The 56,570-nt window shown below is 62.1% G+C and carries 56 protein-coding genes and 2 pseudogenes (1 of these 58 running past the window's edge); 43 read left to right on the top strand and 15 right to left on the bottom strand.

Going from position 1 to position 56,570, the window contains the following annotated elements:
- The 6 genes from addB to hslU all read left to right on the top strand — a co-directional run.
- Positions 1-970, top strand: the final stretch of a protein-coding gene (gene addB / locus C8N32_RS08780) for a double-strand break repair protein AddB (RefSeq protein WP_107892581.1). The gene continues 1,937 nt to the left of window position 1, outside the view; the window shows 970 of its 2,907 coding nt (coding positions 1,938-2,907); its start codon lies off the left edge, out of view; its stop codon occupies positions 968-970.
- Positions 967-4,386: a double-strand break repair helicase AddA gene (addA, locus tag C8N32_RS08775; RefSeq protein WP_107892579.1), complete on the top strand. Its 3,420-nt coding sequence runs from the start codon at positions 967-969 to the stop codon at positions 4,384-4,386. The genes addB and addA overlap by 4 nt, the downstream gene beginning before the upstream one ends.
- Positions 4,361-4,681, top strand: coding sequence for a thioredoxin (gene trxA / locus C8N32_RS08770; RefSeq protein WP_107892577.1), 321 nt, complete (start codon positions 4,361-4,363; stop codon positions 4,679-4,681). Before addA ends, trxA begins: the two co-directional genes overlap by 26 nt.
- Positions 4,682-4,792: 111 nt before the next feature.
- Positions 4,793-5,353 (top strand): ATP-dependent protease subunit HslV, encoded by a 561-nt coding sequence (gene hslV / locus C8N32_RS08765; protein WP_107892575.1) that lies wholly within the window; start codon positions 4,793-4,795, stop codon positions 5,351-5,353.
- A 1-nt stretch (position 5,354) separates the two neighbouring features.
- Positions 5,355-5,675: a DMT family transporter gene (locus tag C8N32_RS08760; RefSeq protein WP_107892573.1), complete on the top strand. Its 321-nt coding sequence runs from the start codon at positions 5,355-5,357 to the stop codon at positions 5,673-5,675.
- An 8-nt stretch (positions 5,676-5,683) separates the two neighbouring features.
- The gene (gene hslU, locus C8N32_RS08755; protein WP_107892571.1) at positions 5,684-6,991 is read left to right on the top strand and encodes an ATP-dependent protease ATPase subunit HslU; all 1,308 of its coding nucleotides are present in this window, start codon (positions 5,684-5,686) and stop codon (positions 6,989-6,991) included.
- A gap of 34 nt (positions 6,992-7,025) precedes the next feature.
- Here the strand turns inward: hslU and C8N32_RS08750 are convergent, their stop codons facing one another.
- From C8N32_RS08750 to C8N32_RS08740, 3 genes are read right to left on the bottom strand one after another with little or no spacing between them, the layout of a single operon-like run.
- Entirely contained in the window at positions 7,026-7,604 is a 579-nt protein-coding gene (locus C8N32_RS08750; RefSeq protein ID WP_107892569.1) for a Smr/MutS family protein, read from the bottom strand.
- Positions 7,601-8,620 carry a murein transglycosylase A gene (gene mltA / locus C8N32_RS08745; protein WP_107892567.1) on the bottom strand — a complete coding sequence of 340 codons (1,020 nt, stop codon included), beginning with the start codon at positions 8,618-8,620 and terminating at the stop codon, positions 7,601-7,603. Before mltA ends, C8N32_RS08750 begins: the two co-directional genes overlap by 4 nt.
- 3 nt (positions 8,621-8,623) lie before the next feature.
- On the bottom strand, positions 8,624-9,283 hold the full coding sequence (locus C8N32_RS08740; protein ID WP_107892565.1) for a Tim44/TimA family putative adaptor protein: 660 nt from the start codon (positions 9,281-9,283) through the stop codon (positions 8,624-8,626).
- A 111-nt stretch (positions 9,284-9,394) separates the two neighbouring features.
- On the opposite strand from C8N32_RS08740, the gene C8N32_RS08735 reads away from it, so the two are divergent.
- Positions 9,395-9,874, top strand: a complete 480-nt coding sequence (locus tag C8N32_RS08735; RefSeq protein WP_107892563.1) for an FxsA family protein — start codon at positions 9,395-9,397, stop codon at positions 9,872-9,874.
- A 55-nt stretch (positions 9,875-9,929) separates the two neighbouring features.
- Positions 9,930-10,430: a protein-export chaperone SecB gene (gene secB, locus C8N32_RS08730; RefSeq protein ID WP_107892561.1), complete on the top strand. Its 501-nt coding sequence runs from the start codon at positions 9,930-9,932 to the stop codon at positions 10,428-10,430.
- Here secB and dnaQ read toward each other — a convergent pair.
- Genes dnaQ through C8N32_RS08710 form a run of 4 tightly spaced genes read right to left on the bottom strand, consistent with a single transcriptional unit; the run spans position 10,427 to position 13,146 of the window.
- Positions 10,427-11,125 carry a DNA polymerase III subunit epsilon gene (dnaQ, locus tag C8N32_RS08725; protein WP_107892558.1) on the bottom strand — a complete coding sequence of 233 codons (699 nt, stop codon included), beginning with the start codon at positions 11,123-11,125 and terminating at the stop codon, positions 10,427-10,429. The genes secB and dnaQ overlap by 4 nt on opposite strands.
- Complete coding sequence (coaE, locus tag C8N32_RS08720; RefSeq protein WP_107892556.1) at positions 11,085-11,720, bottom strand: dephospho-CoA kinase; 636 nt, start codon at positions 11,718-11,720, stop codon at positions 11,085-11,087. Before coaE ends, dnaQ begins: the two co-directional genes overlap by 41 nt.
- On the bottom strand, positions 11,717-12,550 hold the full coding sequence (locus C8N32_RS08715) for a shikimate dehydrogenase (protein ID WP_107892554.1): 834 nt from the start codon (positions 12,548-12,550) through the stop codon (positions 11,717-11,719). Before C8N32_RS08715 ends, coaE begins: the two co-directional genes overlap by 4 nt.
- Positions 12,547-13,146, bottom strand: a complete 600-nt coding sequence (locus C8N32_RS08710) for a Maf family protein (RefSeq protein WP_107892691.1) — start codon at positions 13,144-13,146, stop codon at positions 12,547-12,549. Before C8N32_RS08710 ends, C8N32_RS08715 begins: the two co-directional genes overlap by 4 nt.
- A 421-nt stretch (positions 13,147-13,567) precedes the next feature.
- Here C8N32_RS08710 and C8N32_RS08705 point away from each other — a divergent pair, with 421 nt between their 5' ends.
- The 7 genes from C8N32_RS08705 to C8N32_RS08675 all read left to right on the top strand — a co-directional run bounded on the left by C8N32_RS08705 (position 13,568) and on the right by C8N32_RS08675 (position 20,941).
- On the top strand, positions 13,568-14,017 hold the full coding sequence (locus tag C8N32_RS08705; protein ID WP_107892552.1) for a CopD family protein: 450 nt from the start codon (positions 13,568-13,570) through the stop codon (positions 14,015-14,017).
- A gap of 111 nt (positions 14,018-14,128) precedes the next feature.
- Positions 14,129-15,400 (top strand): transcription termination factor Rho, encoded by a 1,272-nt coding sequence (gene rho, locus C8N32_RS08700; protein ID WP_107892549.1) that lies wholly within the window; start codon positions 14,129-14,131, stop codon positions 15,398-15,400.
- A 21-nt stretch (positions 15,401-15,421) separates the two neighbouring features.
- Positions 15,422-16,711: a tRNA uridine-5-carboxymethylaminomethyl(34) synthesis GTPase MnmE gene (mnmE, locus tag C8N32_RS08695; protein WP_107892547.1), complete on the top strand. Its 1,290-nt coding sequence runs from the start codon at positions 15,422-15,424 to the stop codon at positions 16,709-16,711.
- A gap of 12 nt (positions 16,712-16,723) precedes the next feature.
- Positions 16,724-18,589, top strand: a complete 1,866-nt coding sequence (mnmG, locus tag C8N32_RS08690; RefSeq protein ID WP_107892690.1) for a tRNA uridine-5-carboxymethylaminomethyl(34) synthesis enzyme MnmG — start codon at positions 16,724-16,726, stop codon at positions 18,587-18,589.
- Positions 18,589-19,203 (top strand): 16S rRNA (guanine(527)-N(7))-methyltransferase RsmG, encoded by a 615-nt coding sequence (rsmG, locus tag C8N32_RS08685; RefSeq protein WP_107892689.1) that lies wholly within the window; start codon positions 18,589-18,591, stop codon positions 19,201-19,203. Before mnmG ends, rsmG begins: the two co-directional genes overlap by 1 nt.
- Positions 19,196-20,002 (top strand): ParA family protein, encoded by an 807-nt coding sequence (locus tag C8N32_RS08680; RefSeq protein ID WP_107892544.1) that lies wholly within the window; start codon positions 19,196-19,198, stop codon positions 20,000-20,002. Before rsmG ends, C8N32_RS08680 begins: the two co-directional genes overlap by 8 nt.
- Before the next feature lie 18 nt (positions 20,003-20,020).
- Positions 20,021-20,941: a ParB/RepB/Spo0J family partition protein gene (locus C8N32_RS08675; protein WP_107892542.1), complete on the top strand. Its 921-nt coding sequence runs from the start codon at positions 20,021-20,023 to the stop codon at positions 20,939-20,941.
- Here C8N32_RS08675 and hemW read toward each other — a convergent pair.
- Genes hemW through rph form a run of 3 tightly spaced genes read right to left on the bottom strand, consistent with a single transcriptional unit; the run spans position 20,938 to position 23,425 of the window.
- Positions 20,938-22,134, bottom strand: a complete 1,197-nt coding sequence (gene hemW, locus C8N32_RS08670) for a radical SAM family heme chaperone HemW (protein ID WP_244905909.1) — start codon at positions 22,132-22,134, stop codon at positions 20,938-20,940. The two genes, C8N32_RS08675 and hemW, sit on opposite strands and share 4 nt — an antisense overlap.
- A complete protein-coding gene (gene rdgB / locus C8N32_RS08665) occupies positions 22,097-22,705 on the bottom strand; it encodes an RdgB/HAM1 family non-canonical purine NTP pyrophosphatase (RefSeq protein ID WP_107892538.1) in 609 nt (202 codons plus the stop codon). The genes hemW and rdgB overlap by 38 nt, the downstream gene beginning before the upstream one ends.
- A gap of 3 nt (positions 22,706-22,708) precedes the next feature.
- Positions 22,709-23,425 carry a ribonuclease PH gene (gene rph, locus C8N32_RS08660; RefSeq protein WP_107892536.1) on the bottom strand — a complete coding sequence of 239 codons (717 nt, stop codon included), beginning with the start codon at positions 23,423-23,425 and terminating at the stop codon, positions 22,709-22,711.
- A 118-nt stretch (positions 23,426-23,543) separates the two neighbouring features.
- Between rph and hrcA the strand changes: the two genes are divergently transcribed.
- Positions 23,544-24,608 carry a heat-inducible transcriptional repressor HrcA gene (gene hrcA / locus C8N32_RS08655; protein ID WP_107892533.1) on the top strand — a complete coding sequence of 355 codons (1,065 nt, stop codon included), beginning with the start codon at positions 23,544-23,546 and terminating at the stop codon, positions 24,606-24,608.
- A 10-nt stretch (positions 24,609-24,618) separates the two neighbouring features.
- A complete protein-coding gene (locus C8N32_RS08650; protein ID WP_107892531.1) occupies positions 24,619-25,191 on the top strand; it encodes a nucleotide exchange factor GrpE in 573 nt (190 codons plus the stop codon).
- On the opposite strand, the gene mutS is transcribed toward C8N32_RS08650, so the two are convergent.
- Positions 25,188-27,809 carry a DNA mismatch repair protein MutS gene (gene mutS, locus C8N32_RS08645; protein ID WP_107892529.1) on the bottom strand — a complete coding sequence of 874 codons (2,622 nt, stop codon included), beginning with the start codon at positions 27,807-27,809 and terminating at the stop codon, positions 25,188-25,190. The genes C8N32_RS08650 and mutS overlap by 4 nt on opposite strands.
- Positions 27,810-27,967: 158 nt before the next feature.
- On the opposite strand from mutS, the gene C8N32_RS08640 reads away from it, so the two are divergent.
- Both C8N32_RS08640 and C8N32_RS08635 read left to right on the top strand, forming a co-directional pair.
- Complete coding sequence (locus tag C8N32_RS08640; RefSeq protein WP_107892527.1) at positions 27,968-30,226, top strand: NADP-dependent malic enzyme; 2,259 nt, start codon at positions 27,968-27,970, stop codon at positions 30,224-30,226.
- Positions 30,223-31,080 (top strand): ribokinase, encoded by an 858-nt coding sequence (locus tag C8N32_RS08635; protein WP_107892525.1) that lies wholly within the window; start codon positions 30,223-30,225, stop codon positions 31,078-31,080. Before C8N32_RS08640 ends, C8N32_RS08635 begins: the two co-directional genes overlap by 4 nt.
- A 16-nt stretch (positions 31,081-31,096) precedes the next feature.
- On the opposite strand, the gene C8N32_RS08630 is transcribed toward C8N32_RS08635, so the two are convergent.
- Complete coding sequence (locus C8N32_RS08630; protein ID WP_107892523.1) at positions 31,097-32,314, bottom strand: argininosuccinate synthase; 1,218 nt, start codon at positions 32,312-32,314, stop codon at positions 31,097-31,099.
- 116 nt (positions 32,315-32,430) lie between these two features.
- Between C8N32_RS08630 and ilvA the strand changes: the two genes are divergently transcribed.
- Positions 32,431-33,675, top strand: a complete 1,245-nt coding sequence (ilvA, locus tag C8N32_RS08625; protein ID WP_107892521.1) for a threonine ammonia-lyase IlvA — start codon at positions 32,431-32,433, stop codon at positions 33,673-33,675.
- Here the strand turns inward: ilvA and C8N32_RS08620 are convergent.
- The gene (locus tag C8N32_RS08620; protein WP_107892519.1) at positions 33,668-33,994 is read right to left on the bottom strand and encodes a hypothetical protein; all 327 of its coding nucleotides are present in this window, start codon (positions 33,992-33,994) and stop codon (positions 33,668-33,670) included. The two genes, ilvA and C8N32_RS08620, sit on opposite strands and share 8 nt — an antisense overlap.
- A gap of 170 nt (positions 33,995-34,164) precedes the next feature.
- Here C8N32_RS08620 and C8N32_RS08615 point away from each other — a divergent pair, with 170 nt between their 5' ends.
- Complete coding sequence (locus tag C8N32_RS08615) at positions 34,165-35,412, top strand: PP2C family protein-serine/threonine phosphatase (RefSeq protein ID WP_280523235.1); 1,248 nt, start codon at positions 34,165-34,167, stop codon at positions 35,410-35,412.
- On the opposite strand, the gene C8N32_RS08610 is transcribed toward C8N32_RS08615, so the two are convergent.
- Positions 35,409-35,846 (bottom strand): NUDIX domain-containing protein, encoded by a 438-nt coding sequence (locus C8N32_RS08610; protein ID WP_107892515.1) that lies wholly within the window; start codon positions 35,844-35,846, stop codon positions 35,409-35,411. The genes C8N32_RS08615 and C8N32_RS08610 overlap by 4 nt on opposite strands.
- Before the next feature lie 77 nt (positions 35,847-35,923).
- On the opposite strand from C8N32_RS08610, the gene hslO reads away from it, so the two are divergent.
- From hslO to C8N32_RS08570, 8 genes are all read left to right on the top strand, one after another.
- Positions 35,924-36,916 carry an Hsp33 family molecular chaperone HslO gene (gene hslO / locus C8N32_RS08605; RefSeq protein WP_107892513.1) on the top strand — a complete coding sequence of 331 codons (993 nt, stop codon included), beginning with the start codon at positions 35,924-35,926 and terminating at the stop codon, positions 36,914-36,916.
- Positions 36,903-37,505 carry a CoA pyrophosphatase gene (locus C8N32_RS08600; protein WP_107892511.1) on the top strand — a complete coding sequence of 201 codons (603 nt, stop codon included), beginning with the start codon at positions 36,903-36,905 and terminating at the stop codon, positions 37,503-37,505. Before hslO ends, C8N32_RS08600 begins: the two co-directional genes overlap by 14 nt.
- On the top strand, positions 37,502-38,647 hold the full coding sequence (locus C8N32_RS08595) for a CCA tRNA nucleotidyltransferase (protein ID WP_107892509.1): 1,146 nt from the start codon (positions 37,502-37,504) through the stop codon (positions 38,645-38,647). Before C8N32_RS08600 ends, C8N32_RS08595 begins: the two co-directional genes overlap by 4 nt.
- 80 nt (positions 38,648-38,727) lie before the next feature.
- Positions 38,728-40,569 carry an ABC transporter ATP-binding protein gene (locus C8N32_RS08590; RefSeq protein ID WP_107892507.1) on the top strand — a complete coding sequence of 614 codons (1,842 nt, stop codon included), beginning with the start codon at positions 38,728-38,730 and terminating at the stop codon, positions 40,567-40,569.
- On the top strand, positions 40,566-42,398 hold the full coding sequence (locus C8N32_RS08585; RefSeq protein ID WP_170106761.1) for an ABC transporter ATP-binding protein: 1,833 nt from the start codon (positions 40,566-40,568) through the stop codon (positions 42,396-42,398). The genes C8N32_RS08590 and C8N32_RS08585 overlap by 4 nt, the downstream gene beginning before the upstream one ends.
- On the top strand, positions 42,395-43,609 hold the full coding sequence (locus C8N32_RS08580; RefSeq protein ID WP_107892505.1) for a class I SAM-dependent RNA methyltransferase: 1,215 nt from the start codon (positions 42,395-42,397) through the stop codon (positions 43,607-43,609). The genes C8N32_RS08585 and C8N32_RS08580 overlap by 4 nt, the downstream gene beginning before the upstream one ends.
- Before the next feature lie 28 nt (positions 43,610-43,637).
- Positions 43,638-44,405 carry an ion transporter gene (locus tag C8N32_RS08575; RefSeq protein WP_107892503.1) on the top strand — a complete coding sequence of 256 codons (768 nt, stop codon included), beginning with the start codon at positions 43,638-43,640 and terminating at the stop codon, positions 44,403-44,405.
- Between the two features lie 78 nt (positions 44,406-44,483).
- Positions 44,484-44,978 (top strand): L,D-transpeptidase family protein, encoded by a 495-nt coding sequence (locus C8N32_RS08570; protein ID WP_107892501.1) that lies wholly within the window; start codon positions 44,484-44,486, stop codon positions 44,976-44,978.
- On the opposite strand, the gene dalA is transcribed toward C8N32_RS08570, so the two are convergent.
- Positions 44,963-45,508: a divisome-associated lipoprotein DalA gene (gene dalA / locus C8N32_RS08565; RefSeq protein ID WP_107892499.1), complete on the bottom strand. Its 546-nt coding sequence runs from the start codon at positions 45,506-45,508 to the stop codon at positions 44,963-44,965. The genes C8N32_RS08570 and dalA overlap by 16 nt on opposite strands.
- A gap of 147 nt (positions 45,509-45,655) precedes the next feature.
- On the opposite strand from dalA, the gene C8N32_RS08560 reads away from it, so the two are divergent.
- The 14 genes and pseudogenes from C8N32_RS08560 to C8N32_RS08495 form a co-directional block, all read left to right on the top strand.
- Positions 45,656-46,258, top strand: coding sequence for a L,D-transpeptidase (locus C8N32_RS08560; protein WP_107892497.1), 603 nt, complete (start codon positions 45,656-45,658; stop codon positions 46,256-46,258).
- 129 nt (positions 46,259-46,387) lie between these two features.
- Entirely contained in the window at positions 46,388-46,579 is a 192-nt protein-coding gene (locus C8N32_RS08555; protein WP_107892495.1) for a hypothetical protein, read from the top strand.
- A gap of 269 nt (positions 46,580-46,848) precedes the next feature.
- Positions 46,849-47,136, top strand: coding sequence for an STAS domain-containing protein (locus C8N32_RS08550; RefSeq protein WP_107892493.1), 288 nt, complete (start codon positions 46,849-46,851; stop codon positions 47,134-47,136).
- The gene (locus C8N32_RS08545; protein ID WP_107892491.1) at positions 47,133-47,507 is read left to right on the top strand and encodes a response regulator; all 375 of its coding nucleotides are present in this window, start codon (positions 47,133-47,135) and stop codon (positions 47,505-47,507) included. Before C8N32_RS08550 ends, C8N32_RS08545 begins: the two co-directional genes overlap by 4 nt.
- 1 nt (position 47,508) lies before the next feature.
- The gene (locus C8N32_RS08540) at positions 47,509-49,548 is read left to right on the top strand and encodes a chemotaxis protein CheA (RefSeq protein WP_107892489.1); all 2,040 of its coding nucleotides are present in this window, start codon (positions 47,509-47,511) and stop codon (positions 49,546-49,548) included.
- Positions 49,549-50,019: a chemotaxis protein CheW gene (locus C8N32_RS08535; protein WP_107892486.1), complete on the top strand. Its 471-nt coding sequence runs from the start codon at positions 49,549-49,551 to the stop codon at positions 50,017-50,019.
- Positions 50,019-50,885, top strand: a complete 867-nt coding sequence (locus C8N32_RS08530) for a CheR family methyltransferase (RefSeq protein ID WP_242509531.1) — start codon at positions 50,019-50,021, stop codon at positions 50,883-50,885. Before C8N32_RS08535 ends, C8N32_RS08530 begins: the two co-directional genes overlap by 1 nt.
- Positions 50,886-50,895: 10 nt before the next feature.
- A complete protein-coding gene (locus C8N32_RS08525) occupies positions 50,896-51,282 on the top strand; it encodes a response regulator (protein WP_107892482.1) in 387 nt (128 codons plus the stop codon).
- Positions 51,279-51,620 (top strand): hypothetical protein, encoded by a 342-nt coding sequence (locus C8N32_RS08520; RefSeq protein ID WP_107892480.1) that lies wholly within the window; start codon positions 51,279-51,281, stop codon positions 51,618-51,620. The genes C8N32_RS08525 and C8N32_RS08520 overlap by 4 nt, the downstream gene beginning before the upstream one ends.
- A gap of 132 nt (positions 51,621-51,752) precedes the next feature.
- Positions 51,753-54,071 carry a methyl-accepting chemotaxis protein gene (locus C8N32_RS08515; protein ID WP_146159695.1) on the top strand — a complete coding sequence of 773 codons (2,319 nt, stop codon included), beginning with the start codon at positions 51,753-51,755 and terminating at the stop codon, positions 54,069-54,071.
- A gap of 57 nt (positions 54,072-54,128) precedes the next feature.
- Entirely contained in the window at positions 54,129-55,133 is a 1,005-nt protein-coding gene (locus C8N32_RS08510; protein WP_107892476.1) for a CheB methylesterase domain-containing protein, read from the top strand.
- Complete coding sequence (locus C8N32_RS08505) at positions 55,130-55,669, top strand: chemotaxis protein CheD (protein ID WP_107892474.1); 540 nt, start codon at positions 55,130-55,132, stop codon at positions 55,667-55,669. Before C8N32_RS08510 ends, C8N32_RS08505 begins: the two co-directional genes overlap by 4 nt.
- Before the next feature lie 78 nt (positions 55,670-55,747).
- Positions 55,748-56,076, top strand: a pseudogene (locus tag C8N32_RS08500) (IS5 family transposase); the annotation flags it as partial.
- A 137-nt stretch (positions 56,077-56,213) separates the two neighbouring features.
- Positions 56,214-56,570 (top strand): annotated as a pseudogene (locus C8N32_RS08495) (hypothetical protein); the annotation flags it as partial.

Raw genomic sequence — 56,570 nt, 5'->3', positions numbered from 1 at the left:
CCGGCTGCAAAACCTGCTGGGCGGACTGCATGGGCAGGGCGGGCCGGAGCGGCTGGCGGACATGCGCTCCCGAGGGGCGCGCTGGGTCGCGCTGGCGCAGGCGCTTGACGTGCCCGACGCGCCCGCCACCCCTGCCTCAAGGCCGTCCCCATGCCCGCCGGTCGCGGCCCGGCCCCGCACTTTGCCCGTGACCGGGGTGGAGCGCCTGATCCGCGATCCTTACGCGGTCTACGCCCGCTACATCCTGAACCTGCGCCCGCTGGAGCCCCTGGCGCGCGCCGCCGATGCCCGGTTGCGCGGCACCTTGCTGCACGATGTTCTGGAGAAATTCGTGCGGGAGGGCACCTCGTCGCGAGACCGTCTGCTGGAAATCGCCGCCGGAGTTCTGGAGCAGCAAACCCCCTGGCCCGCCGCCCGGCGCCTGTGGCTGGCCCGGCTTGCGCGTGTGGCGGACTGGTTCCTTGACCGGGAGGCCGCCCGGAAAACGGAGGGCGCCGTTCTGGCACTGGAGCGGGTAGGAGCTGTCACGGTGGATGGCTTCACCCTGACCGCGAAAGCCGACCGGATCGACCGGCTGCATGATGGTCGGCTGGCAATCTACGACTACAAGACCGGCACCCCCCCGACCCTGAAAGCGATGGATGCCTTCGACAAACAGCTTTTGCTGGAAGCCTGCATCGCGGAACTGGGCGGTTTCGGGGACATCCCGCCGGCATCGGTGGCAAAGGTCGCCTATATCGGGCTCGGATCGTCGCCGAAAGAGGTGGAAAACCCGCTTGCCGACGGTCTGACCGGAAAAACATGGGTGGACTTTCGTAAGCTGGTCGCCAGCTATCAAAGCCGCGCACAGGGCTACACCGCCCGCAACAACCTTCAAAAACGTAACATGGCGACAGATTATGACGGCTTGTCGCGCCATGGCGAATGGGACGAAAGCGACCGGGCACAAGCGCAGGAGGTAGGAGAATGACCCGCGATGCGGCCACCTTGCGGCAGATGCAGGCCGCCGCGCCGTTCCGCTCCACCTGGCTGTCGGCCAATGCGGGGTCCGGCAAAACACGGGTGCTGACGAACCGCGTGGCACGGCTTTTGCTTTGCGATGTGCCGCCGCAGCGGATCCTGTGCCTGACCTATACGAAAGCCGCAGCCAGCGAGATGCAGAACCGCCTTTTCGGAGAACTGGGCAAGTGGGCGATGCTGGACGATGCGCCGCTGGCGCAGGCGCTGGCGGATCTCGGGCACGAGGCCGCGCCGGACGAGACCACTTTGCGTCGCGCACGGCGCCTGTTCGCACGCGCCATCGAAACGCCGGGCGGGCTGAAAATCCAGACGATTCATTCCTTCTGTGCGGCACTGTTGCGGCGCTTTCCGCTGGAGGCAGGGGTCTCCCCCCAGTTCGTGGAAATGGATGACCGTGCCGCCCGTCGCCTGCGGGCCGAAATTGTCGAGGATCTGGCCGATGGCTCCCGGCGTGGAGCATTCGACGCAATGGCCGCCCATTACATGGGCGACGATCTCGATGGCCTTACCGAAGAAATCGTGCGCCACCGTACGCAGTTTCCCGACACACCGGACGCCACCGCTCTGGCGCGCCTTCTCGGCCTTTCCGAAACTCTGACCGAAGAAACCCTTCTGGCACAGGTTTTTACCGGCGGGGAAAGTGCCCTGTTCGGCACCCTGTTGCCCGCGCTGCGGGCGGGGTCCGCCACGGACATCAGGGCCGCGGACAGGCTCTCGCCGCTGGATGTCACCGCGCCGACACCTGAGACCTTGAAGGCGCTGGAAGCGGTCTTTTTGAGCGGGGCAAAAACCAAGACCCCGTTCTCTGCCAAAGTCGGCAGGTTTCCAACCAGGGCCACACGCGCCAAGCTGGAGACCGGCGCGCAGGCGCTGGATGACCTGATGCAGCGCGTCGCCGATGCCCGGCCCCTGCGCCTTGGGTTGGCCGCGCGGGAGCGGACGCTGGCGCTGCACCGCTTTGCCGCCGCGTTCCTGCCCGAATACGACCGCCGCAAGCAGGCCCATGGCTGGCTGGATTTCGATGACCTGATTCTCAGGGCCCGCGCGCTGCTGACCGATCCGGGGGTGGCGGCATGGGTTCTGTTCCGGCTGGACGGCGGGATCGACCACATCCTTGTGGATGAGGCGCAGGATACCGCCCCTGAACAATGGAAGGTGATCGAACAGCTTGCGCAGGAATTCACCGCCGGCGCGGGCGCGCGCGATGAAACGCGTACGGTTTTCGTGGTCGGCGACAAGAAGCAATCCATCTATTCCTTCCAGGGGGCGGATCCGGACGGGTTCGACCGCATGCGTGAAGCTTTCGCGCAGCGGCTGGAGGGCGGCACCCCCCTGCAGGACCTGACGCTGGAATATTCCTTCCGCTCGGCCCCGGCGATTCTGAACCTCGTGGACACCACCTTTCCGGAGGGCGCGCGGGCCGGTCTGGGGCGCGACGTGACCCATCGCGCCTTCAAGACCGATCTGCCCGGCCGGGTTGACCTGTGGCCCGTGATCGAGCCCGCAGACGAAACCGAGCCTCCGCACTGGGCCGACCCGGTCGATACGCTCAGCCCCGAGCACCATGCCGTACAGCTGGCCCGTCGCATGGCGGGCGAGATCCGCGCGATGATCGACCGGAAGGAGACCGTTCTTGACGGCGCCGTGCGCCGCCCGGTCTCCGAGGGGGATTTCCTGATTCTCGTTCAGCGACGATCCGACCTGTTTCACGAAATCATCCGCGCCTGCAAATCCGCCGGCCTGGCCATTGCCGGTGCAGACCGACTGAAACTCGGCGGCGAAATCGCGGTGCGTGACCTGCACGCCACGCTGGCCTTCCTCGCAACGCCCGAAGACGACCTGTCGCTGGCGACGGCGCTGCGGTCGCCCCTGTTCGGCTGGGGGGAGGGGGCGGTCTATGACCTCGCCGCCGGGCGGGAAGGCCGCCATCTCTGGCAGACCCTGCGCCGGCGCGGTGGACCGGAGGTCGAAATCCTGACCGCCTTGCGCGATTCCTCCGATTTCCTGCGCCCCTACGAGCTTCTGGAGCGCATCCTGACACGCCACCGTGGCCGCCAGAACCTGATCGCCCGGTTGGGACCAGAAGCCGAAGACGGGATCGACGCGCTTTTGGCACAGGCGCTGGCTTATGAGCGGATGGAGGTGCCCTCCCTGACCGGGTTCCTGTCGTGGCTGGACAGCGGCGACGTGGAGATCAAACGGCAACTTGACAGCGCAGGCGACCGGATCCGGGTAATGACCGTGCATGGCGCGAAGGGGCTGGAGGCGCCGATCGTGATCCTGCCCGACACGGCGGACCGGCCCCTGCGCCCGCGAAACGAGATATTGCCCGCCGGACTGCCGCTCTGGCGGACGCCTGCGGACGACAGCCCGCCCGCCATCGCGCAGGCTGCCCAGGCCTGGCGCCAGCGACAGGAGGAGGAACGCGCACGGCTGCTTTACGTTGCCATGACGCGGGCAGAGCAATGGCTGATCGTCGCGGCGGCGGGCAGGCTGAACAAGGACGGGCAGGACTGGTACCAGACCGTCCGTGCCGGGATGGAGCGCGGCGGCGCAACGGTGCACGACTTTCCGTTCGGCGCGGGCCTGCGGCTGGAAAACGGTTGCTGGGGGGGCAGACATGCGGCGCCGTTCCGGAGCCGTGGGCCGGACGCCCTGCCCGCACTGCCGGACTGGGCCACGACCCCGGCGCCGCGCCCCGCCCGCCCCCATACACCGCTGTCGCCATCCGGCCTTGGCGGTGCGAAAGGGCTGAGTGCACAACAGCCCGACGACACCGGAGAGCCCCTGGCCTGGGGCAGTTGGGTACACCTGCTGCTGGAACATCTGCCCCGAATTGCCCCGGACGCGCGCCGCATGGCCGGGCAGACGCTGCTGGCTGGCGCCGGCGCACCCGAACCGGCCCATGCCGGAATTCTGGCGGAGGCCGAGGCTGTTCTGGAGGCTCCGGACCTGGCCGGGATATTCACGCCCGACTCTCTGGCCGAGGTGGAGGTGACAGCCCCCTTTCCCGGGTCCGGTGCCGTGATGCTGGGCGCCGTCGACCGTCTGATCGTGCAGCCCGACCGCATCCTGGCCGTTGACTACAAGACCAATGCCGTGGTCGCCGCCGGCCCCGAGGACGTCCCCGAGGGGATTTTGCGTCAGATGGGGGCTTATGCCGCCGCGCTAAGGCAAATTTATCCGGATCGTCCGGTGGAAACCGCAATCCTGTGGACAAGGACCCGCACCCTGATGTCCCTTCCGGACTCCCTGATCACGCAAGCGTTGGCCCGTGTGCAGCTTGACGGGACGGAGAAGGCTCCTTACCTTCCCGCCTCAACAACCCAAGGAGAACCCGATGCCGACCCATGCCGTAACCGATGACACCTTCGAAGCAGAGGTGGTGAACGCCGACCTCCCCGTGGTTGTCGATTTCTGGGCCGAATGGTGCGGTCCGTGCAAACAGATCGGGCCGGCGCTGGAGGAAATCTCAGAAGAGCTTGCCGGAAAGGTCAAGATCGTGAAAGTCAACGTGGACGAAAGCTCCGCCTACGCGGCGCGGCTGGGTGTACGCGGGATTCCGGCGCTGTTTCTGTTCAAGGACGGGGAGGTCGTTTCCAACCAGACCGGCGCAGCACCCAAGGCCGCGCTCAAAAACTGGATTGAAACCTCGGTCTGACCTGCCTTGGGTCTCTGAGACAAAGGGGCGCCTTGGCGCCCCTTTTTGCTGAGCGGGTTGTGGGGCGGCATGGAGAGAACCATATCTGCCCGAACGAGACGGAGAAAGCACATGGCCGATAACGAGTTTCCCGGATGGCACGGCACCACGATCCTGGGTGTGCGGCGCGGTGGACAGGTGGTCATCGCCGGCGACGGACAGGTCAGTCTGGGCCAGACCGTCATCAAGGGCACCGCGCGCAAGGTGCGCCGGCTCAACCCCGGCGGGTATGACGTTGTGGTGGGGTTCGCGGGGTCGACCGCAGACGCCTTCACCCTGCTTGAGCGGCTGGAAGCCAAGTTGCAGGCCACCCCCGGCCAGTTGCAGCGTGCGGCGGTGGAACTGGCGAAGGACTGGCGTACCGACAAGTATCTGCAAAAGCTCGAGGCCATGCTGATCGTCAGCGACGGGGACGAGATGTACGTCATCACCGGCGCGGGCGATGTGCTGGCCCCGGAACATGACGTGGCCGCGATCGGCTCGGGCGGGAATTTCGCGCTGGCTGCGGCACGGGGGCTGATGGAGACCGACCTGACCGGAGAGGATATCGCCCGCAAGGCGATGGCCATCGCCGCCGATATCTGTGTCTACACCAACGGCAACCTGACCGTTGAAACGATCTCGAAAGGTTAAGATGGGCTGGCTCATCCTCCTTTTTGCCGGTCTGTTCGAGATTGGATTCACCACCGCGATGAAGACCTCCGACGGGCTGACGCGGCCGTTGCCCTCCCTCGCCTTCCTGATCTGCGCAGTCGCCAGCTTCTTCCTGCTGTTCCGCTCGCTGGACTATCTGCCTCTCGGCACGGCCTATGCCGTCTGGACAGGCATCGGTGCCGTGGGCACCGTTCTGGTGGGGATATTCCTGTACGATGAACCCGCCGGTTTGTTGCGTATGTTTTTTCTCAGCCTCCTGATTGCCTCGATCGTCGGGCTGAAGTTCGTGTCATCTCAATAGGAGTCTCCATGACGGACCTGACCCCCCGCGAAATCGTTTCGGAGCTTGACCGTTTCATCATCGGCCAGAAAGGCGCAAAACGCGCCGTGGCCGTGGCGTTGCGCAACCGCTGGCGGCGCAAGCAACTGCCCGCGGACCTGCGTGAGGAAGTCTACCCCAAGAACATCCTGATGATCGGGCCGACCGGCGTCGGAAAAACCGAAATTTCACGCAGGCTGGCCCGGCTGGCACGCGCCCCCTTCATCAAGGTGGAGGCAACCAAGTTCACGGAAGTCGGGTATGTCGGCCGGGACGTTGAACAGATTGTCCGCGATCTTGCCGATAGTGCCATTGCCCAAACTCGGGACCATATGCGCGAAGAGGTCAAAGCCGCCGCCCATCAGGCCGCCGAAGACCGCGTGATAGAGGCCATTGCCGGAACCGACGCCCGTGAGCAAACCCGCGAAATGTTCCGCGCCAAGCTCAAGCGTGGTGAACTGGACGGCACGATTATCGAACTCGATCTTCTCGACACGTCGAACCCGATGCCGATGATGGATATTCCCGGCATGCCCCCCGGTCAGGGTGGCATGATGAGTCTGGGGGATATCTTCGGAAAGGCCTTTGGCGGGCGCACCGTCCGGCGACGCATGACCGTGGCCGACAGCTATGCCGTCCTGATCTCGGAAGAGGCCGACAAGCTGTTGGACGATGAAACCGTTACCCGGGCCGCGCTGGAGGCGGTTCAGGAAAACGGCATCGTGTTTCTCGATGAAATCGACAAGGTCTGTGCCCGCTCGGATGCCCGCGGCGCCGATGTCAGCCGCGAGGGCGTGCAGCGCGACCTGTTGCCCCTGATCGAGGGCACGACCGTCTCCACAAAATATGGCCCGATAAAGACAGACCACATCCTGTTCATTGCCAGCGGCGCGTTTCATATTGCCAAACCCTCGGACCTGTTGCCAGAACTTCAGGGCCGCCTGCCGATCCGGGTGGAGTTGCGCCCCCTGACCGAGGCCGATTTCATTCGGATCCTGACCGAGACCGACAACGCCCTGACGCGGCAGTACACCGCGCTGATGGGAGCTGAGGAGGTGCATGTCTCTTTCACGGAGGACGGGATCGCCGCCCTCGCCCGGATCGCCGCTGAGGTCAACGAGACCATAGAAAACATCGGGGCACGGCGGCTTTACACGGTGATGGAACGCGTTTTTGAGGAGCTGAGCTTCTCTGCTCCGGACCGGGCCGGAGAGAGCGTGACCGTGGATGCCGCCTTCGTTGAGGAAAATCTTGGGGAATTGACGCGCTCCGCCGACATGACACGTTATATCCTGTAAGCGCAGTGCGTGGCCTTTCGGGCCGCGATTTCGGCTAAGCCCTGTATCGGCGCAGGTATACGTAGAATGCGCCCTCCCCGCCATGTTTGCGGTGGGCGGGGGTAATGTGCAGCACGAGGCCCGCCAGAGGACCTGAGGACAGCCACAGGGGTACCTGGTGTCTCAAAGCCCCCCGGCGCTGAGGGACCGGCCCGTCTTCAGGTCCGGTCCGGCCCTTGCCGGTGATGACAAGAACCAGCCGCTTTCCCTGTCCGTGGGCGCGGCGAATGAACTCCGTCAGGTCCGGATGCGCCTGTACGAGCGTCTTGCCGTGCAGGTCGATCCGGGATTCCGGGGCAAGATTACCGCGCCGCATTCGGTCATGGGTTTTGCGATCCATCCTCACGGGGGATTGTGCCAGGCTCTCCGACAGGGTGGGCGCAAGGTCATGGCCCGAAACACGCGACCGTCCTGACTGACCAGTCGGGCGAACGGAGCGCGGCGCGTGTTTCGCAGGTCTGGGCCGCACACCCTTGCCTGACGACGGGGCAGGGCGCTCCGGATGCATCGGGCGCGCAGTCGCCGCGACCTCCTGCCAGAGCGCATAATCCTCGGGGGTGAGGCGGCGGCTCACGGGCGATGCTCTGCCAGGGCCGCCATCGCATCTGCCAAAGGCAAAAGGACAACCAGCCGCCCACCGTCGCGAACATGCGCAGCGGCACGCCCGGCCGCACCGCCCGTACCAAAGAAAATATCCGCGCGCTGTTCACCTTTCACGGCAGCCCCCGTATCCTGCGCGACCATCAGCCGGGCAAGGGGCGATTTCCCCGCCTTCTCGATCCAGACCGGCGACCCGAGGGGGATCACACCGGGATCGACCGCCACGCTGCGCAGGGGTGTCAGCGGGCGATTCATCGCGCCGACCGGGCCAAGATCCGGGGGCAGATCGATCGCACGGAAAAACACGAAGGACGGATCATGATGAAGAAGCTCCCGGCCTTCCCCGGGGTTTTGCCGCACCCACTCCCGTATCATCCGCATTGAAACCTGGTGGGATTTATAAATGTCGCGGCGGATCATTTCCTTGCCGATAGACCGATAAGGATGGCCGTTGCGGTCGGCATAGGCCACGCGCAGCAAGCTTCCGTCGCGCAGGCGAATCCTGCCCGACCCCTGAACCTGAAGGAAAAACACATCGACAGGGTCTTCAAGCCACGCCAGCTCCAGACCCCGGCCCTCAAGCGCGCCGGTTTCATCAATTTCCTTGCGCGTCAGCCAGGGCCGGTTGCCAGCCAGTTCCGCAGGCGCGCGGTAGATGGGAAAGCCGAAACGCTCCGTGCGCGCGCGCGCGCCCTCCAGTACCGGTTCATAATACCCGGTGAACAGGGCGGGGCGGGACCCGTCGATCTGGACCGGGCGGAAAAAAAGCTCAAAGAACGCGCGCGGATTTGGTTCATCTTCTGCCTGCCGGCAGACCTGTTCCCAGCCGGGGCGCCGTACATCGGCGCAGGTCCGGACAAAGGTGCGCAGCGCAGCCGCGTGATCGTCCTTGGCCCAGCCGTTCAGATCGGCGTATCCAAGCAGCGTGGCGGTGCCACAGTTGCCCGGCCCCGCGGCCAGACAAAGCGACAGCACCGTCCCCCGCAGCACGCCTCAGCCGCCTGTCGCGACCAGTTGCCAGTTCGGATCGTCAGCGCCCATTACACGGGCGAAGCTCCATACGTCACGCTGGCGCTTGATCTCGCTGGGATTACCCTCAACCACCTCTCCGCCCGCATTACGCACCACGGAGGTCAACTCCCCCACGAACTTGACGGCCAGCTCGCCTTCACTGGTATCGGGATCGAAAGCGGCGTCTACAAGACGCAACTCCCGGATGCCGACAAAGCTGGCTTCGATACTCAGGCCCTGTTGCTCCCGCAGGTCGATGACCTGTTGAAAACTGTCGTGCACTTCGGGTGCAAGAAAGTCGCGCACCGGCGACAGGTCCCCCTTCTCGAAGGCCATCAGGATCATCTCATAGGCGCCGCGAGCGCCCTGAAGAAAATCCCCTACGGAAAATCCGGGTTCGCGGCGCTTCATCTCTGCCAGGGCCCGAGCGGCATCGCTGCCTTCGGGGACATGGTCGACAATGTCACGATCCGGCCCCCCTTCGATCACTTCAAGCTCCGGCGGGTTACGCTCCTGCGCGGGGCGGAGCGCCGCGGGCGGTTTCTCGAACCCGTCCCGGGTTCCCAGAACCGAGCGCAGCCGCAGGACCAGGAAAACCGCGATCCCTGCAAGAACCAGAAGTTGGATGATGGCTGAGCTCATATTCGGGCCTCGTCTGAACACCGTTTGTTTGCATGAAGGTGGTACCGCACATATGTAAGGCACGGGTGGTATCAAGTCCACCTGCGGCTCCCGCCGAAAAAGAGGTGAAAAATGTGGTTGTTCGTGATCTTTGTCACCGTTCCCCTTATCGAGATCGCCCTGTTCATTCAGGTTGGCGGTGCGATCGGCCTTTGGCCCACGCTGGGGATCGTGATTTTGACCGCGCTTTTGGGCACCTCGCTGATGCGCCAGCAGGGCGCATTGGCGATGTCGCAACTGCGCCACTCCTTCAACGATCTGCGTGACCCGACCGAGCCGCTGGCACATGGCGCAATGATCCTGTTTTCCGGCGCCCTGCTCTTGACCCCAGGATTCTTCACCGACGCGGTGGGCTTTGCCTTGTTGGTTCCGGCCATACGACGGGCCGCCTATGGCTGGCTGCGCAAGCGGGTTGTCGTGCAATCCGTAACCCCGGGAACGCGGCAGCCGCATTCCACAAGGCCCATGGACGTGATAGATGGCGAGTTTCAGGAGGTCGACCCTGGCATGGCACGCCCCACGCAGCCCCCATCGGACTGGACCCGGCATTGAGGCGTCGCCAATGACCTGTTAAAAGCCGGTCGATCAAGCCTTGCAGGAGCCGAAGATGACCGAGCCCACAGCCGGAAACGGGACCCAACCCCCCCAGATGAAAATGCATGTCCTGGGACAGTTCGTCCGTGACATGTCCTTTGAAAACATGCTGATGCGCCAGGAAGGGAACACCAGCGTCGACCCCGATATTCAGGTTCAGGTCGGGCTGGACGCACGCAAGCGCAATGCCGACCATCAATATGAGGTCATCAGCAAGTTCAACATTTCCTCGAAAAACAAGTCCGACGGGGCAACCATGTTCCTGCTGGAGCTGGAATATGCCGGTGTATTCCACATCGAGAACGTACCCGAAGATCAGATCCACCCCTTCTTGATGATCGAGTGTCCGCGGCTTTTGTTTCCCTTCGTCCGCCGTATCGTCAGCGATGTGACCCGCGATGGCGGCTTTCCGCCACTGAATCTGGAAAACGTCGATTTCCTCCAGCTTTACCGGCAGGAAATCCTGCGCCGGGCCGAGGCCAAAAAGGCCGACAACGAAACCGCCGACGCCTAATCGAACCTGCGCCACAGCGCGCCGTCACCCAAAGTCGCGACAAATTCGGCATGGGCGGCGGCTTCGGCCTCCGTCAGGCGGGACGGAAGAGGGTCCGGGCGCGGCCTGGGTCGCCATGACGCATCAAGGGTGGCGGAGGGTTTCGCGTGCATTTCGTCCGGGCCGGTCAGGGTGAAATCCGGCTGTCGGCCCCCGATCAGCTCAAGATACACTTCGGCCAGAATCTCTGAGTCCAGCAGCGCGCCGTGCTTTTCCCGCGCCGAGTTATCAACCCCGAAGCGGCGGCAAAGCGCGTCAAGCGTCGCCGGTGCGCCGGGGAATTTCGTGCGTGCCATGGCCAGCGTGTCGATTGCCTGGTCCATCGGAAGTTGCGGCAGCCCTGCCCATTCCAGTTCGGCATTCAGAAATTTCATATCGAAGCCGGCATTGTGAATCACCAGCTTGGCGTCACCTATGAAGCACAGAAAATCCTGTGCAACGGCCTTGAAAAGGGGTTTGTCGCGGAGAAAATCGTCCCCCAGCCCGTGCACTTCGAACGCGCCCTGGGGCATTGGCCGTTCCGGGTTGATATATACGTGAAAGGTTTTTTTCGTTGGCAAGTGGTTCCACAACTCCACTGCACCGATTTCAACGACCCTGTGTCCCTCGGACGGTTCAAAGCCCGTCGTTTCCGTGTCCAGCACAATTTCGCGCATTCTGCCGCCCCTCGATCTGCCCGATAAGAGTCTGCACTTCGACGCGGGTCTGTTCAAGGCTGTGCGTTTCGATAACATAATCGGCGCGGGCACGTTTTTCGGTATCGGGCATCTGCCTGGCCAGAATGGCGGAAAGGTGAATCTCCGTCATGCCGGGACGCGCCAGGACCCGGGCGCGCTGAATTTCCAGAGGGGCGGTTACCACCAGAATGCCGTCCAGAATGGACTCGGCGCCCGTCTCAAAAAGCAACGGAATATCGAGCACGATCAGCGGCGCCTGCATATGGTCGGCGATGAAGGCGCGGCGGTCTTCGACCACAAGCGGATGGATAACGGTCTCGATCCGGCTCAGGGCACTGGTATCTTTATCGATCCATGCCTTCAGTGCGGCACGGTCAACCCGACCGTCGCGCACTGCCCCGGGGCAGAGGGTGGCGATGGCCACTACCCCGGCACCGCCGGGCGCGTAAAGCCTGTGAACCGCGGCATCCGCATCCCAGACCGGAACCCCGGCTTCGCGGAAAAATCCCGCAGTGGTGGATTTTCCCATCCCGATCGATCCGGTCAGACCCAAAAGGAAGGGCGCCCCGCTCATCCGGTCAATACCGCGGCCCGCAGGGCGGCATCCACCTCTGGCACCCGGCCAAACCACCGCTCGAATCCGGGCGCAGCCTGATGCAGCAACATCCCCAACCCGTCTACGACGGTTGCGCCTCGGGCGGCGGCCTCCCGCAGGAGGGTCGTTTCAAGGGGGGTGTAAACGATGTCGGTCACGAGAAGCTCCGGGTGCAACATCTCAAATGGGAACGAAAGATCATCCTTGCCGGTCATGCCCAAAGCGGTGGTGTTGACCAGCGTTCTGGCCTCCTTCAGATAGGAAATGGGTTTGTTCCAATCATGGCAAAACACGCGGGGGCCGAACTCCGCGCACAGCGCCTCTGCCCGGGCGCGGGTCCGGTTGGCAAGCCGGATTTCCGGAACCCCGCTTTCCAGCAACGAAACAAGAATTGCCCGCGCCGCCCCCCCAGCCCCAAGCACCACTGCGGGGCCCTGGTGCGGCTGCCAGTCCGGGGCGGACTGATGCAAACTGGCCATAAATCCAAAACCGTCGGTGTTGTCGGCATGTACCGTGCCATCTGCCTGAAAGGTCAACGTGTTCGCCGCCCCAATCCGGGCCGCGCGATCCGTATGGGTATGGGAAAGGGCAAGGGCCGCCTCCTTGTGAGGAAGCGTGACATTGACCCCGACGAATCCCAGGCGCGGCAGGACATGCAGGGCCTCGGCCAGGTCGCAGGGAGCTACATCCATGGGAATATAGTGACCGGACACCTTATAGCGCCGCAACCAATGGCCATGCAGGGCCGGAGATCGCGAATGGGCAACTGGCGATCCGATAACTCCGGCAAGCGGAACAGGATGGGTCATGCGGGCAGCACCCCTCTTGTTGTAAGAAAGGTCAGGAGGGGCAAAAGCGGGAGCCCGAGCACGGTGAAATAATCCCCCTCGACACCGGAAAAAAGGCGTACACCTTCTTCTTCGAGCTTGTAACCCCCGACCGACTCCCCGACCGACGGCCAGTTTCGGTCGAGATAGGCGTCGAGATAGGTATCCGAAATGGAACGCATGGTCAGTGTGGCGCTGCCCACGTGACGCCATAGCGGGGCACCATCGTCGTGAACAACCACCGCTGAGAGAAGCTGGTGCGACTTTCCCCGTAAACTCCGAATCTGGCCACGGACGTCTTCCTTTGTGTCCGGTTTGGAAAAGACCCTGCCACGACAGGTCAGGACCTGATCCGCCCCAATCACAAGGGCTTCGGGGCGTTTTGCGGCAACGCGCGCGGCCTTTGCGGCGGCAAGCGCTTCGGCAATTTCGGCCGGGGTGGCATTTTCGGCCTCCAGGCCGGTGCGAAAGGCCCCCTCATCAATCGCAATCGGGTGGATGTCAAACGACACTCCCGCTGCCCGAAGCAGTCTTGCCCGCACCGCAGACCCAGACGCAAGAACCAGAGGCTGAGACATGTGGGTAACCCTGTTGAAAACCATGGGAAGAGCGGTGGATCCCGCCTGCACAAGTTCTGCCTTTTCGAGAGGCTGTGCTCAACCCTGCCTGTTGTCAACGCTCCACTCCGGAGTCATCCCCTGTGGACTGACTCATCGTCGCAACGGGGATAAGTGTGCAAAGCCTTGAATCCAGCAGTTTTTCCACAGACCGGAAGCTCATCCGCATCATTTAACCAATTGATATATATTTGTTTTTCTGGATGTTGAAATTTTTTAAGAAGTTATCTTCAGAGTTTTCAACAGGAGGTTGCGAGGCGGAAAAATCTGTGGAAATCCGTTTAATCCACAGTCTCCACAGGGCCTTCTACTACCTCATCTTTTCTTTTTATATTGTCCATGTTTTAGAGGTGGTCACGCGAACGCAGACAAGAGACGGAACATGCTTGATCTTCTGGCCTATCTTTACCCTTGGTCGAAATCGTTGCACATCATCGCGGTTTTGACCTGGATGGCAGGTATTTTTTACCTGCCAAGACTGTTTGTTTACCATACGGAACGTGTACAAACGGGGGGGCAAACGGATGAGCTGTTTCAGACCATGGAGATGAAGCTTTTCCGTTATATCATGAACCCGTCTCTGATTGCCGTCTGGATTTTCGGGGTAATGCTGGCGTTCACACCCGGGATCGTCGATTGGTACAGCATCTGGCCATATACGAAGGGTCTTTCCGTCATTGCGATGACCTGGTTTCACATGTGGTTGGGAAAACGGCGTAAAGATTTTATTGCCGCCGGAAATACCCGTAGCGGGCGCACGTTTCGAATGATGAACGAGGTTCCGACGATCCTGATGGTGGTGATCGTTTTCTCAGTGATCTTCAAGTTCTGAGCCCGTTGACTCGCGGACAGACCGGGCGTATGAGTCCGGTCCAACGGGCGGTCCCGCCCGGGTTATTTCCTTACAAATGACGCGACGCTGCCGCGCATCCTGGATATCTCCATGACACAAGAGCGTTTGAATCTGGCCGATCTCAAGGCCAAAAGTCCCAAGGATCTCCTTGCCATGGCTGAGGAGCTGGAGATCGAGAACGCCTCCACCATGCGCAAGGGCGACATGATGTTCTCGATCCTCAAGGAAAGGGCCGAAGACGGGTGGGAAATTTCCGGGGATGGTGTTCTGGAGGTTTTGCAGGACGGATTTGGTTTCTTGCGTTCCCCAGAGGCAAACTACCTGCCGGGTCCGGATGACATTTACGTGTCGCCAGAGATGATCCGACAGCACTCTCTTCGGACGGGGGACACGGTCGAAGGCGTTATGCATGCCCCGCGCGAGAATGAGCGGTATTTTGCAATCACCAAAGTGACGGCAATCAATTTCCAGGATCCGGAAAAGGCCCGGCACAAGATAAACTTCGACAACCTGACGCCGTTGTACCCGGATGAGCGGTTGAAAATGGAAATCGAAGACCCGACGATCAAGGACAGGTCGGCGCGGGTGATTGATCTGATTGCGCCGATCGGGAAGGGGCAGAGATCCCTGATCGTGGCGCCGCCGCGGACGGGGAAAACTGTCCTGTTGCAGAACATTGCCCATTCCATAGAACGAAACCACCCCGAATGTTACCTGATCGTCCTGCTGATCGACGAACGCCCTGAAGAAGTGACCGACATGCAGCGGAGCGTGAAGGGAGAGGTGATTTCCTCCACCTTTGATGAACCGGCAACACGGCATGTGGCCGTGTCTGAGATGGTGATCGAAAAAGCCAAGAGACTGGTGGAGCATAAACGAGATGTTGTTATACTTCTCGACTCCATAACAAGACTTGGTAGGGCATATAATACGGTCGTCCCATCTTCCGGGAAGGTTCTGACCGGCGGCGTGGACGCGAATGCGTTGCAGCGGCCAAAGCGGTTTTTCGGTGCGGCACGGAATATCGAGGAAGGGGGCAGCCTGACCATTATCGCCACGGCCCTGATCGATACCGGATCGCGCATGGATGAAGTAATCTTCGAAGAATTCAAGGGGACGGGGAACTCCGAAATCGTCTTGGATCGCAAAGTTGCGGACAAGCGCGTTTTCCCGTCCATGGATATCCTGAAATCCGGGACCCGGAAGGAAGATCTGTTGGTCGACAAGGGGGATTTGCAAAAAACCTTTGTCCTGCGCAGAATCCTCAACCCAATGGGAACAACCGACGCTATCGAGTTCTTGTTGTCCAAGCTGAAGCAGACGAAGACAAACTCCGAATTCTTCGACTCCATGAATACCTGACACCACCTCGGAGGATGGAGGGTGGATACGATCTTTGCTCAGGCCACTGCCCGTGGGAAAGCGGGTGTGGCTGTGATCCGTATTTCCGGCCCCGGGGCACGGCCGGCTGGGCAGGGCTTGGCCGGGGCATTGCCGCCCTCGCGGCGGGCGGGTTTACGGCGTCTGACATCTTCTTCCGGTGTGCTTCTTGATGAAGCTCTCGTTTTGTTTTTTCCGGAAGGGTCAAGCTTTACCGGAGAAGATATTGTTGAACTGCACTGCCATGGCGGACAGGCGACGATAGCGGCAATTTTACGGGAACTGGGGCAGATGGAAGGGCTGCGCCTGGCAGAACCCGGAGAATTTACGCGCCGCGCGTTGCAAAACGGGTGTCTGGATTTGTCACAGGTCGAGGGGTTGAGCGACCTTCTTGATGCGGAAACAGAAGCACAGAGAAAACAGGCCTTGCGGATTTTTTCTGGATCGCTGGCTGAAAGAATCGAAGCTTGGCGGGGTAAGCTGATCCGGGCGGCAGCCCTTTTGGCGGTTGTGATAGATTTTTCCGACGAAGAAGTTCCGGAAGATGTTCGCCCGGAAGTTTTGCCATTGATCAGAGGGGTTCTTGACGATCTTGGCCGGGAAATTCAAGGCGTTGGGGCGGCAGAGCGCATTCGCGAAGGATTTGAGGTGGCAATTGTCGGGCCACCGAATGCGGGAAAATCTACACTCTTGAACGCACTTGCAGGGCGTGAGGCGGCGATCACCTCTGAACATGCCGGAACGACACGGGATGTGATCGAGGTTCGCATGGACTTGGCGGGGTTGCCCGTGACTTTTCTGGATACGGCCGGGCTGCGCGAGACAGTGGATGCGATTGAGACGATTGGGATTAAGCGGGCTGTCGAACGAGCGCGTGCAGCAGATTTAAGGGTTTTCTTGCAAGACGATCTTGGGGCGCCTCTTTTTCTGGAGCCAGGGCCGGGGGATATCCTTGTCCTCGGTAAGGCGGATCTGAGAGATACAAGAGGCTTTGCGGTTTCCGGGGAGACGGGGGCGGGGCTTGAGACGTTGATCTCCCGGATTACATCTGTTCTCGAGACACGAGCGGGCGCAGCGGGGACCGCCACGCGGGAGCGCCACAGGCAGGCCATGGGGCGGGCCAGAATCGCAATAGAGGCTGCGCAGGCCCGTCTGGAGAGCGGCCTTGAATTGGTTGAACTGGCAGCAGAAGATCTTAACAGCGCGATCCGAAGCCTTGAATCGGTTGTAGGGCGAATCGACGTGGAGACGGTTCTGGATGAAATCTTCGGAAGCTTTTGCCTTGGAAAGTAAGGAGTGTTTCACGTGAAACATCGCATGTTCGATGTGGCCGTGGTTGGGGGGGGGCATGCCGGAACCGAGGCTGCCCACGCTGCCGCGCGCATGGGTGTGCGTGTTGCCTTGGTAACGCTTCGGGAATCGGATATTGGTGTCATGTCTTGCAACCCTGCGATTGGTGGGGTCGGAAAGGGGCATCTGGTGCGCGAAATCGATGCGCTGGATGGAGTAATGGGGCGAATTGCTGACCGTGCAGGCATCCAGTTCCGGCTGCTGAATCGCCGCAAGGGGCCTGCCGTACAGGGACCGCGTGCACAAGCAGACCGATGTTTGTACAGGGCTGAGGCAGAAAGAACCGTACGACTCCAGAAAAATCTGACGTTGATCGAGGGAGAAGTGGCGGACCTGATCGAAAGGGGTGGTTCTGTTTATGGCGTTTTGCTTGCGGATGGCAGTGAAGTTGAGGCCGGGGCAGTAATTTTGACCACAGGGACGTTCCTGCGCGGAACGATTCGTATCGGGGACAAGAGTTTCCCTGGGGGGCGGATGGGGGATAAGCCCTCGATTGCCCTGGCAACGCGGCTCGCGGGATACGGACTTCCCCTGCGCCGTCTGAAAACCGGCACGCCGCCCAGGCTGGACGGACGGACAATCGCGTGGGATCGCCTTGAAAAGCAGCCGGGGGATGAAGATCCGACCCTGTTTTCGTTCCTTTCAAGGAGGCCGACAGCTCGCCAAATTTCCTGTGGAATTACCCATACAAACCCGCAAACCCATGAAATTATAAAGAAAAATATTTCCCGGTCTGCGATGTATGGCGGGCATATCGAAGGGGTTGGGCCACGCTATTGCCCCTCCATCGAAGACAAGGTCATCCGATTTTCACACAAGGAGTCACACCAGATTTTTCTTGAGCCGGAAGGGCTGGACACCGACACTGTTTACCCCAACGGAATTTCGACATCGCTTCCGGAAGATGTTCAGGGTGCGTATGTGCGTTCCATTGCCGGACTTGAGCAGGTACGGATTCTACAGCCGGGTTATGCGATCGAGTATGATTTCGTCGATCCGCGCGCCCTGAAGGCAACGCTCGAACTCAAAGAGGTACGCGGCCTTTTCCTTGCGGGGCAAATCAATGGAACGACGGGTTATGAGGAAGCTGCCGCCCAGGGCTTGGCGGCCGGGTTGAATGCGGCCAGATTAAGCCAGGGGAGGGATGAGGTCCGGTTTGCGAGAACGGACAGCTATATTGGGGTCATGATTGACGATCTCGTGACCCGCGGGGTAACGGAGCCCTATCGGATGTTCACGTCTCGGGCGGAGTTTCGACTGTCGCTGCGCGTGGACAACGCCGACCAGCGGCTGACCCCGACCGGGATTGAACTGGGGTGCATTGGGAAGAGCCGAAAGCGGGCGTTCAACGAAAAGATGGATCTTTTGGCAAGTGCGAATGAAAAGCTTTCCACAATCTCGGTGACGCCTCAGCAATTGAACGCCGTGGGGATCAGGGTTAGTCCCGACGGGGCGCGGCGAAACGGCCTGGACATTCTGGCCTTTCCGGATATTTCCTTTGAACGGCTTCTGCCCTTCTGCCCCGAGCTTTCAGAGTTTTCCGGGGAGATTCGGAAACAAGTGACGTATGACGCGCTGTACGCAAACTATGTCAGGCGCCAGGCCCAGGATGTGGAGGCCATGCGCAGGGATGAGGCTCTGGAGCTTCCGCTGAATTTCGATTACGCGTCGCTGGAGGGTCTTTCCGCTGAGATCAGAGAAAAGCTGGCGCGCCTGCGGCCGGAAACGCTTGCTCAGGCGGCTCGGATCGAGGGGATGACCCCAGCGGCCCTGGCGCTGATTCTCGCGCGCCTGCGGCAAGACCAGCGCCGGCTTGCATGATGGCGCAGAGGGGGCTGCCGGGGCAGGATGTTTCACGTGAAACACTGGAGCGGCTTCATCACTATGAGGGGCTGCTGCGAAAGTGGAACAGCACAATCAATCTTGTTTCCCGGAGCACGATCGACAGCCTGTGGGATCGACACTTCCTTGATTCGGCGCAGATTTTTTCTCTTGTCCAGCCGAAGGGCCTCTGGGCGGATCTTGGCAGCGGAGGGGGCTTTCCTGGGCTTGTGGTTTCGATTCTCGCAGCCGAAAGAAAGCCGGATCTTCGCGTAATGCTGGTGGAAAGCGATCTTCGGAAATCCATATTCCTGCGAACGGTGGTGCGGGAACTCGATTTGAACGCTCTGGTTTTGGCAGAGCGGGCAGAGGCCGTTTCCCCTCTGGGTGCCGCGATTCTGAGCGCCCGTGCCCTTGCCCCATTAGCTGAGCTTTTGACATTCGCAGAGCGCCATCTTCGTCCGGACGGTACGGCGGTTTTTCCAAAAGGCGCACGTTTTCGCGCAGAACTGGATGCCGCGCTTGCATCGTGGCGGTTTGATGTTCAGACTTTTCCCAGCCAGACGAACCCTGATGCTGTAATCCTGAAAATCGGAGGCATTTCCCGTGTCTGAATCCGACGCCCGCAAGGGTCCGAAAATCATCGCGGTTGCCAACCAGAAGGGGGGGGTTGGCAAAACCACAACGGCGATCAATCTCGCAACTGCTTTGGCCGTCGAGGGACTCAAGATTCTCATCGTGGATATTGACCCTCAGGGAAATGCATCGACCGGGCTTGGCGTTGGGGCCGAGCAGCGGGACAAAACAACCTTTGACCTGCTTCTCAGGGAGGCCGAGCCGAGGGACGTGTTTCTGCCAACGGGCGTTGAGCGCCTCATGATATCCCCGGCGACGACGGACCTCAGCTCTGCAGACCTTGAAATTGCGGACAACAACCGCCGGAGCCTTCTTTTACGGGACGCATTACATCAGCCACAGGTCGAATCGTTCGGATTCGATTACATTTTGATCGACTGTCCCCCGTCACTTAACCTTCTTACGGTGAACGCTATGGTTGCCGCTCACTCGGTCCTGGTGCCGCTCCAGGCAGAGTTTTTCGCGCTGGAAGGGCTGTCGCAGCTTATGCTTACGGTGCGGGATCTGCGTCAGGGCGCGAATCCGGAGTTGCGCATCGAGGGAATTGTCCTCACGATGTCTGATGCGCGAAACCGGCTGTCTCAGCAGGTTGAAAACGATGCGCGTGCATATCTCGGGGATCTGGTGTTTGAAACCGTCATTCCCCGGAATGTTCGGTTGAGCGAAGCACCGTCTTTTGCCCTGCCGATACTGGATTATGACCCAAAGTCTAAAGGGGCGGAGGCGTACAGGGCTCTGGCGAAAGAGGTTTTGAAAAGCAAGGTGGCAGTGGCCTGAACGAAGGGCGGGAAAACGATGGTAAAGAAGAATGATCGGCGGGGCCTGGGGCGGGGTCTTTCGGCTCTTATGGCGGATGTAAGTATTCAGCCCGAAGTGAGATCCGGCGATTCGGGTCAGGCCATACGCCCCGACCAAACGCTTTCGCTTGATCTGCTTGAGCCGAATCCGGATCAGCCGAGGCGTCAGTTTTCCGAGGAGGCGCTGAAAGAACTGACGTCCTCCATCCGGGAGAAGGGCGTTTTGCAGCCCCTGATTGTGCGTGTCAGCCCGCGAAAGCCTGGCCATTACGAGATTGTCGCCGGGGAGCGCCGCTGGCGCGCGGCACAGCGGGCACAGCTTCACGATGTCCCCGTGATCGTTCGGGATCTGAACGATACCGAGGTCCTCGAGATTGCGATCATAGAAAACATTCAGCGGGCGGATCTGAACGCTGTCGAGGAGGCAATGGGCTATCGCCAGTTGATGGATCGCTTTGGGCATACGCAGGAAAAGCTGGCGGAGGCGCTTGGGAAAAGCCGCAGCCACATTGCCAACCTGATGCGTCTGCTTCAACTGCCCGATGCTGTTCTGGCGATGTTGCGGGATGGCCGGCTTAGTGCGGGGCATGCCCGGGCCCTCATCACCACACCTGATGCGGAGCGTTTGGCCCAAGAAGTCCTCCGCCGCCAGTTGTCGGTGCGCGAGACGGAGGCGCTTGTCAGGGCGTCGGAAGGCGGGCCAAAAAAGCCGGGGCGAAGGTCCGCGAGGTCAAGGGAAAAAGACGCGGATACCCGTGCTCTGGAACAGGATCTGTCCGCAGCTCTGGGGATGGATGTCAGTATTGAGCATTTGGCGGGTGGCCAATCCGGTCAAGTTGTAATCGGGTACAAGAACCTTGATCAGCTTGATCTTTTGTGCGGGATTCTCAGCGCAACACCGGCGGATCGGTTCGGCTAATCGGTTTCGGGCAAAAGCTCGCGAATGATCCCGTTCAAAACGGCCCGGCCCGCAGGGGTGGCAAAGAGCCGGCCTGAAGCAGCCTCGATCAGCCCAAGATCAGCCAATCCATTGATTTTAAATGAACTTATTTCCGATCCCAGAAAGGCCTCATACCGCGCCAGGCTGATCCCGTCTCGCAACCGAAGCCCCATCATCAGGTATTCCTCGGCCTGGTCGCGCGTGGACAGGGGCGCTGGAGGCCGTTCTCCGCTGCCGCGCGTCTCCACGGCTTCCAGCCATGCGTCCGGCCGGCTCAGGGCTTCTGTGGCAAAGCGCCGCCCGTGCAATGACATACGGCCATGTGCGCCCGGGCCGATCCCTGCGTAATCGCCATAGCGCCAGTAAATCAGGTTGTGCCGCGATTCCGCCCCGGGGCGAGCGTGGTTGGAAATCTCGTAAGCCGGGAGCCCGGCCCGCTCACACAGCGCCTGTGTCAGTTCATAAAGGTCGGCCCCTGTGTCTTCGTCAGGCAGCCCGTGCAACCGGCCGCTGGCCAGGCGGTCTCCGAACGCCGTGCCCGGCTCGATCGTCAGTTGGTAAAGCGAAAGATGATCCGCCGCCATGGCAAGCGCCTCGGACAGTTCGCGATGCCAGTCTTGCAGTGTCTGATCCTGTCGTCCGTAGATCAGGTCGAAGCTGACCCGTGAAAACCGATCACGGGCGATATCGAAGGCGGCGCGGGCTTCGGCGCTGCTGTGCAGTCGGCCAAGGCGGCGCAGATCCGCGTCTCGCAGTGCCTGAATGCCCAACGATACACGGGTCACGCCCGCATCGCGGTAGGCGGAAAAGCGTCCGGCCTCAACCGAGGTGGGGTTGGCTTCCAGCGTGACCTCCAGATCGTTCACGCTGATCCATGTGGCGCGCGCCCTCTGTATGATGGCGCGGACCAGGTCGGGGTCCATCAGGCTGGGCGTGCCGCCTCCGAAGAAGATCGAATTGAGAGTACGTACGGGGGTTTTGGCACCGATACGGTCTATTTCGGTCAGAAAAGCACGCTCCCATCGAAGCCGGTCGACGGATTCGGCAACATGGGAGTTGAAATCGCAATAGGGGCATTTGGACAGGCAAAATGGCCAATGAATGTACAGCCCGAAGCCGCCCGCCTGCCAGTCTTCAGCCGCCAAAAGCGTGGACCAGTTTTTCGAAGGCACGGGCGCGATGGCTGATCTTGTTTTTTTCCCAACGATCCATCTCGCCAAAGGTGATTTCATAGCCCTCGGGCTGGAAAATCGGGTCATAGCCGTGACCTTGCTCGCCGCGCATCGGCCAGACGATACGACCGGGCATCTGTCCTTCGAACACCTCGTCGTGTCCATCGGGCCAGGCCAGTACGAAGGTACAGCAAAAGCGGGCGGTGCGGGGCTCCGGTGCGTTTACCTTTTCCAGCCTGGCCCAGGTATTTTCCATTGCCATGACAAAATCGCGCCCCTGCGACGTTGTCGCCCAGTCGGCTGTGTAAACGCCGGGGGCGCCGTTCAGCGCGTCGATCTCTATTCCACTGTCATCGGCCAGTGCGGGCAGGCCGGTGGCCCTGGCCGCGGCATGGGCCTTGATGCGGGCATTCCCGAGGAACGTCGCTTCCGTTTCCTTGGGTTCGGGCAGGTTCATCTCTGTTGCTGAGATTGTGGAAACACCGTAAGGCGACAGCAGGGCGGCAATCTCCTCCAGCTTTCCCCGGTTGTGGGTGGCGACCAGAAGCCGGTCGCCCGCAAAGCGGCGCATGGTTCAGCCCCCCACTGCGGCGGTTTGAGCGGCGGCCAGTTCGTTCACACCCTTCTCGGCCAGGTCCAGAAGCAGACCCATCTGATCGCGGGTATAGGTGGCGCCCTCGGCCGACATCTGTACTTCGATCAGCCGGTTTCCGCCCAGCATGACGAAGTTGCCGTCCACACCGGCCCGGCTGTCTTCGGCATAGTCGAGGTCCAATACCGGCTGACCCGCATAAATTCCGCAGGAGACGGCCGCAACCGGCGCGACCAGCGGGTCGGAGGTCACATCCCCGGCTTTCATCAGCGCATTGACCGCCAGCCGCAGCGCAACCCAACCGCCGGTGATGGCCGCGCAACGCGTGCCGCCATCGGCCTGAAGGACATCGCAGTCGACGGTGATCTGGCGTTCGCCAAGGGCGACACGATCGACCCCCGCGCGCAGAGAACGCCCGATCAGGCGCTGTATCTCGACAGTTCGCCCGCCTTGTTTTCCCTGAGCGGCCTCGCGCCGCATACGCGATCCGGTGGCGCGCGGCAGCATGCCGTATTCCGCGGTGACCCAACCAAGGCCGGAGTTCTTCAGAAACGGCGGCACGCGCTCCTCCAGGCTGGCGGTGCACAGGACATGGGTGTCGCCGACCCTTATAAGGCAGGAGCCTTCCGCATGTTTGGTCACGCCGGTCTCGATTGAAATCGGGCGCATTTCGCTTATGTCTCGACCAGATGGGCGCATGGTACTTCCTTTGTTTAGGGGTGGGGCTTTGCTCCCATGAAGGGGGCGCTGATGCAAGCCCGATTGACGTTTCCGCCCCGCGCCATTTAATGGCATACGCTTGTGGGAGATCCGCCAGGTGAATGACACAGCCAGCCTTCTCAGGGAACTGAATCATCGCAGCCGCGAGGTTTTTCGCCGTGTTGTCGAGGGCTATCTCGAATCCGGCGATCCGGTGGGGTCTCGTACACTGACCCGCACGATGAACGAGAAGGTCAGTGCCGCCACCATCCGCAACGTGATGCAGGATCTCGAATATCTCGGTCTGCTCGACAGTCCCCATGTCTCTGCGGGGCGGGTTCCGACGCAGCTTGGCCTGCGGATGTTCGTGGATGGGCTGCTTGAGGTCCGGGACCTGGAATCCACGGACCGCGAACAGATCGACGCTACCCTTGGCTGCAATGAGCGTGACGTGACGACGATGCTCGACAAGGTCGGGGCGGCCCTGTCCGGGGTCACCCATGGCGCCAGCCTTGTCCTTGCGCCCAAGCATGAGGCTCCGATCCGGCATATCGAATTTGTCAGCCTTGCGCCGGACCGTGCGCTGGCGGTTCTGGTTTTTGCGGACGGTCATGTGGAGAACCGCGTTTTTCAGCCCGCTCCGGGGCAGACACCATCCTCCATGCGCGAGGCGGCGAATTTTCTCAACGCTCTGGCGGAAGGCAAGACGCTGGGGGAGTTGCTCCAGGGTATCCGCGCAGAGATTCACCGCCGCCGCCAGGAAATCGACGTGCTCGCCCATGCGATGGTCGAAAGCGGTCTTGCAATCTGGGAAAACGAAGGGGAACCGCAGGAGCGTCTGATCGTCCGGGGTCAGGCCAATCTTCTGGGGGATGAGGCCGTGCCGACCGACCTGGAGCGGATTCGCGTCCTCTTCGACGATCTGGAGCGCAAGCGCGATATTGTGGAGTTCCTCGAGCTTGCCGAGCAGGGGGAAGGCGTGCGTATTTTCATCGGGTCGGAGAACAAGCTTTTTTCACTTTCGGGTTCCTCTTTGGTGATCTCTCCATATATGAACGCTGACCGGAAGATCATTGGTGCGGTTGGAGTCATCGGACCGACCCGGCTCAACTACGGACGGATCGTACCGATCGTGGACTACACCGCACAACTGGTCGGGAAGCTGATTTCCGACCGGGGCTAAGAGGGAAGAAATGGCAAATCCTGAAAAAGACGACAGCGTGAATATCGAACAGCTTACCAAGGATGGCGCCGCTGAAGAGCCTGGCGCATCGCATGGGGAAGGTACCCCCCCCGAAGAGGATCTGACTGCCCTGCGTGCGGAACGCGACGACCTGCGCGACCGTTTCATGCGGGCATTGGCGGATGCGGAAAATGCCCGCAAGCGCAGTGAGCGCGACCGCCGCGAGGCCGAGAATTATGGAGGTTCCAGGCTGGCGCGGGACATGCTGCCGGTCTATGATAACCTGTCCCGTGCGCTGGATGTCGTGACCGATGAGCAGCGCGAGGCGAACGGGCCGCTTATCGAAGGGATCGAACTGACCCTGCGGGAACTTCTGAACGTATTCTCCAAACACGGGATTGAACGTGTCGCCCCCGAGGTCGGGGATTCGTTCGACCCGCAACTCCACCAGGCGATGTTCGAGGCCCCGGTGCCCGACACCAGGGCCGGGGACATCATCCAGGTGATGGCCGTGGGGTTCATGCTGCATGACCGCCTTCTGCGCCCCGCGCAGGTCGGGGTGTCTTCCACACCGGCAACTTAATCCAGAAGTGCCTTCAGCACGTACACGAGATCCAGAGCGGCTTTCGGTGTCAGCTCGTCGGGGTGAATCCCGGCGAGCTTTTCCTCGACTTCAGAACGATGCTCACAAGGGCGGGTTGCCGGGGCCTGAGCCGCCGAAAACAGCGGCAAGTCATCCACCAGCGTTTTCTTTGCGCGCGTCCCTTCGCGGTCGCCCCGTTCGAGCGCCTCCAGAACCACGCGCGCCCGCTCCACCACGCTGTCGGGCAACCCCGCAAGCCGTGCCACCTGCACCCCGTAAGACCGGTCTGCCGCGCCCTGGCGGACCTCGTGCAGGAAGATGACCTCACCCTGCCACTCCTTCACCGCGACGGTGGCATTTTTCACTCCGGCCAGCTTGCCCGCCAGCGAGGTCATCTCGTGATAATGGGTGGCGAAAAGCGCCCGGCAGCGGTTTACCCCATGCAGGTGTTCCAGCGTGGCCCAGGCGATGGAAAGACCGTCATACGTGGCGGTGCCGCGTCCGATTTCATCCAGGATGACCAGCGCCCGGTCGTCGGCCTGGTTCAGGATGGCCGCCGTTTCAACCATTTCCACCATGAAGGTGGAGCGTCCCCGCGCCAGATCGTCCGCCGCGCCCACCCGGCTGAAGATCTGGGATACAAGCCCCACATGTGCCTCCTGCGCAGGGACGAAGCTGCCCGTCTGTGCAAGCAGGGCGATCAGGGCGTTCTGGCGCAAGAAGGTCGATTTTCCGGCCATGTTCGGCCCGGTCAGAAGCCAGATATGGGCTTGGTCCGCGCCGTCTGACAGGTTGCAATCGTTGGCGACGAAAGGGGCGGCCCCCTGTTTGCGCAAGGCCAGCTCCACCACCGGGTGGCGTCCGCCGCGGACATTAAAGATGCGGTTCTCCCCGACCTTTGGTTCGCACCAGCCTTCGCCCCGTGCCAGATCGGCCAGTGCGGCGGACAAGTCGATCTCCGCCAGTGCCGCCGCTGTCTGGCCCAGTGGCCCCGCGCGGTCCAAAACGGCCTGGCGCAGGTGCTCGAACAGTCGCTTTTCGATCTCCAGCGCGCGGCTGCCCGCGTTCAGAATGCGAGTTTCCATCTCCGACAGATCCACGGTGGTGAAGCGCGCGGCATTCGCGGTGGTCTGGCGGTGAATGAAGCGGTCTGAAAGGGGGGGCGACAGCATCTTCTCCGCATGGGTTGCAGTGACTTCGATGAAGTAGCCCAACACATTGTTGTGCCTGACTTTCAGCGAGCCGATCCCGCTTTCCTGGGCATATTGTGACTGCATCCGGGCAATGATGCCCCGGCCTTCGTCGCGCAACGTACGCGCTTCGTCCAGGTCCGCGTCATGGCCGGGGGCGATAAAGCCGCCCTCACGGGCCAAAAGCGGCGGTTCTGCCACAAGCGCCTTCTCCAGCAACTCCAGCAACGCGTCATGCCCGGTGAGATCTGCGCACCGGTCACGCAGAGGCTTGGGCAAGTCGGCGGCGTCCAGAAGGGCGGTCAGGGTCATGGCCTGCGCCAGCCCGTTACGAACCGCAGCCAGGTCGCGTGGGCCGCCGCGATCAAGGGCAAGGCGCGAAAGGGCCCGGTCGATATCGGGGCATTTGCGCAGGTTGTCGCGCAGGGCGTTGCACAACGTGTGATCTTCCACCAGCGCGCGCACCGCGGTCAACCGGGCTCTGATCGTGTCCAGATCGCGGGAGGGGCTGGACAGGCGCCGTTCCAGCAGGCGCGCGCCGCCGGCGGTGACCGTGCGGTCGATCGCCGCCAGCAGACTGCCCTCGCGCCCTCCGGAAAGGTTTGCGGTCAGTTCCAGGTTACGACGCGTGGCGGCATCGATCTGGACGATTCCGGCCTCTGCCTCCCGGTGCGGTTTCTGCAGGAGCGGGAGCTTTCCCTTCTGGGTAATGTCCAGATAATCGACGATGGCGCCCATGGCGGAAAGTTCGGCGCGGGAGAACGCCCCGAACCCTTCCAGGGTTTCCACGCCAAAAAGCGCCCCCAGACGCGCCTCGGCCGAAGTGCTGTCAAAGCTGGCACGTGCGAGCGGTGTTACCGCCGCGCCGGATTGTCCAACCGTGTCGGCCCATCCGCCTTCGGCTCCGTCTGGCACCAAAACTTCACGCGGGGCGAGGCGCGCAAGTTGCGGGCTCAGCCGCACCGGGGGGCAGGACATCACCCGGAATGCCCCGGTGGAAATATCCACCCAGGCCAGCGCGCCCGAATCGCGCACCAGCGCGCAGGCGGCCAGGAAATTGTGCCGGCGCGCCTCCAGCAAGGTGTCCTCGGTCAGGGTTCCAGGGGTGACAAGGCGTACGACATCGCGCTTTACCACTGACCTGGACCCGCGCTTCCTTGCCTCGGCCGGGTCCTCGAGCTGTTCGCACACGGCAACCCGAAAACCCTTGCGGATCAGTGTCAGCAGATAATTTTCCGCTGCGTGCACCGGTACGCCGCACATGGGGATATCCTCGCCCAGATGTTTGCCGCGCCTGGTCAGGGCAATGTCCAGCGCCTGCGCTGCGGCGACGGCATCGTCAAAGAACATCTCGTAGAAATCGCCCATCCGGTAGAACAACAGCGCACCGGGATGGGCGGCCTTGATCTCAAGATATTGCGCCATCATTGGCGTGACGGTTTCCCCTTTAGCCACGTTTGCCCCCGCTTTCTGGTCCGGCGACCTTACAAACCGCGCCGCGCCGCGAAAAGCCACATTTCCATCGGTGTTGAGGCCGTCGGCCCTTGACGCTAAGAAAACGTTGTGCAGGAGGAGACAGACCCCACATGTCCGACAAATCGAAAATCACCCCCGAAGAGGCGCTGCGGTACCATATCCACCCCACGCCCGGCAAATACGAGGTCGTCGCCTCCAAGCCGATGACCACCCAGCGCGATCTCAGCCTGGCCTATTCACCCGGTGTCGCGGTTCCGGTGGAGGCCATCGCCGAAGCCCCCGAAACGGCTTACGACTATACGACCAAGGGGAATCTTGTTGCCGTGGTGTCGAACGGCACCGCGATTCTGGGGCTTGGAAATCTCGGGGCCCTGGCTTCCAAGCCGGTGATGGAAGGAAAGTCGGTGCTGTTCAAGCGATTTGCCGACGTCAACGCCATCGACATCGAACTGGACACCGAAGATCCAGAGGAAATCATCAAGGCCGTCAAGCTGATGGGGCCGACCTTCGGCGGTATCAACCTCGAAGACATCAAGGCGCCGGAGTGCTTCATCATTGAGCAGCGTCTGAAGGAGGAGATGGACATCCCCGTCTTTCACGACGATCAGCACGGCACGGCGGTGATCTGCGCAGCGGGGCTGATCAATGCGCTGCACCTGACGGGCAAGCGGCTTGAGGATTGCCGCATCGTGCTCAACGGCGCGGGGGCGGCGGGGATCGCCTGCCTCGAACTGGTCAAGGCCATGGGCGCAAAGCATGACAACTGCATCATGTGCGACACCAAAGGCGTGATCTACCAGGGCCGCAAGGAGGGCATGAACCAATGGAAATCGGCCCATGCCGCGAACACGGACGCCCGAACCCTTGAAGACGCGATGAACGGCGCGGACGTTTTCCTTGGCGTCAGCGCCAAAGGCGCCGTAACCCCCGAGATGGTCGCCAGCATGGCCGACGATCCGGTCATCTTTGCCATGGCCAATCCGGACCCGGAGATTTCCCCCGAAGAGGCCCACGCCGTGCGGGCCGACGCCATCGTTGCCACGGGCCGGTCGGATTATCCCAATCAGGTGAACAACGTTCTCGGCTTTCCGTATCTCTTTCGGGGAGCACTGGACATCCATGCCCGCGCCATCAACGACGAGATGAAGATCGCCTGTGCCCAGGCGCTGGCCGAGCTGGCACGCCTGGACGTGCCCGACGAGGTTGCCATCGCCTATGGACGCAAGCTGTCCTTCGGGCGCGATTACATTATTCCCACCCCGTTCGATCCGCGGCTGATCTGGGTCATTCCGCCCGCAGTGGCGCAGGCGGGGATGGAAACCGGGGTCGCCCGCCGCCCGATCGTGGATATGGGCCGCTATCGTGACGCCCTGAAGGCCCGGATGGACCCGACGGCCTCGGTACTGTCGGGTATTGCGGCACGGGCCAAGGCCGCACAGGCCCGGATGATCTTTGCCGAAGGCGACGATGAGCGGGTTCTGCGCGCCGCAGTCAGCTATCAGCGTGCGGGTTATGGGAAGGCGCTGGTTGTGGGCCGGGAGTCCGACGTGAAACAGAGGCTGGAGGCTGCGGGCCTGGGCGATGCCAGCCGTGAGCTGGAAGTTGTCAACGCCGCCAATTCCCGCCATCTCGACGCCTATCGAGATTTTCTTTACAATCGGCTGCAGCGGAAGGGTTTTGATACCCATGATATCGACCGCCTGGCCAAGCGCGACCGGCATGTGTTTTCCGCCCTGATGCTGGCGCATGGCCATGGCGATGCCCTGGTTACCGGTGCGACCCGCAAATCGGCCCATGTCATGAAGCTGATCAACCACGTTTTCGACGCCACCGCAGAAGACGGGGCCGTGGGGGTCACCGCGCTTTTGCACAAGGGCAAGATCGTGTTCATTGCCGATACGCTGGTACATGAATGGCCCAATGAGGAAGATCTCGCCAACATTGCGGAACGGGGCGTTGCCGTGGCCCGCAGCCTGGGGATTGAGCCACGCGTGGCGTTTTTGTCCTTTTCGACCTTTGGCTATCCGGTCAGCGAGAGGGCGACGAAGATGCACGTGGCCTCGCGCGTGCTGGACAGGCGCGGCGTCGATTTCGAATACGATGGCGAAATGACCGTGGATGTCGCCCTGAACATGGAGGCGATGTCCAAGTACCCGTTCTGCCGCCTGACCGGCCCGGCCAACGTTCTGGTCGTGCCTGCGCGGCACTCGGCCTCGATCTCGGTCAAGCTGATGCAGGAGATGGCCGGAGCAACGGTGATCGGCCCGATCCTGTCGGGCGTAGACAAGCCGATCCAGATCTGCTCGACCGTGTCGACGGTGAACGACATCACCAACATGGCGCTTCTGGCCGCCTGTGAGGTCGGATGACGGTCTTTTGCCTTGGTTCGATCAATGTGGATCACGTTTATCGTGTGCCGCATCTGCCCGGACCGGGGGAAACATTGGCCGCAACGGAGGTTACGACAGGCCTGGGCGGCAAGGGGGCCAATCAGTCGGTGGCGGCGGCGCGGGCCGGGGCGCGGGTGGTGCATATCGGGGCCGTCGGACCGGATGGAGACCGGATGGTCGCGGCGTTGGCCGCGTATGGTGTCGATATAGACCACATCGTGCGGGTGGAGGACCCCACAGGCCATGCGATCATCACCGTGGAGGCGCGGGGAGAAAACGCCATCGTCCTTTTCCCCGGTGCGAACTGTCGTCAAAGCGTCGCCCGTATTGCCGAAGTTCTGGCGGCGGCCGGGCCAGAGGATACGCTGCTTTTGCAAAATGAAACATCTCATCAGGTTGAGGCCGCAAGGATTGGCCGCGAAAAAGGCGCGCGCGTCATCTATTCTGCCGCACCGTTCGACGTGGATGCCGTACGCGCGGTGCTGCCCCACGTCTCGCTTCTGGCGATGAATGCGGTTGAGGCCGAACAGCTTCAGGCTGCCCTTGGGACATTGGCCGGAACCGAGAAGATCGTGACCCAGGGGGCCAAGGGGGCGTGGTGGCATTTCGGGGGACGGGCCCTGCATGCCCCCGCCTTTCGCGTTGATCCGGTGGATACCACCGGGGCGGGAGATTGCTTCATTGGTGCGGTGGCGGCGGCGCTGGACGAACAGGCAGACCGGGCGTGTGCCCTTCGCTTTGCCAGCGCAGCGGCGGCCCTGAAGGTGACGCGTGCCGGGGCAGGGGATGCCATGCCGGCGCGCGCCGAAATAGAGGCACTGCTGAACGTCTGAGGTTGCGGCCCGGCCCTTAGCCCAGGCGACGGTTGCGCATCGCCAGAAGGCGCAGGCGCAGGGCATTCAGCTTGATGAAACCCGCAGCGTCTTTCTGGTCGTAGGCGCCGGCATCGTCTTCGAAGGTGACATGTTCCTCGGAATAGAGGCTGTGCTCCGACCAGCGGCCCACGGTGCGGGCCAGGCCCTTGTACAGCTTCAGTCGCACGGTGCCGGTGACGTGCTCCTGGGATTTGTCGATCAGGGCTTGCAGCATCTCGCGCTCGGGGCTGAACCAGAAGCCGTTATAGATGAGTTCCGCATATTGCGGCATGATCTGGTCTTTCAGATGCGCCGCGCCGCGATCCAAAGTGATCTGTTCGATCCCGCGGTGGGCTTCCAGCAGGATCGTGCCGCCGGGGGTTTCGTAGATGCCGCGCGATTTCATGCCGACAAAGCGCCCCTCTACAAGGTCCAGCCGCCCGATCCCGTGGAGGCGGCCATATTCGTTCAGCGTTGTCAGGAGCGCGGCGGGGGACATCGCCACGCCGTTGACGGAAACGGCATCGCCCTTTTCAAAACCGACCTCGATGTATTCTGGCGCATCTGGCGCGTCTTCGGGGTGGTTGGTACGCTGATAAACGTAATCGGGCGCGTCCTGCGCGGGGTCTTCCAGCACCTTGCCTTCGGAGGATGTGTGCAGAAGGTTTGCATCGACGCTGAAGGGGGCCTCGCCGCGCTTGTCCTTGGCAATCGGGATCTGGTTCTTTTCGGCGAAATCCAGAAGCTTCGTGCGGCTGGTCAGGTCCCACTCCCGCCACGGGGCGATCACCTTGATGTCCGGGTTCAGAGCGTAGGCCGCCAGTTCGAACCGCACCTGGTCGTTGCCCTTGCCGGTGGCGCCGTGGGCGACGGCATCGGCGCCGGTCCGTTCGGCGATTTCGATCAGGCGCTTGGAAATCAGCGGGCGGGCGATAGATGTGCCCAGAAGATACAGCCCCTCATACACGGCGTTTGCGCGGAACATCGGGAAGACGAAGTCGCGAACGAATTCTTCGCGCAGGTCTTCTATGAAAATTTCCTTCACGCCCAACATTTCGGCCTTCTTGCGGGCGGGCTCCAGCTCCTCCCCCTGGCCGAGATCGGCGGTGAAGGTGACCACCTCGCAGCCATATTCGGCCTGAAGCCATTTCAGGATGATCGATGTGTCGAGACCGCCGGAATAGGCCAGGACGACTTTCTTGGGCGCGGACATGCGGGAAACTCCGGGTGATACCATTTTCCGCGCGATAGCGGGTTTTTGGTTCAAGGGCAAGTTCACCGCCTCAGCTGTGGCTTGCGTCGGCCGGGCTTTCGCGCGAAAGCTTGCGCATGACAGAGTTCGCCTCCCTTGCCCGCGCCGCCGAAACGGCGATGCGCGATGTGTTTCCTCCAACGCCGTTGCAGCGCAACGACCATCTCAGCGCGCGCTTTGGCGCGGAGATCCTGCTCAAGCGCGAGGACCTGACCCCGGTCCGCTCTTACAAGATCCGCGGGGCCTTCAACGCCATGCGCAAGGTTCTGGCAGAGGGTGCGCAAAGGCTGTTCGTTGCGGCCAGCGCGGGAAACCATGCGCAGGGCATGGCTTATATCTGCCGGCATTTCGGGGCAAACGGGGTGATCTTCATGCCCGTCACCACACCCCAGCAAAAGATCGACAAAACCCGGACCTTCGGGGGAGAGAACATCGAAATCCGCCTGACCGGAGATTACTTCGACGAAACGCTCGCGGCCGCACAGGCCTATTGCGTCGGGGCGGAGGGGCATTTCCTGGCACCCTTCGACGACGAGGACGTGATTGAGGGGCAGGCCTCTGTCGCGGTGGAGATTCTGTCTCAGATGGAGACCCCGCCGAATCTGGTGATTTTGCCGGTCGGGGGCGGTGGCCTTGCCGCGGGGGTGGTTTCGTTCATGCGGCAGATGGCTCCGCAGGTGGAGGTTCGCTTCGTGGAGCCGGCCGGGGGGGCTTCGCTGAGCGCGGCCGTGGCGGCCGGGCGGCCCGTGACCCTGGGCGAGGTGGACAATTTCGTGGATGGTGCTGCGGTGGCGAGGATCGGGGAAAAGCCCTTCGCGCGGCTGAGCGGGATCGCGCCGGGGCAGATTCTGACCGCCCCCGAAAACCGCATCTGCACAACGATCATGGAGATGCTCAATATCGAAGGTATCGTACTGGAACCGGCCGGGGCGCTTTCGGTTGATGTCCTGCCTGTTCTGGCAGAGGAAATCGCCGGCAAAACCGTTGTCTGCGTGACCTCTGGCGGGAACTTCGATTTCGAACGCCTGCCCGACGTGAAGGAGCGCGCCCTGCGCTACTCGGGGGTGAAAAAGTATTTCATCCTGCGCCTGCCCCAGCGTCCCGGTGCGCTGCGCGACTTCCTGCATCTCCTGGGGCCGGATGACGATGTGGCGCGCTTTGAATATCTCAAGAAATCCGCGCGCAATTTCGGGTCGGTGCTGATCGGGATCGAAACGCGGAATGCCGCCAACTTCCCCCCGCTTCTGGCGCGGCTGGACAAGGGCGGGTTCGTCTATCACGATATCACGAACGATCCGACCCTGGCCGAGTTCATCATCTGATGCCGGGCCATGTCGCCCGCCCGTCGAGAAACGCGGACCGCGAAGCCCGATAGCAGTCGCGCAACGCCACGATGTTCACCGCACCGGGGCCGCGCGCCTTCGCCTTCCGGCTTTCTTCGCGGCAAAGTCGGCAGAGCGCGTCAAACCCGAGGTTCAGCGCCGACCCGGTAATGAAATGCAGGTCTTCCTCCAACCGGGAATTCGGGGAGAGGGCGACAAACACTGCGTCGATTTCTTCCATGAACAAGGCCACCACATCTTCAAACGCGTCATGGCCGACTTCTTCGCGCAGTTGGGAAACGCGGATCCAGTCTATCATGGGGCCCCCTGAGTCCAGACAGGCTTCTGAAGATGGCGGCCGGTTCTTAAGGTCGGGTTTGGGAAACCGCGAATACACAGACAACCCAGCCTTTCAGTTAAAATTAACCCAAGTCGTGAATCTCGTGAGAAAAGGTTCAACAGGATAATCTCTTGGGGCAAAGGTTCGATGTGATCGGCACTTTTGGGGGGAGGGGACGGGGAACCGTCCTTCTCGTCGACGACAGTCGTATGCAACGGCGCATCCTGAGGGCGTTGCTGGAACGATGGGGGTTTGCCGTGTACGAGGCCGGGGGGGCTGCCGCGGCGCTGGAAATCTGCCGGGCCACCCATGTGGACATCGTCATAAGCGACTGGATGATGCCCGGCATGACCGGGCTGGAATTCTGCCGGGCATTTCGTGACCTGCCGCGGGAGAACTATGGCTACTTTATTGTTTTAACGTCAAAATCAGAGATCGGCGAACTCGTTCACGGGTTGGAAGCCGGAGCGGACGATTTCCTGATCAAGCCCGTACACGCAAATGAATTGCGTGCCCGTATCGCGGGGGGGGAGCGTGTTCTGGGCATGGAGCGGGAACTGAATCACAAGAATCGTCAACTCCAGGAGGCTCTGGCGCGGCTGAACGGGCTTTATGATTCTCTGAACAGGGACCTGTTGGAGGCCCGCAAGCTCCAGCAATCGCTTCTGCGGGCCCCGTTCCAGAGATTCGGCGGGGCTCAGGTGTCGCTGCTCCTGCGGCCCAGCGGCCATGTGGGCGGCGACCTGGTGGGATGTTTTCCCGTGGGGGAAACCCGCCTGGGGGTGTTTTGCGTCGATGTGTCGGGCCATGGGGTCACCTCGGCCCTGATGGCGGCACGGCTGGCGGCGCTTTTCTCGGCCGGTACGCCGGAACACAATATCGCGCTGGCGCCGGACCGGAGCGGGCGGTTTCGCGCCCGCCCGCCGGATGAGGTTGCCCGTGCGATCAACCGCCTGCTGCTTCAGGACAAGGACAACGACATCTACATCACCCTGCTTTTGGCTTATATACACCTTCAATCCGGGCGGCTGAGCTTTGTGCAGGCCGGGCATCCGCCCCCCGTCGTTCAGCGCCGCTGCGGCGAAGTCGAGTGCCTCGGAGAGGGAGGTCTGCCGGTTGGCTTGCTGGAAGAGGCCGATTTCGAGTGCTGCGAAACGATTCTTCGCCCCGGTGAAAGGCTTCTGATCGTGTCGGATGGCGTGACCGAATGCGCGGATCCGCAGGGGCGGCAGGTCGACATTGCGGGGCTGGCGCGCGTAATGCGTCAGAACGCAAAGGCCAGAGGTCCCGATTTTCTCTCCCGGTTGGAGCGCACCCTGGAAGATCATGCCGCCGGGGAACCCCTGCGCGATGATATCTCCGCGGTTTTGTTGGAGCGTGATGCGCCACCCGCCTAGCGCAGAAGGCGTGTGACGAACAGCCGGTCCCCGTCATTGGCAAGTTGCGTGGCCGCGACCTCGGGAGACATCCAGATCGCGGTATGTCCGGCCTCTTGCGGGGGGCCGAGGTGGCGCACCGGTCGGGCAAGGTAGACAAGGCACAGTTTCTCTGCCCACAGATCGTATTCCGGCATGTAGGTAAAACGCCGGAACGCACCCAGGCGCCGGTGAACCCGGATGCGCCAGCCGGTTTCTTCCCGGACCTCCCGGTGAAGGGCCTGAAGGGGGGATTCGCCGGGGTCGATGCCGCCGCCGGGCAACTGGATTTCGGGGGTGGGGGCGGCCTGATGGGTCAGCAAAAGCGCCCCATCGCGGGCCAGCACCGCATAGGCCCCCCGCCGCAGGGTGTATTGTCGGTTCGGGTTGACCGGCTCTCCGACCCGTCTGATCATGTGGTGCCCTTTTGTCTTGGCGGTTGCGCGGCTATATACAGGCAGGTATGCCAAGCCGCAGAGCCCAAGGAAACCCCATGACACCCGGATCTCAGATCGCCTGGGACGATACCGTCCTGCCTTTCCAGCTTGACCGCAGCGACATTCGCGGTCGTGTCGCACGGTTGGACGGCGTTCTGGAAAAGGTGCTCTCCCAGCATGACTACCCCGCCGGGATCGAGGCGCTGGTGGCGGAGACGGCGCTCCTGACGGCGCTGATCGGCCAGACGATAAAGCTGCGCTGGAAGCTGTCGCTCCAGGTGCGGGGTGACGGCCCGGCACGTCTGATCGCAACCGACTACTATGCACCCGCGGAGGCCGGGGGGCCTGCGCGCATCCGTGCCTATGCAAGCTATGACAAGGATCGCCTGCAAGAGGGCGCCAACCCCTTCAGTCAGGTTGGAAGCGGATATTTTGCGGTGCTGATCGATCAGGGCAAGGGGATGGTTCCCTACCAGGGCATCACACCGCTGGCGGGCGGGTCTTTGAGCGCCTGTGCGCAGACGTATTTCGCCCAGTCCGAGCAGCTTCCCACCCGGTTCCAGCTTTCCTTCGGGCGTTCGCACCTCCAGGGGCAGGCCGAGGGCTGGCGCGCGGGCGGCGTGATGTTGCAGATGATGCCCAAGGCCTCCCCCCATGTGGCCGGGGCCAGCGGGGAGCGTGGCCTGCTGGAACCCGAAGATATCCTCCACAGCGGTGAGGCCGAGGACTGGAGCCGCGCCAATGCCCTTCTGGACACCGTGGACGACCTGGAACTGATCGGCCCCAGCGTGCAACCGACGGACCTTCTCGTGCGGTTGTTTCATGAAGAAACGCCCCGTGTGTTCGATGCCCAGCCGATCACTTTCGGCTGTACCTGTTCGCAAGAACGTGTGCGCCAGAGTCTGTCGATCTATTCGGCCAGGGACATCGCGCACATGACGACCGAAGAAGGCGTGGTTACGGCAGATTGCCAGTTCTGCGGGGCTCATTACCGGATGGATCCCGCGACGCTCGGTTTCGAGGCGGAGAAGGGCAATGGGCACCCATGACCCCGTTGCTGCCCTGCGTGCGGCCCTTGCCCGAACGGGCGGGGAGACGTCGGACCATGACCTGAATCCGGATTTTCCGCGGCTGCCCGGTCGCGTTCTGCGCCCGGCGGCGGTTCTGGTGGCGGTCAAGCGGGGGCCGGCGGGGCTGCATGTGGTGCTGACGAAGCGATCCTCCCGGCTCAGGCACCATCCCGGCCAGATCGCCTTTCCCGGCGGCAAGCTGGATGCGGGCGATGCCGGACCCGTCGCCGCCGCCCTGCGCGAGGCGCAGGAGGAAATCGCCCTGCCGCCCGAGAACGTCGAGATTCTGGGCCTCTTGCCCTGCCACGAAACGGTAACCGGGTTTACCGTGACGCCGGTTCTTGGGGTGTTGCGTGGGCCTTTTACCCCCGTGCCCGAGGCAGGGGAGGTCGAGGAAATCTTCGATGTGCCTTTCACTCACCTGGTGCAGCCGGGAAATTTCCGGGTCCAGGCGCGACGCTGGCGCGGGGACTGGCGCTTCTACTACACGGTGCCTTTTGGGCCATATTATATCTGGGGGGCGACGGCACGCATTCTGCGGGCGCTTGCCGACCGGGTGGCACCATGAGGTTGGCGGAAGACTGGGTTGCGGCCCCCCCCACGCAGGCCGTCTGTGCGATGCTGACGGGGGCAGGGTTCCGGGCGCTGTTCGTGGGGGGGTGCGTGCGCAATGCCCTGATCGGCGCGCCGGTCAGCGACATCGATATTGCAACCGACGCCCCGCCGGACAAGGTGGCTGCGCTGGCCGAAACCGCAGGTCTGCGCCCGGTTCCCACCGGGCTGGCCCATGGGACGGTGACGGTGGTGTCGGGCGGGATCCCGCACGAGGTCACGACCTTTCGCCGAGACCTGCGGACCGATGGCCGCCACGCGCAGGTGTCCTTTGCCACAACGCCCGAAGAAGATGCCCGCCGCCGGGACTTCACCATGAACGCCCTTTACGCGACGCCCGATGGCGAGGTTTTCGATCCGCTGGGCGGGCTGGCCGACCTGAGGGCGCGGCGAGTCCGCTTCATCGGTGCGGCGGCGGACCGCATCCGCGAAGATTATCTGCGCATCCTGCGGTTTTTCCGGTTTCATGCCTGGTACGGCGATGCCGGCGCGGGGCTGGACCGGGAGGGGCTTTCCGCCTGTGCGGCGCTGGCCGGGGGGATTGCGGACCTGTCGCGGGAGCGGTTGGGTGCCGAGATGAAAAAACTGCTGTCCGCCCCGGACCCGGCGCCGTCGGTAGCGGCAATGACGCAGGCCGGGGTTCTGATGCGGATCTTGCCGGGCGCGAATCCGGGTGCCCTGCCGATTCTGGTGCACCTTGAGACCGCGTGGGGGATGCCGCCCGATCCGATCCGCCGCCTTGCCGCGTTGGGGGGGGATGCCGTGGCCGGGGCGCTGCGGCTCAGCCGGGCGGAGGCAAGGCGGCTGTCGGCCTTGCGCGTGGCGGCGGAAAGCGACGCCTCTCCGGCAGAGCTGGGCTACCGCCTTGGTGCGGACGGGCCGGATGCGGTTCTTTTGCACGCGGCGCTTGTGAAAAGGCCGCCCCCGCCGGAGGCCCGCGCCCAGGTCGGGGCAGGTGCGGCGGCGTGTTTTCCGGTGTTGGCGCAGGACCTGATGCCCGCCCTGTCCGGCCCGGCGCTTGGCCAGCGTCTGAAGGAGCTGGAGGCGCGCTGGATCGCCTCGGGCTTCGTCCTGACGCGTGAGGAGCTGTTGCGCTAATCGCTGCGTCTGCGGGGCCGGTTTTCCCCGGCCCGGATCAGGGCTATATCCGGGGGGGCCAACCCGAAAAGGCATCCCCCGTGTTCCGTTTTCTCGAAACCCTTGTCGACCCCTATCAGCCGTATCGGGAAACCGACGAGCCGCCGCGCCGCCTGTTGCCGTTCCTTCGGACTTATGCGCGCCCGTTCCACAAGGTGTTCGCGGTTGCGGCGACACTGTCGGTCATCGTTGCGACTATCGAGATTGCGCTCATCTATCTCATGGGGCAGGTGGTGGATGTGCTGTCTTCAGGGACGCCGGAGCAGGTCTGGCAAGATCACGGCTGGATGTTGATCGGCATTGCGCTGTTCGTCCTGATTCTGCGCCCGGCGATACAGGGGCTCGATGCGGCGGTGCTGAACAACGCCATCATGCCGAATTTCGGAACCCTGATCCGCTGGCGGGCGCACCGGCAGGTCTTGCGGCAGTCCGTGGGCTGGTTCGAGGACGACTTCGCCGGGCGCATCGCCAACCGCATCATGCAGACCCCGCCCGCCGCGGGAGAGGCGATCTACCAGGTCTTTGACGCCATCGCCTTTGCGCTGGCCTATGCCGTGGGGGCGGTCGTTCTGTTGGGAGAGGCCGACATGCGGCTGGCGTTGCCCTTGCTGTTCTGGCTGGGGCTGTATGCGGTACTGGTGCGCTGGGTGATCAGGCGGGTCGGGCCGGCGTCGAAGGCGGCTTCGGCGGCGCGCAGTGCCGTGACCGGACGGGTCGTGGATGCCTATACCAACATCCATGCGGTCAAGCTTTTCGCCCATCACGACCGGGAGGCGAGTTATGCAAAAGAGGCCATCGAGGAGGCCCGCCGCAGCTTTGCCGCCGAGATGCGGATTTACACTCTCATGGATATCGCGCTGACGGCGTTGAACGGGTTTCTGATCGTGGGTGTCGTGGGCTGGGCCATCGCGCTCTGGATGCAGGGTGCGGCCAGCGTCGGCGTGGTGGCCGCAGCCACGGCGCTGACCTTGCGGCTCAATGCCATGACGGGCTGGGTCATGTGGGCGCTGTCCAGTTTTTTCCGGGCGCTGGGTGTGGTGGCCGAAGGGATGGAGACGATTGCCCATCCCGTCACCCTCACCGACACGTCCGGTGCCGGGCCGCTGGACCTGCGTGCGGGCAGGGTGGAGGTGCGAAACCTCACCCACCACTACGGGCGCGACAGCGGCGGACTGGCGGATGTCAGCCTGACGCTGGAGCCGGGGGAAAAGGTTGGCCTTGTCGGGCGCTCGGGGGCGGGGAAGTCGACGCTGGTGAAGTTGTTGCTGCGCTTTTACGACCCCGAGGGAGGACGTATCCTGATCGACGGCCAGGACATCGCGCAGGTTACCCAGGAAAGCCTGCGCCGGGAGATCGCCATGGTCGGGCAGGAGGCCAGCCTGATGCATCGCTCCGTGCGGGAAAACATCCTTTATGCCCGCCCCGATGCCAGCGAGACGGAGATGGTTGCTGCCGCGTGTCGTGCCGAGGCGCATGACTTCATTCTCGGCCTTCGCGACCCGCAGGGGCGCACCGGCTACGATGCCCAGGTGGGCGAGCGGGGGGTAAAGCTTTCCGGCGGTCAGCGCCAGCGCATCGTACTGGCCCGCGCGATCTTGAAGGACGCGCCGATTTTGGTGCTCGATGAGGCGACATCGGCACTCGACAGCGAGGTGGAGGCGGAGATCCAGAAAACGCTTTATGGTGTGATGGAGGGCAAAACCGTCATCGCCATCGCCCACCGCCTGTCCACCATCGCCCACATGGACCGCATCGTGGTTCTGGACGAGGGGCGGATCGCGGAGCAGGGAACCCATGTGGAGCTGCTGGCGCGAAAGGGGCCTTATGCCCGCTTCTGGGCGCGCCAGTCGGGGGGCTTCCTCGGAACGGAGGCCCCGGATTGAAACCTGCCCATCTGATCGACCCGTTTCGCCCCGCGCGCGGTGCCCCGCCCCGGCGGCTGGGCCGGTTCATGCTGTGGTGCCTGCGCGGGGCGTGGCCGGCGATCCTTCTGGCGGCGGCGATTTCGGCCCTGTCCGGCACGCTGGAGGTCCTGGCGGCACTGCTTTTGGGGGTTGTCATCGACACGGCGCTGGAGGCCGGGCCGCAGGGGTTCTTTGCCACGCACTGGCCGCTGCTTCCGGGGTTGGGCGTATTCTTCATTCTGCTGCGTCCGGCGGTTTTGGGGCTGAGTGCCTTCGCCAGTTCGGTGGTGGTGCAGCCCAACATTACCCCCATGGTGCAGGCGCGGCTGAACCGCTGGACACTGGGCCAGGCGGTGGGGTTCTTCGATGACGATTTTGCCGGGCGCATCGCCCAGAAGCAGATGCAAACCGCCCGTGCCGTCACCGATGTGATCTCAGAGATGGTGAACGTCGTCGCCTTTGCCCTGGCGACGCTGATCGGCTCTGCGGTGCTTCTGACCACGATCGACCTGCGGATCGCCGCGGCCCTGAGCCTTTGGCTCATGGCATATTTCGCGCTGATCCGCTGGTTCATGCCGCGTATCCGGCGCCGCTCGGCGGCGCGGGCCGGGGCGCGCGCGGCGGTGTCGGGGCAGATCGTGGATACGATCACCAACGTCAAGACCGTCAAGTTGTTCGCTCATGACCGGTATGAGGAAGACTCCGTCCGGGCTGCGCTGGGCAGCTATCGCGACAAGGCCGCGGGTTTCGGACAGGTGGCGGCGCTGTTTCGGGTGTCTTTGCTGGCGCTGGCGGGGGTCCTGCCGGTGGTTCTGATCGGCGGAGCATTGATCTTGTGGTCCGCCGGGGAGGCCAGTGCGGGCGATATCGCTGCCGCGGGGGCGGTGGCCCTGCGTATCGCGCAGATGACGGGGTGGGTCAGTTTCACGCTGATGGCCGTTTACGCCAATATCGGCGAGATCGAGAATGGCATGAAGACCCTCGCCGCGCCTCATGCCCTGACCGATGCCCCCGGGGCCCGCGACTTGCGGATGCGGGACGCGAAAGTGGCTTTCGATGGCGTCACCTTTACCTATGGGCGGCGAGGAGGCGGCATACAGGATCTGTCCCTGACCGTGAGGCCGGGGGAAAAACTTGGTATCGTGGGGGCCTCGGGGGCGGGGAAGTCGACGCTGGTGTCCCTGTTGCTGCGCCTTTACGACCCAGAAGAGGGCCGGATTCTGATCGACGGTCAGGATATCGCGCAGGTTACCCAGGAAAGTCTGCGCCGCGGGATTGCGATGGTCACGCAGGAAACGGCCATGTTCAACCGTTCGGCGCGGGAAAATATTCTGTACGGTCGCCCCGGTGCCAGGGATGCCGAAATCATTGCCGCCGCCCGCAAGGCCGAGGCCCATGATTTCATCCTTGGCCTCAGGGATGGCACCGGTCGCACGGGCTATGATGCCCATCTGGGGGAGCGGGGGGTGAAGCTTTCCGGGGGGCAGCGCCAGCGTATCGCGCTGGCACGCGCGTTTCTTAAGGACGCGCCGATCCTCGTTCTGGATGAGGCGACGTCGGCGCTGGACAGTGAACTGGAGGCATCGATCCAGTTCGCCCTGCACCGGGTGATGGAGGGCAAGACCGTCCTGGCCATTGCGCACCGCCTGTCCACCATCGCGCAGATGGATCGCATCGTGGTGCTGCATGAAGGCCGGATTGCGGAACAGGGAACCCATGCTCATTTGCTTTCCCGTGCCGGGTTGTATGCACGCTACTGGACGCGGCAATCAGGGGGGTTCATCGGCCTGAGCGAGGTTGAACAATGAACGTGAAGATCGAACGGCTTTCCCTTCGGGGGGAGGGGCTGAGCGCAGAGGGGCTGACTGTGCCGCGGAGTCTGCCGGGCGAGGTCGTCGAGGGTGCGGTGGATGCGGGCCGCATCCACCGGGCGAGGGTGATCACGCCTTCTCCGGATCGTGTGCGTCCCCCCTGTCCCCATTTTCGGGCCTGTGGGGGCTGTGCGCTGCAACATGCCAGCGATGCGTTCGTCGCGGACTGGAAGACGCAAGTGGTGGCGCGCGCCCTTTCCGGCCAAGGGCTTGAGGCGCCCGTTAGCCTTGTGCACACCTCGCACGCCCGGGCGCGACGGCGGGCGGTGCTGGCCGGGCGGCGCACGAAGAAGGGCGTTATGGTTGGGTTTCATGGCCGCGCCTCGGACATGATCGTGGCGGTGCCCGGCTGTACGTTGTTGCACCCGGACCTGGTGGGATGCCTGCCGGCACTGGAAGATCTGACCGCCGAAGGTGCGAGCCGCCGGGGAGAGGTTGCCTTTACCCTGACGTTGTCAGGGGCGGGGGTGGATGTGGCCGTGAAGGGGGCGCGGGAGGGCGAATTCGGGCGTCTTGCCGCACTGGCAGATCGTCACGACCTTGCCCGCCTGACTTGGAACGGCGAGCTGGTGGCCACCCGCCGCGAACCCGCGCAACGTCTGGGCCGGGCGCAGGTTGTGCCGCCGGGCGGTGCGTTCTTGCAGGCGACGGCCGGAGGGCAGTCCGCCCTGACCGGCCTGGTGCTGGAGGCGTTGGGGACACCTGCACGAGTGGTGGATCTGTTCGCCGGGGTGGGGACGTTCACGTTGCCTGTCGCCGGGCGTGCCGAGGTTCATGCCGTCGAAGGCGACGCGCTGATGCTGGCGGCGCTTGAGCGGGGCTGGCGACAGGCGCAGGGTCTCAGGCGGGTTACGGTTGAGCCGCGCGATCTTTTTCGCCGCCCCCTGACCCCCGATGAGCTGGCAGGCTTTGACGTTGCCGTTCTGGACCCGCCCCGGCCCGGAGCGGAGGCCCAGGTGGACCGGATCGCGGCTTCGCGGTTGGCGCGGGTGGTCATGGTGTCCTGCAATCCGGTCAGCTTTGCCCGCGATGCAAGGCGGCTGGTTGAGGGGGGCTTTGCCCTTGGGGCGGTTTCGGCGGTGGACCAGTTTCGCTGGTCGGCGCATGTGGAGCTTGCAGCCTGCTTTACGCGCGACCATATCGGCTGAAACCCGTATTTTTCCGCAAGGCTCAAAGATGCAAAGCAGGCTGGTCCGATTTCTGGAGCGTCCCCTTTTCCGCAACGCCATCATGGGCGTCATCCTGTTCAACGCCGTGCTTTTGGGGATGGAGACTTCAGGCCGGATCATGGCGCATTTCGGGCCGTTGATCCTTGCGCTGGACAAGCTGTGCCTCGCCATTTTCGTGGCCGAGATCGGGCTGAAGCTGGGGGCCTACAGGTTCGGATTTTTCCGGTCCGGCTGGAATGTGTTCGACTTCTTGATCGTCGGGGTGTCTCTGGTCCCCGGCGCACAGACGCTCAGCGTGTTGCGGGCCTTGCGTATCCTGCGGCTGCTGCGGGTAATCTCCGTCGCGCCGCGCCTGCGCCGGGTGGTGGAGGGCTTCATCACGGCATTGCCGGGCATGGGGTCGGTGTTCTTGCTGATGGGCCTGATTTTCTACATCGGTGCGGTAATGGCGACCAAGCTGTTCGGGGGCGCGTTCCCCGACTGGTTCGGTACGCTGGGCCGGTCGGCCTACTCGCTTTTCCAGATCATGACGCTGGAAAGCTGGTCCATGGGCATCGTGCGCCCGGTGATGGAGGCCTACCCTTATGCGTGGCTGTTTTTCGTGCCGTTTATCATGGTCACGACCTTCGCGGTGGTGAACCTGCTGGTTGGCCTGATCGTGAACTCCATGCAGGACGCCCATCATGAAGAAGACACTCTGCGTACCGATGCCTACCGGGACGAAGTGCTTGCCCGGCTGGAGAAGATCGAGAGGTTTCTTGAAAACCGGGGCTGAACCCGCAAACGCATTTACCTGCTGAAAATCTTTTCGTTTTCTGCTATGGGAGTGGAAAAAATCGTGTGAGGCAGTGAAATGATTACGCGTCGTGGCTTGGTGACGGGCTGTGCGGCAGTCATCCTGACCGGGGGCTCTTCGAAGTTCCAGGCCTATGACGGGCCGCAGGTAACCCGTGTCATCATCAGCAAAAGCAAGCGTCGCATTTACCTGATGCACCATGACAGGGTTCTCAGGCATTATCGGATCGGGCTGGGCTTTCGGCCGCAGGGCGACAAGCGCTACCGCGGTGACGGGCGCACGCCAGAAGGCCGGTACTGGATCGACCGGCGCAACCCCAACAGCCGGTACCACCTGTCACTGGGAATCTCTTACCCCAGCCAGAGAGATGTTGCCGAGGCGCGCGCTCTGGGCAAGCATCCGGGCGGAGACATCTTCATTCACGGACAGGCCGGTCAGAACCGCGGCAAGGGCCAAGACTGGACCGCCGGCTGTATTGCGGTCCGGGACCGCGACATCGAACAGATCTATGCCATGGTCGAGGACGGGACCGAGGTTTATATATTACCCTGAACCTGCGCCATGAGTACGTGTGGCGCGCCGGTGACGAGGGTCCACCAGATCTTGCCGCTGGGTTCCTGAAAGAAGGCAAAGCCCAGATCGCGCGCGGTGGGGTCAAGGATCACGTCGCGGGTGGGTTTTTCCTCCATCCATGCGGCCAGGGTTTCCAACTCGGTCTCGTAGGTTTCGGAGATGTTTTCCCCCATCATGGTGCCGGGGTAGCCCGTGCGGCGCACCCGGTCCAGCGGCGACGACCCGTCCGAGCCGAAATGCCAGGGCCTGTTTTGTACTGCCATGTCCCGCGCATGAGTCGCCGCGGCAGCGTTGAGCCGGGCGTTCAACTGCAATTCCGGGGCGGCTGCGGCGCGGCGCAGGGCGTTGACCGAATCCAGCATGCGATACTGGACAGCGGGCGTATCCCTTTCCGACAGCTTGTAAACTTTCGGAATTGGCCGCCCGTCCGGGCCGATGGCGCCGGATTGCGGGCTGCAGGCCGCAAGGGCCAGACCGACAGCAATGGTAACGACAGAAACGCGGATCATGGGGTGTCCCTCTGGTGAATACTGAAGTCTTAAGGCCAAGCCGGACGTCTTTCAAATCTATTGCGCGGCTGCTGACGGGAGTTTGAATTGCGCTTGAGGTGTGAGAGATTTACAAGATATCAACCTTTGTGTTCACGGAGTTCCCTTATGACACGTCGTATCCTCGGCGATCTCGACCGCCGCTCTTTTCTTGGGGGAGCGGCAGGTGTTATTGGGGGGCTGTCTGCCCCGTCGGTTCTGGCGCAAACCACATCGCTGAGCGCGCCGGAGGAAGGACGCACCCCCACACGCCATAACATTTCCAGCTTCCGCTCTCTCGACTGGAGACCGTATTTTCAGAATCTTCGCAACGGTGCGATCCTTGTCGATACGACGTCGCGGGCGTTGCATTTCTGGGCCGAGGATCAGGCGGTCTACAAGCTGTACCCGTCCAGCGTGCCGCTTTCCGAAGAGCTGACCCGCCTTGGCCGGACGGAGGTTGTGCGCAAGGTCGAAGGCCCAAGCTGGCGCCCGACGCCGTCGATGAAGGAGCGCAACCCGGAATGGCCCGATTACATAGGACCGGGTCCGGACAACCCCCTGGGGACACATGCCTTGTACCTGAGCTGGACCTATTACCGGATTCACGGAACTCACGACACGCGCAAGATCGGGCGCAAGTCTTCGAACGGCTGTATCGGTCTTTACAATGAACATATCTCCGAGCTTTTCAGTTACGCGAAGATCGGCACGCAAGTGTTGCTGATTTAGCAAAATTTCAGAATTTAACGGGAATTCTCCGCCCGTGTCTTGTGGCATCCATCCGCCTGATTACATCCAACCTGCGCCCCTGGCGCATGGTTGAAGAAGGGTGCTCCGGCACCCGTTCAGGAGGTTCAAATGAAGAAAATCGCTCTCGCTGCCGTTTTGTCTGTCGCGGCGTCTGCCGCTTTTGCCGGCGGTTACAGTGAGCCGGTCATGGAGCCCACGATCGAACCCGAAGTCATCGTTGAAGACACCGCGTCGTCCGCTTCGGGGATTCTTGTGCCGCTCATGGCGCTGATCATGTTTGCGGGGGTTGCGGCCAGCTGACTTCAGGCGGGTTCATGTAAAGGCGGCGGGTTTTCCGCCGCCTTTTGCGTGCCGACCCACCCGTTGATTAAACTTGTCCGTACTTGATCGGAACCTGCATTGGCAGGACCCGCAAGGGCAGAAATCCAATTCTTTGATTTCATTGGGTTACCGGACGGGAAGCCGTGGCTTTGGGTGCGCTTTTTCCAACCCTTCCTTAACAATTCGGGACTACCTCAAGGGAACGGGCGTTTTAAACGCCACCCATTCACGGAGATTTGGGGGCTTCCTTGCAGGACGGCGATCAAGGTTTTGAAATGGCACCCCGGCGCAGCCCGAGCGCGCCGGATGCGCTCTATTGCTTTCTGAACGCGGCCCGGGGCCGGCCGGTCATTATCGATGTCGGGCGGGTCGAGGTCGTGGATGCACCGCGCATGCAGATTCTTCTTTGCGCTGAAAGGGAGTGGCGGTCTGCCGGCGTGAAGTTCAGGCTCTCCAACTGCACCGAAATCTTCCGGCGTGGCGCATCCATGCTGGGCGTAGACATGGAAATCTTTGAACAGGAGCCAGGCGCATGACGATCAGGGTGTTGGCAATAGATGACTCGCGAACGATCCGTGACCTGCTGCGCGCAACGCTGGAGGACAGCGGGTTCGACTATCATTGTGCGGAGGACGGGGTAGCCGGAGTCGAACGCTTTCAGGATGTTCGCCCGGATGTGGTGATCGTGGATATCAACATGCCGCGCCTTGACGGGTTCGGGGTCATCGATGCGCTGCGCCGCGGAGAGGCCCCCAGTTCGGTGCCTATCATTGTGCTGACGACGGAATGTTCCCCCGATATGAAGGCCCGCGCCCGCGATGCCGGGGCAACGGGCTGGATTGTCAAACCGTTCGACGATGTTGCGCTTGTCTCTGTGCTGCGGCGCGTTACGGGGCACGCGGCCTGACATGTCCAGCCTTCAGGATACTTTCTTCGAGGAGTGTGAGGAGTTGCTTCTCGCGCTGGACGAGGGGCTGGGCCAGGTTGTCTCCGGTGCCCATGACAAGGAAACCGTGAATGCGGTGTTTCGTGCCGTGCATTCCATCAAGGGCGGCGCGGGAGCGTTCGGGTTCGACGATCTCGTATCCTTTGCCCATATTTTTGAAACGGTTCTGGATGAGCTGCGCGCCGACCGGCTGTCCCCCGATGCCGATCTTGCCAGAGTTCTTTACGCGGCAAGCGACCGGCTTGCCGCATTGGTGGAGGCCACGCGTGACGGAACCGCGGCGGACGCGGCCGCGCGCGACAGCGTTCTGGCGGATCTCAACGGCTACCTCGGCAATGCGGGGCAAGAGGAGGCGTTCAATTTTCCCACCCTGACACTGGATCTGGAGCCGCTCGCCGCCGCACCGGCGGAGTGGTACGAGATCGTCTTTCGTCCCCATGACGGCCTCTCGGCAAACGGGCACGAACCGGCGCTGATGTTTGCGGAACTGGCCGAAATGGGGGAAATCGGGGTGGTTCTCGATGACTCGGCCCTGCCGGACTGGGACGGTTTCGATCCGGAGAAATCCTATCTGGGCTGGACCATATCGCTGTGCGGCCCGCAGACGGAGCCGGCTGTCGCCGCAGTTTTCGATTTTGTCGAGGGGTTGTGCGATCTTGAGATCCGCCACATCCCCGCAGAGGATGCCCCCACCCCGGACTCTGTGCCGGACCTTGCCGTCGAGGTGCTGCCAGTGGAAACCCGGCCCCCCGGTGCCCCGCCTCCGGCCGACCTGCCCGACAAGGCCAGGGCGGAGCATCAGGGTGGCGCCCGTCCGACCCTGCGCGTCGATCTGGAGCGCGTCGACCGGCTGATCAACACGGTGGGGGAGCTGATCATAAATCAGGCCATGATCTCGCAGAGAATTCATGCGCTTGACCTGCCGGCGGGGAATCCGCTGGAAAACGAACTGGAGGACTACAAGCTTCTGGCCCGCGATATCCAGGAAGGGATCATGGCAATCCGGGCCCAGCCGGTCAAACCGTTGTTTCAGCGTATGGCCCGGATTGTGCGCGAAGCTTCGGCATCCACCGGGAAGGATGTGGAATTCGTCACCACCGGTGAGGCGACGGAGATAGACAAGACCCTGATCGAGCGTCTCGCGGACCCCCTGACTCATATGATCCGCAACGCAGTGGATCACGGGCTTGAACCGTCCGATGCCCGCACGGCCGCCGGGAAGTCCGCGCAGGGGCGTATCACCCTGTCCGCCTGCCACAGGTCCGGCAGTGTTTTCATAGAGGTTTCCGATGACGGCGCGGGGCTGAATCGAGAAAAGATTCTTGGCGCCGCCGTTCGGAAGGGGCTGGTTTCCGAATCCGCCGATTTCAGTGAATCCGAAATCGACGCACTGTTGTTCCTGCCCGGATTTTCAACGGCGGCGGAGGTCTCCAACCTTTCCGGCCGCGGGGTGGGCATGGATGTCGTCAAGCGCGCGGTGCAGGATCTGGGCGGACGAATTACCATTTCTTCGGTTCGTGGGCGGGGCACAACCTTTACCATCGTCTTGCCGCTGACGCTGGCTGTGTTGGACGGCATGGTAATCTCGGTTGCCGGGCAAACCATGGTGATGCCGATCACGGCAATCCTTGAGACCATACGCCCTGAGGTACAAGACCTGCACAGTCTCGGCGCGGAAGGTCAGCTTCTGTCCATCCGGGGTCAGTACGTGCCGGTGGTCGATGTGGCCAGCAGCCTTGGCCTGACCCGCCCGGATAGAGTGAATGAAGAGGGCGTTCTGATCCTCGTCGAAACCCAGACCCAGGAGCGGCGGGCTTTTGCCGTGGATATGGTGCATGATCAGCGGCAGGTCGTCATCAAGAGTCTTGAGGGCAATTACGGTGTTGTTCCGGGCATTTCGGCGGCCACGATCCTTGGAGACGGCAAGATCGCGCTGATCCTTGACCCGGACAGTACCGCGCAGCTTTCGCCCCGCCCCACCCCCATGAAAGAGGAGGCCTGAATGTCGATGACCGCTGAAGACACGGCGTTGCAAAAGGATCTTGAAGTTGTCACGTTCTCGGTTGCCGGGCAAAGCTACTGTCTCGATATTCAGAGTATTCGCGAAATTCGCCGCTGGTCTCCGGTGACCGCGCTGCCCCATGCGCCGGCAGATGTCCTGGGGGTGATGAACCTGCGCGGTTCGGTCATTCCCATCTATGATCTCGCGGCCCGGTTCGGGCTGGACAACATCCGGCAAAGCGAGCGGAACGTGATCATCGTTGTCGCGCTGGAAGGGAACATCGTCGGCCTTCTGGTTGAGGCCGTCTCAGAGGTCTTGTCCGTATCGCGCGCGGATATTCAGCCGACCCCCGACATCAGGTCCGAGGCCACGCGCCGCTGCATCACCGGCGTCATTTCCGTCAATGGAGACATGATCCGCATGGCGGATCTGAAGGCTGTCATCCATCCTCAGAAGGTTACCCCCGCATGATGAGCGCCGCCCCCGCGCCGCGCGAAATCCGGGACTTTGTCTTTACCGATGCGGATTTCCGGGCGATCGCCGAAATTGCCCACCGGGAATTCGGGCTGAACCTGCAAAGCGCCAAGAAGCCTCTTGTTGCCTCACGCCTGGCCAAGCGATTGCGCGGCCTTGGGGTTCAAAACGTCAAGGCCTACCTTGCCCGTCTGGAGGACAGGGAGGAGCTGACGGCTCTGTTGTCATTGCTGACGACCAACGTCACCCATTTCTTTCGTGAACAGCATCACTTCACCTACCTGCGGGAGAGGGTTCTGCCGCCTCTTCTGGATCATGCCCGGCGGGGCGGGCGGGTTCGGCTTTGGTCGGCGGGCTGTTCTTCGGGACAGGAGCCCTACTCGATCGCCATGACGGTTTTGGGGCTGTATCCGAACGCAGCTGATCTGGATATCCGGCTTCTGGCGACGGATATCGATCCGGTCGTTGTCGACCGTGGCCGGCGCGGGGTTTACGACCGGGAAGAGCTTGCCGCGATTCCACGGGAACACCATAAGTATTGCATGCTCAACATGCGTCTGGGCCGACAGTTTCGCATGGCGGACCCGGTTCGCCGGCTGGTGACTTTCGGGGTGATGAATCTCGTGGTGGACCTGCCGGTGAAGGGCCCGTTCGACGTCATATTTTGCCGAAATGTCGCCATCTATTTCGACAAGGCGACGCAACAAAAGGTCTGGGCGTCGTTCGGTCGGGTCATGGGGCCGTCCGCACATCTGTTCATTGGCCACTCCGAGCGGATCTCGGGGTCGGCGGCCAGCGGTATGCGCAGTGTGGGCATCACGATTTACGAGAAAGCTGCCGGGGTTCAGCCCCGCATCGGATGAAGGAGGCAGAATGAGTCTGAGGAATTCCTTGCGGGTCATGGTCGTCGATGACATGTCCACCAGCCGCGGGCTTATCACCCAGTCGCTGGAACAGATCGGAGTCATGAACTACACCACCGAGAACAACGGTCGCTCGGCGCTGCCCAAGCTTGTCGGGGCACCGGTTCATCTTGTCCTGTCCGATTACAACATGCCCGATATGGACGGGTTGGAATTGTTGCAGGCGTTGCGGGAAAACCGTTCGACCCAGCGGATCGGATTCATTCTGGTGACCGGGCGTCCAACCCCGGAGCTGATCGAACAGGGGCGCAGGCTGGGGCTGAACAACATGATCAAGAAACCGTTCACGGCGGCATCCATGAGGGCCTGTATCGAACAAGTTGTGGGGCGGCTGTGACGCACAAGGCCGCTTGTGCCGTCCTGGAAAGTCTTTCGCAGGAACTGGCCCGGCAGGCTGAACGTATTGATCGCCTTGAACATGAGATTCTGCCGCTTCTGGCCTGCCATAAGCTGAGCCGTGCCCAGTTGCATGCGCTTCAGGATCTGGATCTTTTGTGCCAGTCCCTTCGCGATTTGTCGCGCTATACGTCGGCTCTCGGGGCGCAGGCCGGGCCAGATGACAGGCTGAACACGACGGGCTGTTTCGAGGTTCTGCATCTGCGTGATCTTGCGGATCGGCTTGGTGGTGGAGAAGGGCATTTGCGGCATGATTCGGGTGAGGTCGATTTGTTCTGAAATACGTCACATTTTAGGTATTCCCGCCCCGGAATGCCGTCGCGATTAGGCCAAACTTAAACCCTGTCTGGCCACTCTGGCAGAGAAACCGATACCAACCCGCTTTTGCAGGTGGTGCTGACTGGAGTGACCATGAAAGCTATTCGATCCATGAAACTGGCGACGAAACTGCCGCTTGCAATCACGGCGTTCTGTTTGCTGGTGACCACCATCCAGGCCGTTGTGGCCTTTACCAATGCCCGTGCGAAATCCGTTGAGCAGGCGGAGGAGCACTTTTCCTCAACCATTCTCGACCGCCGCCAGTCCATTCAAAACTGGTTGGAGGTAATAGATTCGGATGTGATAACTCTTGCGGCCAGCCCGACGACCCGCACGGCGTTTCAGCGCCTGAATTCTGCCTGGAACACGCTTGAGAACCCGATGGCGTATCTTCAGCGCGTATATATCAACGAAAACCCGTTTCCGAGCGATCAACGCGCGATGTTCGACAAGGGGGAGGAAACGGGTCTCTACAATACGCATCACGGTATTTACCATGATTTCTTCAGGAAATTTCAGAACTCCAAAGGCTTCCACGATATCTTCCTGTTCAATGCCGAGGGCGATCTGATTTACTCGGTCCAGAAGGAGCGGGACTTCGCAACGAATTTCCGCAACGGCGCCTATGCGGAGTCAGGACTGTCAAAGGCGTTCCGCCGGGCGATGGAAGGAAGTGCGGGGCAGGTTTATGTCGCGGATCTTTCCTATTATGCGGCAAATGACAGGATGTCCCTTTTCGTTTCGTCGCCAATCGTGGACGAAACCGGAAGGAAGATTGGCGCGGTGGGGCTTGAGCTTCCTCTGGAGCGTTTGACGAGAATTATTGCCAATGAGCGCGGACTTGGCAAAAGCGGCGAAATCTATGTGGTGTCCTCAAACATGCGGCTGGCAACGGAGCCGCGTCTCAAGGATGGTCCAAAACTGATGGATGTCGTGCCGGCGCTGCCCCAGGTGGAGGCAGCCCTGGATGGGGAGGAACGCTTTTACGAGAACGTTTCCGGTCTTCAGGGGCGCCCGGTTATCGCCTATGCCAGTGGCTTGCACTATCACAACGCCAAATGGGCCCTCGTTGCCGAACAGGACATGGCGGAAATATACGCCCCCGCACGGCAGACCGGGATGGTCCTGGTGGCGTTTGCGGCGGTTTCGGCAGTGTTGCTGTCGATCCTGGGGTGGCTGTTCGCCCGCACGATAACCGTGCCGCTTGCGCATACGACAGAAGCCATGCTGGACATATCAAATGGAAATCTTGACATTGACGTACCCGATACCGACCGTAAGGACGAGATCGGCGATATGGCTTCCAGCCTTTCGGAACTCAAGGACAAGCTTGTCGAGGCGCGCACCGCGAATGAAGAACGGGCCGAGATGCAGCGCCAGCTTCAAAATGTCGTGGAAAGCCTGACCGTCGGGCTGACCTGCCTGGCCAAGGGGGACCTGACGCGCCCAATTGCGGAACCGTTTCCGGCGGCCTATGAATCGCTGCGTCTCAATTTCAACAAAACGCTGTCCACCCTGAATTCCGCAATGTCGGATGTCGTGGCCGCCGCCGAGAGTATCAATCGCGGCTCGGTAGAGATCAGTCAGGCGTCGGACGACCTTTCCAACAGGACGGAAAACCAGGCCGCGACGCTTGAGGAAACCGCTGCTGCGCTGGATGAACTGACGAGTGCCGTCAAGTCCGCCGCTGATGGTACGAAGTCCGTGGCCGAAACCGTGGGCCAGGCCCGAAGCGAAGCCGAACAGACCGGCCAAACCATGCAAAGCGCTGTTTCGGCGATGACCGAAATCGAGAAGTCGTCCGAGCACATTTCCCAAATTATCGGCGTGATCGACGACATCGCCTTTCAGACGAACCTTCTGGCTCTGAATGCGGGGGTGGAGGCTGCTCGCGCAGGGGATGCCGGTAAGGGCTTTGCCGTCGTAGCGTCGGAGGTCCGGGCTCTGGCCCAGAGGTCTTCGGAAGCGGCGAAGGAGATCAAGACCCTCATCAGCAGCAGCACGCAGCAGGTCAAGAATGGTGTGGAACTCGTCGGACTTGGCGGCAAGGCGCTGGACGGCATTGTGGAACGGGTTCAGCATATTTCGACCCTGACCACGGAGATTGCCGCCAGTGCCGAAGAACTGGCCAACGGAATCGGGGAAATCAACACCGGCGTAACGCAACTGGACCAGGTAACCCAGAAAAATGCCGCGATGGTTGAGCAGACTACCGCCGCCAGCCACTTGCTGAACAAGGATGCAGCGCAGCTTTCCGATCTCGTGTCGCGCTTTGTGACGTCCCAGTCTGAGGCCGACCTGGCCGGGGATCTTCCGCCAGCCGTGAGGCAGGGTGAGGAGATCGCGGACGGCACCCAGACCTCGCGCACCATCAATGGGGGTGCACATCCGGGGGTCTGGCAAGACTTCTGATCCGGAAACGGCGAAGCGCCAAGGCGCTTCGCCATCAGGCCACCGAGGAACCCTGCCTTGGCACAGATTGACACGATTATAGCCTCCCCCAGCCCGGTGGAATGCAGGAGACTGCAAAACATTCTGGAGAAAGAGCCGGATTTTCGTATTCTGGCCCAGGCCCGTGATCTGAGCCAAACCTACACCGCGACCGAGGCGCTCAGTCCTGCGATCGTACTTATCAGCCAAAGTTTCGCCGCCTTGCCGGAGTTCGAGGTGATGCACATGCTGTTCAGGGTGCTCGACACCCGGTGGCTGGTAATCGAGAATGGCGATGCCTGTACGCCGCATCTCAAGATCACGCGCAACTCGGACCTGTTTACCATAGACCTGCGCAGCGGCGGGGCGGGCCTGGTGCCGCTGATCCGGTCTGTGACGCGGGCACAGCGCCGGAAAATGGTACCTGCCCGACCGGTCCGGCAGAGTATGCCGGGGCAAAAGAAACTTGTCATGATCGGCGCATCGACAGGCGGGGTGGATGCGTTGGCCACGCTTTTGTCCGGTTTTCCGACAGATTGCCCGCCGACGATGATCGTTCAGCACACCCGCCATTCGTTCGGAGGCAGCCTGATAGGGTTGCTGGATCGTCAATGTGCCGCCCATGTGATGCCTGCGAAAGACCGCATGCGTCTTGACCCCGGAACGATCTGCATTGCCGCGGGTGGCCGGGCACATATGCAACTGGCGATTTCTCACGCCCCCCAGGTTCGCCTGGTTCCTTCGGCCCCGGTATCCGGACATCTGCCATCGGTGGACGCGATGTTTCACTCGGCGCTTCGGGTTGCGCCCCGAACGGTTGCCGTTCTGCTGACCGGAATGGGCCGAGATGGCGCCCGTGGCATGCTGGAGTTGCGACAAGCCGGGGCCAGCACGCTTGCCCAGGATGAGGCGAGCTCGGTTGTCTACGGGATGCCGAAAGCGGCCTGGGAAAACGGCGGCGCCCAAAAGCGCATACCGTTGGTCGATATGGCCGCGGAAATTCTGAAGGCGGCGTCCATGTCCGGGGAAGAGGCGAAACCATGATTGGGAATGGCGCAAAGTTTCGGATTGTGAATGTCTTGCAGGGAGAATTCTACGTTACCAGGCGCCCGGATGAAGTGTTGTCCACGGTTTTGGGCTCCTGCGTGGCGGTTTGCATGATGGACCCCATGGCCGGGATCGGCGGAATGAATCACTTCCTGTTGCCCGAACGCGACGGGCCGGATGGCGAGACTGTGAAATTCGGTGCTTACGCGATGGAGCTTCTGATCAACGCGCTTCTGAAAGGCGGGGCCCGGCGGAGCAGGCTGGCGGCAAAGGTATTCGGGGGCAGTTCGTTGAATGACAACCTGCGCGATATCGGGCGCGACAATGCCGATTTTGCCAGGGGGTTTCTGACCAACGAAAAGATTCCGATCTTGTCGGAAAGCCTTGGCGGCACCTCGGCCCGCCGGATCCGATTTTCCCCGGCGACTGGGTTGGTGCAACAGTTCCTTGTGCCCAGCATGCCGGACCTCGAGGTGCCCGGACCCGGATGCAGACCTGCGCCTCTGCGTCGCGAGGTTGAGCTTTTCAATTAGGCAGCAGGCCCATTAATTCCTGTTCATTTGCATGAGCTTGTGATTCAATTTTCGTCAAACGACAGGCGGGAGCAGGCTATGGCGCGTTCAGACATGAGTGATCTGGAGTGGGCCTTCATCAAGCGGTTCTGCCGAATAAATCTCGGGGCGTTAGGCGTGTTGATGACCGGTGTGTCATCAACGGCATTTTCTACGTTCTGCGCACCGGCATTCCTTGGGCTGATCTGCCGAGCGAATACGGCCCGCCTACCACGATCTACAATCGCTTCAACCGTTGGACCTGTGCCGGTCACTGGGACCGGATTATGGAGGCGGTGGCGGATGCCCACAATGTGGATACGGTCATGGTCGATGGCACAAGCGTGCGCGCCCATCATTCGGCAACCACGCTCAAAAAAACGACCCGCGTCGTTGCCGACCAGACGCATCAGCGTCCGCAGTGAGGTCGGGGCGGTATGCCTAAAGCGGTTTGCGTTTGATTTGACTCGGCTTGGGATTCACAGGCCAGATTTTTCTCTGGTTCACTTCTGTTGGGAGGTGGATCATGGGCAAACCTTACTCTTTGGACCTTCGGGAACGGATTTGCGCTTGCGTCGCTGAGGGCAACTCGGCCCGTTCAGCGGGGCGGCTGTTCGGCGTGAGTGCAGCCACGGCGGTGCGATTGGCAGCGGAGCATCGTGAATACGGTAAGGCGGTTCCCAGGCCACAAGGTCGCCCCGCCGGTCAGTTCGGCAAACTCGCCCCGCACCGGGATTTTCTGCTGGAGATCGTGCAAGCCGGACCGGACATTACGCTCAAGGAATTGGCCGCCGTGATTGGATCAGGCGCCGCCGCAGGCATCTACCTTGGCACCGAGACCCGTCATGCACTAAGACTGAAACCGGGCCACCCGATAGGGGCA

The sequence above is a fragment of the Rhodovulum imhoffii genome (assembly GCF_003046545.1).
In the GTDB taxonomy this organism is placed as follows: Bacteria; Pseudomonadota; Alphaproteobacteria; order Rhodobacterales; family Rhodobacteraceae; genus Rhodovulum; species Rhodovulum imhoffii.
The sequence above is the reverse complement of the archived record's forward strand: the minus strand, read 5'-3'. Positions and strand labels throughout refer to the sequence as shown.

Coding starts and splice junctions, on each gene's coding strand:
- rdgB (WP_107892538.1), bottom strand. CDS start 22,705: ATGCGCCGCTTTGCGGGCGACCGGCTTCTGGTCGCCACCCACAACCGG.
- C8N32_RS08515 (WP_146159695.1), top strand. CDS start 51,753: ATGAAAGCTATTCGATCCATGAAACTGGCGACGAAACTGCCGCTTGCA.
- rph (WP_107892536.1), bottom strand. CDS start 23,425: ATGCGCCCATCTGGTCGAGACATAAGCGAAATGCGCCCGATTTCAATC.
- C8N32_RS08630 (WP_107892523.1), bottom strand. CDS start 32,314: ATGTCCGCGCCCAAGAAAGTCGTCCTGGCCTATTCCGGCGGTCTCGAC.
- C8N32_RS08535 (WP_107892486.1), top strand. CDS start 49,549: ATGTCGATGACCGCTGAAGACACGGCGTTGCAAAAGGATCTTGAAGTT.
- C8N32_RS08555 (WP_107892495.1), top strand. CDS start 46,388: ATGAAGAAAATCGCTCTCGCTGCCGTTTTGTCTGTCGCGGCGTCTGCC.
- C8N32_RS08715 (WP_107892554.1), bottom strand. CDS start 12,550: ATGACCCATCCTGTTCCGCTTGCCGGAGTTATCGGATCGCCAGTTGCC.
- C8N32_RS08525 (WP_107892482.1), top strand. CDS start 50,896: ATGAGTCTGAGGAATTCCTTGCGGGTCATGGTCGTCGATGACATGTCC.
- rsmG (WP_107892689.1), top strand. CDS start 18,589: ATGGCGCAGAGGGGGCTGCCGGGGCAGGATGTTTCACGTGAAACACTG.
- C8N32_RS08505 (WP_107892474.1), top strand. CDS start 55,130: ATGATTGGGAATGGCGCAAAGTTTCGGATTGTGAATGTCTTGCAGGGA.
- secB (WP_107892561.1), top strand. CDS start 9,930: ATGACCGAGCCCACAGCCGGAAACGGGACCCAACCCCCCCAGATGAAA.
- C8N32_RS08740 (WP_107892565.1), bottom strand. CDS start 9,283: ATGAGCTCAGCCATCATCCAACTTCTGGTTCTTGCAGGGATCGCGGTT.
- C8N32_RS08545 (WP_107892491.1), top strand. CDS start 47,133: ATGACGATCAGGGTGTTGGCAATAGATGACTCGCGAACGATCCGTGAC.
- C8N32_RS08705 (WP_107892552.1), top strand. CDS start 13,568: ATGCTTGATCTTCTGGCCTATCTTTACCCTTGGTCGAAATCGTTGCAC.
- C8N32_RS08675 (WP_107892542.1), top strand. CDS start 20,021: ATGGTAAAGAAGAATGATCGGCGGGGCCTGGGGCGGGGTCTTTCGGCT.
- C8N32_RS08635 (WP_107892525.1), top strand. CDS start 30,223: ATGACGGTCTTTTGCCTTGGTTCGATCAATGTGGATCACGTTTATCGT.
- coaE (WP_107892556.1), bottom strand. CDS start 11,720: ATGAGCGGGGCGCCCTTCCTTTTGGGTCTGACCGGATCGATCGGGATG.
- C8N32_RS08575 (WP_107892503.1), top strand. CDS start 43,638: ATGCAAAGCAGGCTGGTCCGATTTCTGGAGCGTCCCCTTTTCCGCAAC.
- C8N32_RS08530 (WP_242509531.1), top strand. CDS start 50,019: ATGAGCGCCGCCCCCGCGCCGCGCGAAATCCGGGACTTTGTCTTTACC.
- C8N32_RS08600 (WP_107892511.1), top strand. CDS start 36,903: ATGGGCACCCATGACCCCGTTGCTGCCCTGCGTGCGGCCCTTGCCCGA.
- C8N32_RS08540 (WP_107892489.1), top strand. CDS start 47,509: ATGTCCAGCCTTCAGGATACTTTCTTCGAGGAGTGTGAGGAGTTGCTT.
- C8N32_RS08640 (WP_107892527.1), top strand. CDS start 27,968: ATGTCCGACAAATCGAAAATCACCCCCGAAGAGGCGCTGCGGTACCAT.
- hslO (WP_107892513.1), top strand. CDS start 35,924: ATGACACCCGGATCTCAGATCGCCTGGGACGATACCGTCCTGCCTTTC.
- rho (WP_107892549.1), top strand. CDS start 14,129: ATGACACAAGAGCGTTTGAATCTGGCCGATCTCAAGGCCAAAAGTCCC.
- trxA (WP_107892577.1), top strand. CDS start 4,361: ATGCCGACCCATGCCGTAACCGATGACACCTTCGAAGCAGAGGTGGTG.
- C8N32_RS08570 (WP_107892501.1), top strand. CDS start 44,484: ATGATTACGCGTCGTGGCTTGGTGACGGGCTGTGCGGCAGTCATCCTG.
- C8N32_RS08595 (WP_107892509.1), top strand. CDS start 37,502: ATGAGGTTGGCGGAAGACTGGGTTGCGGCCCCCCCCACGCAGGCCGTC.
- dnaQ (WP_107892558.1), bottom strand. CDS start 11,125: ATGCGCGAAATTGTGCTGGACACGGAAACGACGGGCTTTGAACCGTCC.
- C8N32_RS08580 (WP_107892505.1), top strand. CDS start 42,395: ATGAACGTGAAGATCGAACGGCTTTCCCTTCGGGGGGAGGGGCTGAGC.
- C8N32_RS08710 (WP_107892691.1), bottom strand. CDS start 13,146: ATGTCTCAGCCTCTGGTTCTTGCGTCTGGGTCTGCGGTGCGGGCAAGA.
- ilvA (WP_107892521.1), top strand. CDS start 32,431: ATGACAGAGTTCGCCTCCCTTGCCCGCGCCGCCGAAACGGCGATGCGC.
- C8N32_RS08760 (WP_107892573.1), top strand. CDS start 5,355: ATGGGCTGGCTCATCCTCCTTTTTGCCGGTCTGTTCGAGATTGGATTC.
- dalA (WP_107892499.1), bottom strand. CDS start 45,508: ATGATCCGCGTTTCTGTCGTTACCATTGCTGTCGGTCTGGCCCTTGCG.
- C8N32_RS08560 (WP_107892497.1), top strand. CDS start 45,656: ATGACACGTCGTATCCTCGGCGATCTCGACCGCCGCTCTTTTCTTGGG.
- mutS (WP_107892529.1), bottom strand. CDS start 27,809: ATGATGGCGCAATATCTTGAGATCAAGGCCGCCCATCCCGGTGCGCTG.
- C8N32_RS08735 (WP_107892563.1), top strand. CDS start 9,395: ATGTGGTTGTTCGTGATCTTTGTCACCGTTCCCCTTATCGAGATCGCC.
- hslV (WP_107892575.1), top strand. CDS start 4,793: ATGGCCGATAACGAGTTTCCCGGATGGCACGGCACCACGATCCTGGGT.
- hslU (WP_107892571.1), top strand. CDS start 5,684: ATGACGGACCTGACCCCCCGCGAAATCGTTTCGGAGCTTGACCGTTTC.
- C8N32_RS08620 (WP_107892519.1), bottom strand. CDS start 33,994: ATGATAGACTGGATCCGCGTTTCCCAACTGCGCGAAGAAGTCGGCCAT.
- C8N32_RS08610 (WP_107892515.1), bottom strand. CDS start 35,846: ATGATCAGACGGGTCGGAGAGCCGGTCAACCCGAACCGACAATACACC.
- addA (WP_107892579.1), top strand. CDS start 967: ATGACCCGCGATGCGGCCACCTTGCGGCAGATGCAGGCCGCCGCGCCG.
- C8N32_RS08650 (WP_107892531.1), top strand. CDS start 24,619: ATGGCAAATCCTGAAAAAGACGACAGCGTGAATATCGAACAGCTTACC.